Source organism: Streptomyces sp. NBC_00670, assembly GCF_036226765.1.
Taxonomy (GTDB): domain Bacteria; phylum Actinomycetota; class Actinomycetes; order Streptomycetales; family Streptomycetaceae; genus Streptomyces.
In genome coordinates this window covers 171274-228944 of the sequence record NZ_CP109017.1, presented here as the reverse complement: position 1 = coordinate 228944, position 57671 = coordinate 171274, and the positions used below count along the sequence as shown (strand labels likewise).

At 74.2% G+C, this 57671-nt stretch carries 40 protein-coding genes and 1 pseudogene (2 of these 41 only partly in view); 25 read left to right on the top strand and 16 right to left on the bottom strand.

Annotated features, from left to right (window positions below):
• A protein-coding gene (locus tag OIE12_RS00975) for a metal ABC transporter solute-binding protein, Zn/Mn family (protein WP_329130648.1) crosses the window boundary here: on the bottom strand, window positions 1–664 show its 5' portion. Its footprint begins 281 nt before the window's first position; only the first 664 of its 945 coding nucleotides appear in the window; its start codon is at window positions 662–664; its stop codon lies off the left edge, out of view.
• A 58-nt stretch (window positions 665–722) separates the two neighbouring features.
• Window positions 723–1244 carry a Fur family transcriptional regulator gene (locus tag OIE12_RS00970; protein WP_443053731.1) on the bottom strand — a complete coding sequence of 174 codons (522 nt, stop codon included), beginning with the start codon at window positions 1242–1244 and terminating at the stop codon, window positions 723–725.
• A gap of 189 nt (window positions 1245–1433) precedes the next feature.
• Between OIE12_RS00970 and OIE12_RS00965 the strand changes: the two genes are divergently transcribed.
• Genes OIE12_RS00965 through OIE12_RS00950 form a run of 4 tightly spaced genes read left to right on the top strand, consistent with a single transcriptional unit; the run spans window position 1434 to window position 6407 of the window.
• Window positions 1434–3017: an ABC transporter substrate-binding protein gene (locus OIE12_RS00965; protein ID WP_329130644.1), complete on the top strand. Its 1584-nt coding sequence runs from the start codon at window positions 1434–1436 to the stop codon at window positions 3015–3017.
• Window positions 3014–3967, top strand: coding sequence for an ABC transporter permease (locus OIE12_RS00960; protein WP_329130642.1), 954 nt, complete (start codon window positions 3014–3016; stop codon window positions 3965–3967). Before OIE12_RS00965 ends, OIE12_RS00960 begins: the two co-directional genes overlap by 4 nt.
• Window positions 3964–4809 (top strand): ABC transporter permease, encoded by an 846-nt coding sequence (locus OIE12_RS00955; RefSeq protein WP_329130640.1) that lies wholly within the window; start codon window positions 3964–3966, stop codon window positions 4807–4809. Before OIE12_RS00960 ends, OIE12_RS00955 begins: the two co-directional genes overlap by 4 nt.
• The gene (locus tag OIE12_RS00950) at window positions 4806–6407 is read left to right on the top strand and encodes an ABC transporter ATP-binding protein (RefSeq protein WP_329130638.1); all 1602 of its coding nucleotides are present in this window, start codon (window positions 4806–4808) and stop codon (window positions 6405–6407) included. Before OIE12_RS00955 ends, OIE12_RS00950 begins: the two co-directional genes overlap by 4 nt.
• Before the next feature lie 259 nt (window positions 6408–6666).
• Here the strand turns inward: OIE12_RS00950 and OIE12_RS00945 are convergent, their stop codons facing one another.
• The gene (locus OIE12_RS00945) at window positions 6667–7083 is read right to left on the bottom strand and encodes a MarR family winged helix-turn-helix transcriptional regulator (RefSeq protein ID WP_329130636.1); all 417 of its coding nucleotides are present in this window, start codon (window positions 7081–7083) and stop codon (window positions 6667–6669) included.
• 95 nt (window positions 7084–7178) lie between these two features.
• Here OIE12_RS00945 and OIE12_RS00940 point away from each other — a divergent pair, with 95 nt between their 5' ends.
• From OIE12_RS00940 to OIE12_RS00930, 3 genes are read left to right on the top strand one after another with little or no spacing between them, the layout of a single operon-like run.
• A complete protein-coding gene (locus tag OIE12_RS00940) occupies window positions 7179–7544 on the top strand; it encodes an SDR family oxidoreductase (protein WP_329130634.1) in 366 nt (121 codons plus the stop codon).
• A complete protein-coding gene (locus OIE12_RS00935; protein ID WP_443053730.1) occupies window positions 7477–7647 on the top strand; it encodes an SDR family oxidoreductase in 171 nt (56 codons plus the stop codon). The genes OIE12_RS00940 and OIE12_RS00935 overlap by 68 nt, the downstream gene beginning before the upstream one ends.
• 16 nt (window positions 7648–7663) lie before the next feature.
• Entirely contained in the window at window positions 7664–8224 is a 561-nt protein-coding gene (locus OIE12_RS00930; protein WP_329130632.1) for an NAD(P)H-binding protein, read from the top strand.
• Here the strand turns inward: OIE12_RS00930 and OIE12_RS00925 are convergent.
• Together OIE12_RS00925 and OIE12_RS00920 are read right to left on the bottom strand one after the other, a co-directional pair.
• Window positions 8190–9041 (bottom strand): SCO6745 family protein, encoded by an 852-nt coding sequence (locus OIE12_RS00925; RefSeq protein ID WP_329130630.1) that lies wholly within the window; start codon window positions 9039–9041, stop codon window positions 8190–8192. The two genes, OIE12_RS00930 and OIE12_RS00925, sit on opposite strands and share 35 nt — an antisense overlap.
• A gap of 180 nt (window positions 9042–9221) precedes the next feature.
• On the bottom strand, window positions 9222–9611 hold the full coding sequence (locus tag OIE12_RS00920; RefSeq protein ID WP_329130628.1) for an ArsR/SmtB family transcription factor: 390 nt from the start codon (window positions 9609–9611) through the stop codon (window positions 9222–9224).
• 95 nt (window positions 9612–9706) lie between these two features.
• Between OIE12_RS00920 and OIE12_RS00915 the strand changes: the two genes are divergently transcribed.
• Complete coding sequence (locus tag OIE12_RS00915; protein ID WP_329130625.1) at window positions 9707–11683, top strand: heavy metal translocating P-type ATPase; 1977 nt, start codon at window positions 9707–9709, stop codon at window positions 11681–11683.
• A gap of 193 nt (window positions 11684–11876) precedes the next feature.
• Here OIE12_RS00915 and OIE12_RS00910 read toward each other — a convergent pair whose 3' ends face one another.
• The 3 genes from OIE12_RS00910 to OIE12_RS00900 all read right to left on the bottom strand — a co-directional run bounded on the left by OIE12_RS00910 (window position 11877) and on the right by OIE12_RS00900 (window position 15587).
• Window positions 11877–13016 (bottom strand): epoxide hydrolase family protein, encoded by a 1140-nt coding sequence (locus tag OIE12_RS00910; protein ID WP_329130623.1) that lies wholly within the window; start codon window positions 13014–13016, stop codon window positions 11877–11879.
• A gap of 119 nt (window positions 13017–13135) precedes the next feature.
• Window positions 13136–13744 carry a TetR/AcrR family transcriptional regulator gene (locus OIE12_RS00905; protein WP_329130621.1) on the bottom strand — a complete coding sequence of 203 codons (609 nt, stop codon included), beginning with the start codon at window positions 13742–13744 and terminating at the stop codon, window positions 13136–13138.
• Between the two features lie 193 nt (window positions 13745–13937).
• Window positions 13938–15587, bottom strand: a complete 1650-nt coding sequence (locus OIE12_RS00900; protein ID WP_329130619.1) for a (2,3-dihydroxybenzoyl)adenylate synthase — start codon at window positions 15585–15587, stop codon at window positions 13938–13940.
• Between the two features lie 133 nt (window positions 15588–15720).
• Between OIE12_RS00900 and OIE12_RS00895 the strand changes: the two genes are divergently transcribed.
• The 14 genes from OIE12_RS00895 to OIE12_RS00830 all read left to right on the top strand — a co-directional run bounded on the left by OIE12_RS00895 (window position 15721) and on the right by OIE12_RS00830 (window position 43940).
• Complete coding sequence (locus OIE12_RS00895; RefSeq protein ID WP_329130617.1) at window positions 15721–22461, top strand: non-ribosomal peptide synthetase; 6741 nt, start codon at window positions 15721–15723, stop codon at window positions 22459–22461.
• Window positions 22458–27980, top strand: coding sequence for a non-ribosomal peptide synthetase (locus tag OIE12_RS00890; protein WP_329130616.1), 5523 nt, complete (start codon window positions 22458–22460; stop codon window positions 27978–27980). The genes OIE12_RS00895 and OIE12_RS00890 overlap by 4 nt, the downstream gene beginning before the upstream one ends.
• Window positions 27977–29128 (top strand): saccharopine dehydrogenase NADP-binding domain-containing protein, encoded by a 1152-nt coding sequence (locus OIE12_RS00885; RefSeq protein ID WP_329130614.1) that lies wholly within the window; start codon window positions 27977–27979, stop codon window positions 29126–29128. Before OIE12_RS00890 ends, OIE12_RS00885 begins: the two co-directional genes overlap by 4 nt.
• Complete coding sequence (locus tag OIE12_RS00880; protein ID WP_329130612.1) at window positions 29125–31038, top strand: Gfo/Idh/MocA family oxidoreductase; 1914 nt, start codon at window positions 29125–29127, stop codon at window positions 31036–31038. The genes OIE12_RS00885 and OIE12_RS00880 overlap by 4 nt, the downstream gene beginning before the upstream one ends.
• The gene (locus OIE12_RS00875; protein WP_329130610.1) at window positions 31035–32240 is read left to right on the top strand and encodes a cytochrome P450; all 1206 of its coding nucleotides are present in this window, start codon (window positions 31035–31037) and stop codon (window positions 32238–32240) included. Before OIE12_RS00880 ends, OIE12_RS00875 begins: the two co-directional genes overlap by 4 nt.
• Window positions 32237–33079 (top strand): thioesterase II family protein, encoded by an 843-nt coding sequence (locus tag OIE12_RS00870; protein ID WP_329130608.1) that lies wholly within the window; start codon window positions 32237–32239, stop codon window positions 33077–33079. Before OIE12_RS00875 ends, OIE12_RS00870 begins: the two co-directional genes overlap by 4 nt.
• Window positions 33080–33128: 49 nt before the next feature.
• On the top strand, window positions 33129–33857 hold the full coding sequence (locus OIE12_RS00865) for a class I SAM-dependent methyltransferase (RefSeq protein WP_329130606.1): 729 nt from the start codon (window positions 33129–33131) through the stop codon (window positions 33855–33857).
• A complete protein-coding gene (locus tag OIE12_RS00860; protein ID WP_329130604.1) occupies window positions 33854–35650 on the top strand; it encodes an ABC transporter ATP-binding protein in 1797 nt (598 codons plus the stop codon). Before OIE12_RS00865 ends, OIE12_RS00860 begins: the two co-directional genes overlap by 4 nt.
• Window positions 35647–37392, top strand: coding sequence for an ABC transporter ATP-binding protein (locus OIE12_RS00855; protein WP_329130602.1), 1746 nt, complete (start codon window positions 35647–35649; stop codon window positions 37390–37392). Before OIE12_RS00860 ends, OIE12_RS00855 begins: the two co-directional genes overlap by 4 nt.
• 65 nt (window positions 37393–37457) lie before the next feature.
• On the top strand, window positions 37458–38891 hold the full coding sequence (locus tag OIE12_RS00850; protein WP_329130600.1) for a salicylate synthase: 1434 nt from the start codon (window positions 37458–37460) through the stop codon (window positions 38889–38891).
• A 128-nt stretch (window positions 38892–39019) separates the two neighbouring features.
• Window positions 39020–40525 carry a Y4yA family PLP-dependent enzyme gene (locus tag OIE12_RS00845; RefSeq protein WP_329130598.1) on the top strand — a complete coding sequence of 502 codons (1506 nt, stop codon included), beginning with the start codon at window positions 39020–39022 and terminating at the stop codon, window positions 40523–40525.
• Window positions 40522–41859, top strand: a complete 1338-nt coding sequence (locus OIE12_RS00840) for a pyridoxal-phosphate dependent enzyme (protein WP_329130596.1) — start codon at window positions 40522–40524, stop codon at window positions 41857–41859. Before OIE12_RS00845 ends, OIE12_RS00840 begins: the two co-directional genes overlap by 4 nt.
• A 2-nt stretch (window positions 41860–41861) precedes the next feature.
• Window positions 41862–43070 carry an aminotransferase class V-fold PLP-dependent enzyme gene (locus OIE12_RS00835; RefSeq protein ID WP_329130594.1) on the top strand — a complete coding sequence of 403 codons (1209 nt, stop codon included), beginning with the start codon at window positions 41862–41864 and terminating at the stop codon, window positions 43068–43070.
• Window positions 43071–43172: 102 nt separating this feature from the next.
• Window positions 43173–43940 carry a class I SAM-dependent methyltransferase gene (locus OIE12_RS00830; RefSeq protein ID WP_329130592.1) on the top strand — a complete coding sequence of 256 codons (768 nt, stop codon included), beginning with the start codon at window positions 43173–43175 and terminating at the stop codon, window positions 43938–43940.
• 42 nt (window positions 43941–43982) lie between these two features.
• Here the strand turns inward: OIE12_RS00830 and OIE12_RS00825 are convergent, their stop codons facing one another.
• Window positions 43983–44609: a GNAT family N-acetyltransferase gene (locus OIE12_RS00825; RefSeq protein WP_329130590.1), complete on the bottom strand. Its 627-nt coding sequence runs from the start codon at window positions 44607–44609 to the stop codon at window positions 43983–43985.
• A 196-nt stretch (window positions 44610–44805) separates the two neighbouring features.
• Between OIE12_RS00825 and OIE12_RS00820 the strand changes: the two genes are divergently transcribed.
• Window positions 44806–47934: a discoidin domain-containing protein gene (locus tag OIE12_RS00820; RefSeq protein ID WP_329130588.1), complete on the top strand. Its 3129-nt coding sequence runs from the start codon at window positions 44806–44808 to the stop codon at window positions 47932–47934.
• A 125-nt stretch (window positions 47935–48059) separates the two neighbouring features.
• On the opposite strand, the gene OIE12_RS00815 is transcribed toward OIE12_RS00820, so the two are convergent.
• Window positions 48060–49004, bottom strand: a complete 945-nt coding sequence (locus tag OIE12_RS00815) for an endo-beta-N-acetylglucosaminidase H (protein WP_329130586.1) — start codon at window positions 49002–49004, stop codon at window positions 48060–48062.
• Between the two features lie 326 nt (window positions 49005–49330).
• On the opposite strand from OIE12_RS00815, the gene OIE12_RS00810 reads away from it, so the two are divergent.
• The gene (locus OIE12_RS00810) at window positions 49331–50239 is read left to right on the top strand and encodes an SAM-dependent methyltransferase (RefSeq protein ID WP_329130584.1); all 909 of its coding nucleotides are present in this window, start codon (window positions 49331–49333) and stop codon (window positions 50237–50239) included.
• Window positions 50240–50272: 33 nt separating this feature from the next.
• On the opposite strand, the gene OIE12_RS00805 is transcribed toward OIE12_RS00810, so the two are convergent.
• Genes OIE12_RS00805 through OIE12_RS00795 form a run of 3 tightly spaced genes read right to left on the bottom strand, consistent with a single transcriptional unit; the run spans window position 50273 to window position 53561 of the window.
• Window positions 50273–51388 carry an alcohol dehydrogenase catalytic domain-containing protein gene (locus OIE12_RS00805; protein ID WP_329141688.1) on the bottom strand — a complete coding sequence of 372 codons (1116 nt, stop codon included), beginning with the start codon at window positions 51386–51388 and terminating at the stop codon, window positions 50273–50275.
• Window positions 51385–52797, bottom strand: a complete 1413-nt coding sequence (locus OIE12_RS00800) for an aldehyde dehydrogenase family protein (protein WP_329130582.1) — start codon at window positions 52795–52797, stop codon at window positions 51385–51387. The genes OIE12_RS00805 and OIE12_RS00800 overlap by 4 nt, the downstream gene beginning before the upstream one ends.
• 8 nt (window positions 52798–52805) lie before the next feature.
• Window positions 52806–53561: a (5-formylfuran-3-yl)methyl phosphate synthase gene (locus OIE12_RS00795; RefSeq protein WP_329130580.1), complete on the bottom strand. Its 756-nt coding sequence runs from the start codon at window positions 53559–53561 to the stop codon at window positions 52806–52808.
• A gap of 383 nt (window positions 53562–53944) precedes the next feature.
• On the opposite strand from OIE12_RS00795, the pseudogene OIE12_RS00790 reads away from it, so the two are divergent.
• Window positions 53945–54139: pseudogene (locus tag OIE12_RS00790) on the top strand (ABC transporter ATP-binding protein); the annotation flags it as partial.
• Here OIE12_RS00790 and OIE12_RS00785 read toward each other — a convergent pair.
• The 3 genes in view from OIE12_RS00785 to OIE12_RS00775 are tightly spaced (at most 44 nt apart) and all read right to left on the bottom strand, a layout consistent with a single transcriptional unit that may run on beyond the window.
• Entirely contained in the window at window positions 54102–55103 is a 1002-nt protein-coding gene (locus tag OIE12_RS00785) for a LacI family DNA-binding transcriptional regulator (protein ID WP_329130578.1), read from the bottom strand. The pseudogene OIE12_RS00790 and the gene OIE12_RS00785 overlap by 38 nt on opposite strands.
• Before the next feature lie 44 nt (window positions 55104–55147).
• The gene (locus tag OIE12_RS00780; RefSeq protein WP_329130576.1) at window positions 55148–56077 is read right to left on the bottom strand and encodes an ROK family protein; all 930 of its coding nucleotides are present in this window, start codon (window positions 56075–56077) and stop codon (window positions 55148–55150) included.
• Window positions 56074–57671: the 3' portion of a class I mannose-6-phosphate isomerase gene (locus OIE12_RS00775; RefSeq protein ID WP_329130574.1), read on the bottom strand. 121 nt of this gene lie beyond the right edge of the window; only the last 1598 of its 1719 coding nucleotides appear in the window; the start codon falls outside the window, past its right edge; the stop codon is at window positions 56074–56076. Before OIE12_RS00775 ends, OIE12_RS00780 begins: the two co-directional genes overlap by 4 nt.

The following is a 57671-nucleotide window of genomic DNA, read 5'->3' as shown; positions in this document are numbered from 1 at the left end:
CCAGGCCGCTCGCCTCGGTCAGGTACAGCGGTACGGGCTCGGTGATGCCGATGGCCTCGCCGCCGTGCTTCTTCTTGATGTCCGCTTCCTTGGTCTGTAGCGGTGTCAGCTTCCCCTTGAACGTCTCGGCGTTCTTGGTGAAGGTCTCGGCGTTCGCCGGGTCGGCCTTGCCGAGGGCGGCGGCGATCCGGTCGGCGACCTTGGCGACACCGGGGAAGTCGTACCAGATGTGCTCGTTGAGCTCGCCGCCCTTCGGCGCGGTCCTGCCGGACACCTTCACCGCGTTGATCAGCTCGGCGGAGGAGTTGTCGCTGCTCTTGAGCATGCGGTCGATGAAGTCGTCGTAGCCGCCGCCGTTCTCGACGACGACCTTGGCCTTGGACAGCGCGAGCTGGTTGCGGGTGTTGGCCTCGTAGGAGTGCGGGTCCTGATCGGGGTCGCTGATGATCGAGGTGACGGCGACCCGGTCGCCGCCTATCTGCTCGGCGATGTCGCCGTAGACGTTGGTGGAGGCGACGACCGGGACGGCGGATCCGGAGGCCGGGCTCGCCGAGGCGTTGTCGTCGTCCTTGGAGTCCGACGAACTGCCGCAGCCGGCGAGCAGGGCGGCCAGTCCGGCGCAGGACAGCAGCGCTGCCACGCGGCGGGTCGGGGACATGAGCATGGTTCCTCCACGACGACGGGGGTGGTGATGTCGCGGCCACGCTAGATGAAAACGAATGTCAGAACCAAGCGCGCGGTGGGTTGATATGAAAATCGTTGCCAATTGTTGACTTCTGCTGGCAGTGCGCGCAGACGCCGGTGAGTTCCACGGTGTGCTCGACGTCGGCGAAACCGGTGTCCGCCGCCACGGCATCCGCCCAGCGCTCGACGTCCTCCGACTCCACGGCCCGGCTCAGACCGCAGTGACGGCAGACCAGATAGTGCCGGTGCCCGTCGGCGGGGCGGGGGCGGTAGAGGCGCTCGCCGGCCCTGTCCCGGACGACGTCGACGTGTCCGTCACGCTCGAGCGTCGCGAGGGTCCGGTAGACCGTGGTGAGGCCGATCGCGGTTCCTCCGGCCGTCAGCACCTCGTGCAGCACCCGGGCGGAGACGAAGTCGGGGGCGTCGCGCAGTACGCGCAGTACGGCGTTCCGCTGCCGCGTGGAACGCCAGTCCGGCCGCTGCTCCCCGGCCGACGAGCCATGCACGATGTCTGCCTCCCGCAGTGTGGGATCTGCTGTCGCGTCAGGGTAGTTGAACATGATTTCCATGACCAGCGCTGAGTGGGCACCCGGGGTGCTATTGAATATGGTTGTCGTTATCGATTACTGTCCGTGCCGTCCGAACCGCCGCACTGTCAGCCGCCTGCGCCGCGGTTCCCCCGGCGCCCGGGTCAACTCCGTTCAACTCGGCGGAACGTCGCCCCACCCAGCAGAACGTCAAGGAGAAGCATGTCCAGACACTTCGACCGCCGGGCCCTCCTGCGCCGTGGCGCAGCGGGAGCGCTGGCCCTGGCCGCGGGGCCCGGCCTGCTGGCGGCGTGCTCCACCGACGAGCCCGCCAACGGCCGCGGGGCCGCGGGCTCCTCGCCCCGCTCGGGCGGCACCCTGCGCGCCGCGTTCGTCGGGGGCGGCGCCTCCGAAACCCTCGACTTCTTCAACGGCCCCTCCGCACTGGACCTGGTGCGCGCCCGGGCCTGGCACGGCACCCTGGGCAACCTCGATCCCACCGCCCCCGACGGGGTGCGCTACGGCGTGCTCAAGGGCATCGACATCTCCGACGACCTGTCGGCCTACACGCTGCACGTGCGCCCCGGCGTCCGCTTCACCGACGGCTCCGAGCTGACCGCCGCCGACATCCTGCACTCGCTCGGCGCCCTCGCGGCCAAGAGCACCCTGCCCGTGTACCGGCTGGCCGCCGCCAACTTCGACCTCGCCCACGCCAGGGCCGAGGGTGACCTGAAGGTCGTCCTGCCCACCCTGCGGCCCATCGCGGACGGCCGCCTGATCCTCTGCCAGGGCAACTTCCTCGTCGTCAAGGACGGCACGAAGAAGTTCCGTACGGGCATGCCCAGTTGCGGCCCCTTCCGGCTCACCGAATTCACGCCCGGCCAGGGTGCGGCGTTCACGCGCTACGACGACCACTACGGCCACGTACCCCATCTGGACGGTCTGGAGCTGCGATCGATCGCCGACTCGACCGCCCGGGCCGGAGCGCTCACCGGCGGTGAGGTCGACTTCGCCCACGACCTCTCGCCCGTCACGGCGCGCACCCTCGCCGACAACGGAAAGGTCGAACTCGTCCCCACGAAGAGCCCCTACCTGATCGGGCTCTCCTTTCAGATGAACATGGGCGTGAAACCGTTCGACGACCCGCGGGTGCGGGAGGCCTTCAAGCTCGCGGTCGACCGGGAAGCCATGGTGAAGACGGTGTTCCACGGCAACGCCGAGATCGGCAACGACCTGCCGTCCATGGGCTTCCCCGACTACGCCGACGGCATCCCCCGGCGCGCCCACGACCCCGGGCGGGCCCGCCGGCTCCTCAAGGAGGCCGGCGCCGACGGCATGAAGGTCCGGCTGACGACCGGTCCCGAGACGCCGGGCATGGTGGAGATGGCCACCCTCTACGTGGAGGACCTGAAGAAGGCCGGCGTCCAGGCGTCACTCCGCGAACTGCCCGCCGGGCAGCTCTACGCCGACTTCGCCACGTACGCGGCGCTGCCGCTGGCGGGCTCGTACCAGATGCCCATCCCCGCGCTGTCGACGTACCAGATGAGCACCGCGGGCGGCTCGCCCTCGGCGTTCGGCTGGAAGGAGTCCGCGACCGACGCCCTCGTGGCCAAGGCCCGCGCCGAGAGCGACCCGGCCGAGGCGAAGCGGCTCGGCACCCGGGCCCAGCGCACCCGCTGGGAGAAGGGCAACCAGGTGCTGCCGGTCTTCAAGCCGAACCTGAACGCCCAGGCCAAGGGGGTCGCCGGGATACGCGACGACCTCTTCGAACAGTTCCCCGGCTTCTCGCGGGCGTCCCTCGCGTGAACGTCCTCGCGTTCGCCGGCCGCCGCCTCGCCGGGGCGGCCGCCCTGCTGGTACTGCTGTCGGCCGCGGTCTTCGCGGCCACGGCCGTCCTCCCGGGAGACGCCGTCAGCGCGGTCGCCGGTGTGGACGCCTCCACCGGACAGCGCGCCCGGGTCCGCGCGGAACTCGGTCTCGACCGGCCCGCCGCCGAGCGGTACGCGTCCTGGGCGGCCGGGGCCCTCCGGGGCGATCTGGGCCGCGGGTTCGTGGGGGAGCGCCCGGTCACCGAGGTCCTGGCCACCCGCCTGCCCAACAGCCTGCTGCTCGCCGGGCTGACCCTCGCGGTCACCGCGCCGCTCGCCCTGCTGCTCGGCCTGTGGACCGGGCTGCGCGCCGGCGGCACCGCCGACCGCCTGGTCTCCACCGGCGCCCAAGTCCTCGCGGCCGTCCCCGAGTTCGTCGTCGCCGCACTGCTCACCGCGGTACTGGCGGTATGGCTGGGAGTCCTTCCGCGGGTCTCCGTCGTCCCCCTGGGCGGCACCCCGCTCGACGCGCCGCACGCCCTGGTCCTGCCCGTCCTCACGCTCGGCCCGGTCGGGCTCGCCGTCGCCACCCGACTGCTGCGCGTCTGCGTCGCGGACGCCGCGGCCGCACCGTACTGCGAGGCCGCGCGGCTGAGCGGAGTGCGCGGGGTGCGGCTGGCGGTGCGTCACCTGCTGCCCAACGCCGCCGGGCCCGCCGTGCAGGCGCTCACCCTCACCACGGGGGCGCTGGTCGGCTCCTCGGTGGTGGTGGAGAACGTCTTCGACTACCCGGGCATCGGCCGGGAACTGCAACTGGCCGTCGCCGCCCGGGACGTGCCGATGGTGCAGGGCATCGCCACCGCCCTCGTCGCCGTGATGCTCGCCGTGCTCCTCCTGGGCGACCTCTGCGCACGGCTGCTCGGCAGGCGGGAGGCGAACGGCCGATGACGTCCGGTTCCACGCCGACGCGGCGGGCCCGTCCGGCCGGCCGCCGCGCACCGCGCGGCCGGCTGCCGCTGGTGCTCCTCGGCACGGGCACGCTCGTGGTCGTCCTGCCCGCCCTGCTGGGTCCGCTCGCCGTGCCGCACAGCCCCACCGCGCGGCTGGGCGCGCCCTTCCAGCGGCCGGACGCGGACTTCCTCCTCGGCACCGACGTCCTCGGCCGGGACGTGGCGAGCCGGGTGCTCGCCGGCGGACGCACCCTGGTGCTCACCGCGCTCGCGGGCACGGCGGCCGCCGGTGCCGTCGGGCTGACCGCCGGCGTCCTGGCGGCCATGGCCTCTCGCCGGCTCGGCGACCTGCTGGTCCGCTGCGTGGACGCCCTCGCCGTGCTCCCGCCGTTCCTCGTCGTCCTCGTCCTCGCCGTCGGCTTCCCCGGCAGCACCACGGCCGTCGTGGCCGCCGTGGCCCTGGCCACCGCCCCGTTCTCCACCCGCGTGCTCCGCGCCGCCGCGGACACCGTCCTGACCAGCGGCTACGTCGAGGCCGCCCGGGCCCGGGGCGACACCCGGCGGGCCGTGCTGCGCCACGACGTCCTGCCCAACATCGCCGGGCCGGCCCTCACGGATTGCGCGCTGCGCCTGGTCGCCTCCCTCCACCTCACCGCCACCGCGGGCTTCCTCGGGCTGGGCCGGGGCGGCGGGACGCCGGACTGGGGGCGCATGGTGAGCGAGAACGCCCCCGGGGCGACGCTCGCCGTCCTGCCGTTCCTCGCCCCGGTCCTCCCGCTGGTACTGCTGTCCGTCTGCGCCGGACTGCTGGCGGACGTGGTGGGACGGGGGACCGCATGACCGGCCGGGCGCACGAGGCGCCCACCGCGACGGATCCGGTCGCCGAGGTCGCCGGGCTGACGCTCGGTCCACTCGGGGGCGGCCCGCCCGTCCTGGCGGACGCGCGGCTGCGGGTGCGGCGCGGACAGGTGGTGGGGGTGGTGGGCAGGTCCGGCTCCGGCAAGAGCAGCCTGGCGTACGGCCTGCTGGGACACGTGCGTCCGGGGCTGGAGGTCCGTGCCGGCGCCGTCCGGGTGGCGGGCCTCGACCCCTTCGACCGCGCGGGGGCGCGCCGACTGCGGGGCAGGGTGGTGTCCTACCTGGGCCAGGACCCTGCCTCGGCGCTCAATCCCGCGCTCCGGATCGGCACGCAGCTCGCCGAGGCGGTGCGCCTGCGCACGTCCGCCGGACGGAGGGAAGACGTCCGGGCGCGGGTGGGGGAGCTGCTGCTGTCCGTGCGGCTGCCGGCCGACCGGGCGTTCCGACGGCGGCTGCCGGGCGAGCTCTCGGGCGGCCAGGCCCAACGCGTCGCGCTGGCCCTCGCGTTGGCGGGATCGCCGCGCCTGCTGGTCCTGGACGAGCCCACCAGCGGCCTCGACACGGTGCTGGCGGCCCGGATGCGGACGCTGCTGGCCGAGATCCTTGCCGACGGCGACCGCTCCGCACTCCTGATCAGCCACGACCCGGGCTGGCTCGCATCCGTGACGGACGACGTGATCCGTCTGGAGGCGGGCCGGATCGTGGAGGGTGCTGCGCCGACAGCCTCGCCCATGGCGGTGCCACCGTACGGCGGCGCCACCGGTGCCGCCGCCGGACGATCCCTTGCCGGACGGCCCGCGGCCGGAGAACTGCCCAGGGGGGAGTTGCCCAGGGGGGAACTGTCCGTCCGTGGGCTCGATGCCCGGCACGGCCGCGACGTCGTCCTGAGTGACTTCTCCCTCACCGTCCCGGCGGGCGGCTGCACCGCCGTGGTCGGCCCCTCGGGGTCCGGGAAGACCACCCTGGCCCGGTGCCTCGCCGGGCTCCACCGGCCCGTACGGGGCAGCGTCGAGTGGCGGGAGCACGGCGCGAGGCACGGGGGCGGCGCTCCGGTGCAACTCGTCGCGCAGGACGCGCGCGGTGCCCTCAACCCGCGCGAATCCGTGCGTACGTCACTCCTGCGGCCCCTCGCGGGAGTGGGACGCCGGCCGGACCGGGATCCGACGCACGAGGCCGTACGACTGCTCGGCCTGGTCGGGCTGGACCCGGACGTCATGCCACGTCGGCCGGGGGAGTTGTCGGGAGGCCAGCGCCAACGGGTCGCGCTGGCACGGACACTGGCCGCCCGGCCACGGGTCCTGGTCTGCGACGAGATCACCTCCGCGCTGGACGGTGAGACGGCGGACGCGGTCCTCGCGCTGCTGGACTCACTGCGGCGGGAGCTGGGACTGACGGTGGTGATGGTGACGCACGACCTCGCGGCCGCCGCCCGCCACGCGGAGCACGTCGTCGTGCTCGACGCGGGACGGATGGTCGAGTCCGGCCCGGTCGAGCGGGTGCTGGCGACCCCGGAACACCCCGTCACCAGGCAACTGCTCGCCTGCGCCCACCGTCCCGCGGCCTCCGTACCGGAGCGGTGACGGGTGGCCGAACCAGGACGAACCGAAGAGCCGGCCGACCATGTTCTCCGTGCTGGTGCGCCTACCCGCCCCGCTGTGGAGCGCCCCCGTGCGTCGCGGCGACGGTCGTGCGTCTCACCGGTGCAGGAGGGCGCCCGATCAAGGGCATCACGATCCTCGGTCACCATCCCCTGACGGTTCGGTTCGCGGTTCCCGACGCTGAGGTGTGACCACGGACGTCCGGCCCGGCCCTTTTCCGGGGGAACGTGTACGTGACTCTTCAGCAGTCCTGTTCGGCGGCCGCGAGTGCGTCTCGCTGAGCGGTCCGCGCGACGCGCGAGAGCAGGTCCCGCAGCTGCCGGGCCTCTTCGGGGCCGAGGTCCGCGAGCAGGCGCGCCTCCGCGGAACCGAGGGTGGTGCGGACCTCGGCGAGGCGTGCGCGGCCGGTGTCGGTGAGGAGGACCTGGCGCACACGGCGGTCGCGCGGGTCGGGCTGACGGGTCACCAGCCGGTGCGCTTCGAGGTCGTCCAGGAGGTAGGTCGTCACGGTGCGGTCCAGGCTGACCTCCTTGGCCAGGGCGAGTTGTGAGGGCGGCTCGACCGCGCCGGCCAGCGCGACCAGGACGAGGTAGCCGCGGACCCCGCCGGGCAGTCCGGCCACGGAGTCGGTCGCGACCCGCGCGAACGCCGAGGACACCAGACGGATCGCCCAGCCGAGGTCGCCGTCCAGAGTGAGGTCGGCGGCCCTCTCGGCTCGGGGCGGCTTCTTCCCAGGCGCCGTCGGGCTGGTCGGTGCAGCGCGGCCACAGCGCCCGCTCCACCGGCGACCGGCACGTCGCGGTCAACACCCGCGCCCCGTTCCTGCTGGTCGGCGCGCTGGCACCCGGGATGACCGAACGCGGCGACGGGGTGATCGTGCTCGTCGGCTCCAGCGCGGCCCGCATGCCGGCCCCCGTCGGCGCCGCGTACGGCGCCTCCAAGGCCGGCGTGGAGATCCCGACCCGCTACTTGGACCACCGAGTACGGCCCCGCGGGTGTACGGGTCAACACCGTCTCCCCGGGCCCGGTCCACACCGAGGGCACCCGGGCGATGCTCGGAGAACACATCGCGATGCCCGACCGGACCAACGCCCGCGGGCGCGCCGGTGCCCCCGATGAGATCGCCGAGATCGTCTCCTTCCTGGCCGGCCCCGCCAGCTCCTACCTCAACGGCGCCGTACTGTTCGCGGACGGCGGCGAACGCAGCGCCCTGCCCGCCTGAAGGGGGCGCTTTCGGCATGCGCCTCTTCGTCATCGGAGCCACCGGGTCCGTCGGCGGTGCCGTCGCCCGGCACCTGGGGGCGAGCGGGCACACCGTCTCCGGCCCGGCCCGCAGCCAGGACGCCGCCGCCCGACTGCGGGGACAGGGCATCACCGCGGTGCGAGCGGACCTGGACACCGGACGTCCCGCCGTGCTCGCCGCGGCGCGGGCGGCCGACGCCGTCCTCTATGCCGCCCAGACGACGCCCGAGCAGGAGACCTCCACCGTGCGCGAACTGACGCGCGCGCTGGCCGGGACGGGCAAGACCCTCTCCTCCTGTCCGGCAGCAGGGTCCTGCTACAGCGCACCGCGGGCGCCTGGAGCCCCGACGTCTTCGCCCCGGCCCCCCGCTGACGGCCAATCGTCCAGCCGGTACACGGCGTCGCATCGTTCCACCGCTGGCCGTCGACGTCGACGACCCGGCGGGTGGCCGCGGGCAAGGGGTCCGCCTTGGCGATGCGCCCCACTGCCGCGCCGACAAGGTCCGTACCGATTCCTGGGTATCACCGGGAGCCTGTGGCCACCAGGGTCGCGGTGATGGGTTCGAGTTGGATGATCAGTTCGTCGCGTTGGGCGGGGGACAGGGCGTCGTAGGGCGGGGCGGCGAGTTCGTCGGTGAGGGTTTCGATGCGTTGTTTGGCCGCGCGGCCGGCGTCGGTGAAGTGGCCGTCGGCGTCGACGAGCCCGCGTGTGCGCAAGCCGTCCATGACCGCGGCCAGCCGCTCCTTCGGCAGGTGGTGGATGCGTCCGAACGACTCCGGGGGATCGATGCCCTGGTCCAGGGCGGAGAGCACGTGGGCCTCGGTGCCGCCGATGTGCGCGACGAGGAGTGCGGCGATGTGTCCGTCGCCGCGGTGCTCGCGGAGCATCGTCGCGGAATGCCACAGTCGGGCGACGGGGTCGCCGGGTACCTCGAGACCGCGCATGCCGGCGTACATCGCGCGGCCTTCGGTCGGTGCGCTCGTCGCGGCCTTGGTGGTCAGGTCCGCGGCGCGCACCAGGCCCGGGGAATCGGCCAGTTCCTCGCCGAGGATGCGCCGCAGGGAGGCCGCGCTGCCCCGCTGCCGCGCGGCGACGGAGGCCTCGGGCGGGATGGTCTCCCAGGCGCTGGGGATGTGCCGTGCGGCTTCCCCGTCGGCGAAGTTGTAGAAGGCCGCGTGCACGACGTGGGCCGGCACCCGCCCCAGTGGTGCGGCCCGGGCGGCGAAGTAGCCGTCCCAGTAGGTGCGGTGTCCAAGTGCGGCCAGTTCCTCGTTGCACTCGTCGGCGAGGTAGGTGACCAGGCAGATCGGCTCCAAGAGCTCGAACATACGCCGGGCGAGGTGGGCCGTCGGGTGCGAGGACGTCTTGTCCACGGGATCCTCCCGCTGTCGGGTGTGCAGGCTTGGACCGCCCGGCTCACCGGAACTCATCGGCGCGGGACTGAGCGGCAGTGCCCCGCCCGTCGGCAGAAGGGAACGCCGGGCTGCGCGCCGCCCCTCGTCCTCGCCGCACTCCGGGAACGAGGCGGACGAATGCGCGCGCGGCCGTCCCGCTCAGCGGTCGGTGGCGGCCGGGGCGGGCTCGCGGGCCGGAACGTCGTGCAGGCCCAGACGCAGGTGCTCGACGTGGTAGAGGGCCTGGTCGAGGAGTTCGGAGACGTGGTTGTCGTAGAGGGAGTACACGATGCTGCGGCCCTGACGTTCGCCGGTGACCAGACCGAGGTTGCGCAGCAGGCGGAGCTGGTGGGAGCACGCCGAGTTCTCCATGCCGACGGCCTCGGCGAGCTCGCCGACCGAGCAGGGTCCTTCCTGAAGGCGGGCCAGGATGTAGAGCCGGGAGGGGGTGGCGAGGGCCTGGAGGGTGGCGGCGACATCGGCGGTGCCCACCGCGTCGAGACGTTGGCGGGTGCCGGCGCTGCCGGGGGTGTCGCGTCCATGGCCCATGCGTCCCATCATACCGACGACACTTGAACGACTGTTCATATGTTCCTGTACGGTGGGACCGCTGCCTCGTCCCGACCGTGAAGGGTCGTCGTGTCATGTCTTCTGTCCTGGACCAGCGGTCCGCACCGCCCGCCGACGGACCGCGCCCGGCCCCGCCCCCGCGCCGCACCCGTCTGCTGTCCCTGCCGGAGACCCGGTGGGCACTCGCGGCACTGGTGCTGTTCCTGCTCGCCCTGCCCGTCCACCTGCTGCACGGCCCCGGACTGCTGGGAGCGGCGCTCTTCGCCGCCACCTACGTCACGGGTGGCTGGGAGCCGGGGTGGGCAGGGCTGAAGGCCCTCAAGGACAGGACACTGGACGTGGACCTGCTGATGGTGGTGGCCGCGCTCGGGGCCGCCGCGATCGGTCAGGTCCTCGACGGCGCCCTGCTGATCGTCATCTTCGCCACCTCCGGCGCCCTGGAGGCCGTCGCCACCGCGCGGACCGCGGACTCCGTGCGCGGTCTGCTCGACCTCGCTCCGGCCACCGCCGTCCGGCTGCTGCCCGACGGCACCGAGGAGTCGGTGGACACCGGGACCCTCGCGGTCGGGGACACGGTCCTGGTCCGGCCGGGGGAGCGGATCGGCGCCGACGGCCGGGTGGTGGACGGGGCCAGTGACGTGGACCAGGCCACCATCACCGGCGAGCCGCTGCCGGTCGCGAAACAGGTGGGGGACGAGGTGTTCGCCGGCACGGTGAACGGTGCCGGAGCCCTGCGCGTACGGGTCGATCGCGACCCGTCGGACTCGGTGATCGCCCGGATCGTGAAGATGGTCGCGGATGCCTCCGGGACCAAAGCCCCCACGCAGTTGTTCATCGAGAGGATCGAGCAGCGCTACTCGGTCGGCATGGTCGTCGTGACCCTGGCAGTTTTCGGCGTCCCCCTGACCTTCGGTGACACACTCGATTCGGCGCTGCTGCGGGCGATGACCTTCATGATCGTGGCCTCACCGTGCGCAGTGGTGCTGTCCACCATGCCGCCGCTGCTGTCCGCGATCGCCAACGCCGGCCGTCACGGTGTCCTGGTGAAGTCCGCCGTGGTCATGGAGCGCCTCGGGCAGATCGATGCCGTCGCCCTGGACAAGACCGGCACCCTCACCGAAGGCACCCCGCGCGTGACCGATGTCCGTCCGGCGACCGCCTCCGGGCTGAGCGAGGACGAATTGCTGCGGCTGGCTGCGGCGGCCGAACATCCCAGCGAGCACCCACTGGCCCGCGCGCTCGTGGACGCCGCCCGCGCCAAGGGCCTCGGCCTCCCGCCGGCAGAGGGTTTCCTGTCCACGCCCGGCACCGGGGTCAGCGCGAAGGTGGAGGGCCGCACGGTGGCGGTCGGCAGCCCTGCCCGTCTCCTCGGCACCCTCCTCGGCCACCCCTGCGCCGCCGCGGCGGTGAGCCTGGAGGAGAAGGGCCGCACCGCCGTCCTGGTCACTGTCGACGGCAGGCCGGTCGGTGTGCTCGGCGTCGCCGACCGGCTGCGCGAGGAGGCCGGTACGGTGGTCGCCGCGCTGGGCGGACTCACGGTGACCGCCCCCCTCCTGGTCACCGGTGACAACCTCCGTGCGGCGGCCCTGCTCGCCGCCGAGGCCGGCCTCACCGAGGTCCGCGCCGACCTGCTCCCGCAGGACAAGGTGAGCGTGGTCCGCGAGATGGAGCGGGCCGGCCACAAGGTGCTGGTGGTCGGCGACGGTGTCAACGACGCCCCCGCCCTGGCCGCCGCGCACTCCGGGATCGCCATGGGACGGGTGGGCTCCGACCTCGCGCTGGACACCGCCGACGCCATCGTGGTCCGCGACGAACTCGCCGCCGTCCCCGCCGTCGTGCGGCTCTCGCGCGCCGCCCGCCGCCTCGTCACCCAGAACCTGGCCATCGCCGGAGTGTTCCTCACCGTTCTGGTCGCCTGGGACCTGATCGGCACGCTTCCCCTCCCGCTCGGTGTCGCGGGCCACGAGGGCTCCACCGTCGTCGTCGGCCTCAACGGCCTGCGCCTGCTGCGCGAAGCCGCCTGGCCCCGGCCCACCAAGGACCCGGCGTGAGCGGACACACCCGCCGTGCCGCCCCCACGACAGGGACGGTACGGCTCACCGCCGAGTGACCCCCGTGCGTCCTCGGCCCGGTGGACCGGCGGAGCGTCCCGCGGTTCCCGGAGCCCGCCGGTCGCGCCACGACGAACAGGACGGCATGGCGGATATTCCTCTTCCCGGTGCGCCGCAGGCGGGCCGGGTGGTGTCAGGCGGGCCGGAGTGCGCGGAAGAACGCGGTGATGTCGTCGGCGAGCAGGGCGGGTTCCTCGTGGGCGGCGAAGTGGCCGCCGCGTGGCATGTGCGTGTAGCGCGTGAGGTGGTGGGTGCGCTCGGCCCAGCTCCGTGGCGGTTGGGAGAGGTCCGCGGGGAACAGGGCGAGGGCGGTGGGGACGTCCACCCGCCGGACCCGCCGGGTGAGGTGGTGCGCGTACTCGTAGTACGGCCGGAAGGACGTGGAGATCGTGCCGGTGAACCAGTAGAGGGACACCTGGGTGAGGAGGAAGTCATCGCTGAAGCGGGTGGACAGGTCCCCTCCGCAGTCGCTCCACGCGCGGTACTTCTCCAGGAGCCAGGAGAGCAGTCCGGCGGGTGAGTCGTTCAGCGCGGGGGCGAGGGTGAGGGGGCGGGTGCTCTGCTGGTGCAGGTAGCCGCCCTCCTCCGCCTGCCAGGCCGCGGTGGACGTGAGGTGCCGCTGCTCCTCGGGCGTCAGCGAGGCCGGGTCGTGGTCGGCGGGGGCCGCGGCGGCGAGCAGGTGGATGCCGACGACGGAGCCGGGGTGCGCTTCGGCGAGCCGTGAGGTGATGCCGGCGCCGAGGTCTCCGCCGTGGGCCGCGTAGTGCCGGAAGCCGAGATGGTCGTGCATCAGCCGGTGCCAGAGGTCGTGCGTCTGCTCGGTGCCGGTGAGGGCGGGCCGCTGGGGGGAGAAGGCGAAGCCGGGCAGGGAAGGGACGATCACGGTGAACGCGTCCTGGGCGTCGCCTCCGTGGCGGGAGGGTGCGGCCAGTCGTTCGGCGAGGGCCGTGAGCTCCAGGACGGTGCTCGGCCAGCCGTGGGTGAGCACGATCGGCAGGGCGTCGGGATGCTCGCCGTCGTAGCGGAGGTAGTGCACCGGTGTGCCGTCGAGGTCGGCGAAGTGGGACGGCAGCGCGTTGACGGAGGCTTCGTGAGCCCGCCAGTCGTAGTCCGAGGCCCAGTACGTGACGAGGCGGCGGAGTTCGGCCGCGTCGGTACCCGCCTCCCAGCCGGCCACGGGCCAGGGCTCGGCCCAGCGGGTGGCCCGTAGCCAGGCGCGGAGAGCCTCCAGGTCGTCGTCGCTGATCCTGAGGACGGGGACGGTGGCCGACACGGTGTGCTCCTTGGGACTGGTTCTCGCGGACGGCAGTGGGTGTGGCGGACGGGGTGCCGGCCGGGCCGACCGGACGGGGTGCGTCGTCCCATGGGCGCGAGCGCCTCCGGCGGAGGCGTTCACGCACCCGGTCCGGGGGCGGGGCCGAGCGTCTGCGCGATGGCTGCCCGGGTCCGCGCACGCGGTTCCGCCTCCGTGGACAGCAGCGTGTGCAGGATCATTCCCTCCAGGAGGGCGTCGAGGCGGGCGGCGGTCCCGGGCCCGGTGATGCGGGCCAGCACGGCCCGGCTCGCCCTGGTCCACTCCTGGGTCAGTGTGCGCAGCGCGGGATCGCGCAGCGCGGCCAGGTGCAGTTCGAAACCGAGGACCGCGCTGCGGCTGCGGGACGGCACACCCGTGACCAGCTCCACGAGGACGTCGACCAGTTCCTCGCGCGAGGTGACACCGGTGAACAGCGCCTCGTACTCGGCGCTCCGCTGTTCGACGTACCGGGCGAACGCCTGCGCGCACAGCTCGGTCAGGCTCGCGAAGTGGTACGTGACCGAGCCCAGCGGCACGTCCGCCCGGGCGGCGACCTTGCGGTGCGTGATTCCGGCGACCCCGTCCTCGACGAGCACGTCCAGCGCGGCGTCGAGCACGCGATCCCTGCGTCGCGGATCGTGGCGACGGGTGCGCCGCCCCTCGCCGGCCGCCGCCTCTCGTCCTTCGTTCACTTCCTCGGGGCCCATGGGAACAAAAGTACACTACATAAGAACAGGTGTTCTTAAGTCGGCGTTCCTCTTCACCTCGTGGGGCCCCGCATGCGTGATGCGGCACGCAGGTTCGACGTCAGCGGGGGAACTTGCGCGGTCCGGGCCGAGCGGCGGCAGGCGCGGGCCCCGACCGTCGCCGAAGGCGCGTCGATGTGCCGGCGGCCGACTCTCACCGCTCGAGAGTGCGGGCCAGCGCGGCCTTGTCGACCTTCCCCACCGCGGTGAGCGGAAGCGCGGGGACCTGGACGACCTCGTCCGGCGCCTTGTGTCCGGCCAGTCCGCACGCCCTGATGTGGGCGGCGACCTCCCGCGTTCCGGGGGCCGCCCCCGGGCAGACCACGAAGGCCACGGACCGCTCGCCCCACCGTTCGTCCTCCACCCCGACCAGGGCCGCCGCGGTGATCGCCGGATGGGTCAGCAACTGCTCCTCCACCTCTGCCGCGGGGATCTTCTCGCCGCCGCGGTTGATCTGGTCCTTGATCCGCCCCACCACGACGAGGTGCCCGCTCGGCAGCCGCCGCACGACGTCGCCGGAGCGGTAGTACCCGTCCGGGGTGAAGGCCGTGCGGTTGTGCGCCTCGGCGCGGTAGTAGCCGCGCAGGGTGTACGGGCCCCGGGTGAGCAGCTCGCCCGGGGTGCCGTCCGGGACCGGCCGGCCGTCCGCGTCCACCACGAGTACCTCGTCGTCCGGTGAGGCGGGCCTGCCCTGGGTGGTGCGGACGAGGTCGTCGGGGTCGTCGAGGCGGGTGAGGTTGATCAGCCCCTCCGCCATGCCGAAGACCTGTTGCACGCGCGCGCCGAGCGCCGGTCCGAGCCTGCGGGCGTGGTCCTCCGGCAGCCGTGCCCCGCCGACCTGCACCACCGCGAGGCTCCCGAGGTCCCAGGAGCCGGACGCCGCCTCCTCCGTCCAGTGCGGGACGAGCGGCGGGGTCAGGGAGGTCAGGGTCACGCCCTCCCGCTCGACGAGGGCGAAGGCCGTCTGCGGGCTCGGGTCCGGCGCGATCACCACGGTTCCGCCGGCCATGAGGGTGCCCAGCACGCCGGGGCAGGCGAAGGTGAAGTTGAAGCCCAGGGGCAGGACCGCCAGGTAGACGGTGTGTGTGCCGAGTGCGCAGACGTCGGCGCAGGCGCGGGCGTTGTAGGCGTAGTCGTCGTGCGTGCGCGGGATGAGCTTGGGCAGGCCCGTGGTGCCGCCGGAGAGCAGCAGGAGGGCGAGGGTGCCGGGGTCCGGGTCGGCGGCCTCGACACCGGGGGAGCCGGTGTCGAGGCCGGCCGGGTCCGCACCGCTCGCCCGCAGCGCGTCGAAGGCGACGACGTCCTCGTACGGGCCCGGGTCGCCGACCACGACGACGTGGCGCAGCGAGCCGTCCGGACCCAGCTCCGCGCGTACCTCGCGCATCAGTTCCCGGTGGTCGAACCGGGCGTGCCGGTCGGGCACCACGCAGGCCACGGCGCCCGACAGCCGTACCAGGTGGCCGATCTCCCGGCGCCGGTGCCCGGGCATGGCGTGCACCGGCACCGCGCCGAGCCGTTGCAGCCCGAACCAGACGAGCACGAACTCGGCGCGGTTGGGGAGCTGGACCACCACCCGGTCGCCCCGCCCGATGCCCAGTCCGCGCAGTCCGGCGGCGACGCGGTCGGCCTCCGCGTCGAGCTCCGTGTAGGTCCAGCGCCGGTCGCCGTCGACCACCGCGACGCGCTCCGCGTGCTCGGTGCCCGCCTGCCGCAGACGGGCGCCGAAGGTCACGCCCTGCCAGTGTCCGGCGGCCCGGTAGCGCGCCGATTCCGCCTCCGGCCAGGTCGGTTGAGCGTCCGTCATGGGTCTCCGCCTCTCATCTGCCCGGCTTCCGGCTCTGGCGCCGGGCCGCGTCGTGTGTCTACGATGTGTCGCATGGAAATGATAATCATTTCTATCTAGGCCGTGTGCGGCATCCCAGGAAGGGCACCCAGCAGTGAGCGATGAAGCAGTCGTCAAGGCGCGGACAGCGACGGAAGGTGACCCCGGCAGCCGCGACAGCCCGGCCCTCACGGCGCCGGCGGTGCGCGAGGCGGTCGCACACGCGCTGGACATGGCGCCGCGCGACCTGGACGGCGACCGCGACCTCTTCGAACTCGGCCTCGACTCACTGGTGCTGATGACCCTGGCGGGCACCTGGCGGCGCGCCGGCAGCACGGTCACCTTCCAGGACCTCGCCCGGGTCCCGACCCTCACGGCATGGACGGCCCTGCTCGCCCGCGCCCCGCGCGGCCCCGGGCCCGCCGCGGCGCGGCCCGTCCCCTCGGCGCGGGCGGAGACGGGCCCCTTCCCCCTGGCGACGATGCAGCACGCCTACTGGATCGGACGCCAGGACGGGCAGCCGCTCGGCGGCGTCGACGCGCACTTCTACGTCGAACTCGACGGCCACGACGTCGACCCGGCCCGGCTCGACACCGCCCTGCGCGAACTGGTGCGGCGGCACGGCATGCTGCGGGCCGTCTTCGACGACGAGGGACGCCAGCGCCACGGCGAGCCGGGCACGCCGCTGATCCTCCACGACCTGCGCGCCCACACGCCCGAAGAGGCCGACGCCGTACTGGAGTCGCTGCGCGAACGCGGCACCCACGCGCGCACCGACCTCGCCACCGGCGAGGTCTTCCGCGCCGCCCTGTGCCTGCTCCCGGACGGCCGCACCCGGCTCCGGATCGGCCTGGACATGATGGCCGGCGACGCGTTGAGCCTGCGCGTCCTCCTCTCCGACCTGCGACGCTTCTACGAGAGCCCCGACGACCCGCCGCCCGCGCTCACCCTCGACTACCGCCACTACCTCGCGGAGCACGACGCCCGGCGCGCGGCCGAACGCGAACGGCACGCCGCCTGGTGGCGCGAGCGCCTGCACCGGCTGCCGCGCGCCCCCCGGCTGCCGACGACCGTCGACCCGCTCACCCCCGTCGGCGCCGACGACACCGCGCTCACCCGCTCCCGCCGCCTCCACCACTGGCTCGGCCCCGACGACAAGGCGGCACTGCTCACGGCCGCCCGCCGGCACGGACTCACCCCCGCCGCGGCCCTCGCCACCGCCTTCGCCGAGGTCGTCGCCGCCTGGAGTGACACCCGGCGGTTCCTCCTCAACCTGCCGCTGTTCGACCGGGAGCCGTTCAGCCCCGAAGTCGCCCACTTGGTGGGGGACTTCAGCAGCTCGGTGCTGCTCGACGCGGACCTGGACGCACCCCTGCCCTTCCATCAGCAGGCCCGCCGGCTCCAGGAACGCCTCCAGGAGGGCATCTCCCACGGCGCGTACGGGGGCGTCGAGGTGCTGCGCGACCTCGCTCGTGCCGAGGGCGGCCCGGTACTGGCGCCCATCGTCTACACCAGCGCCATCGGGCTGGGCGAGATCTTCGAGCAGGACGTGCAGAAGTCCTTCGGACGACCCTCCTGGATCATCTCGCAGGGCCCCCAGGTGTACCTGGACGCCCAGGTCACCGAGCTCGACGGCGGACTGCTCCTCAACTGGGACGTGCGCGAGGGGGTGTTCGAGGCCGGGGTGCCCGACGCGGCGTTCGACGCCTACCGGCGCCTCGTCGGCCGCCTCCTCACGGACCCCGGCGCCTGGTCCCGCCCGGTGGACGGCCTCCTCGCCCCCGGCGTCCTCGCCCGGCGCGCGGTGGCGGCCCCGCCCTCCGCCCCGGTGCCGGAACGCGCCCTGCACACCCGCTTCTTCGCGCGCGCCGAGACCGACCCGGACCGCACCGCGGTCCTCCCCGCCACCGGCACCCCGCTCACCTACGGCGCACTCGCCCGCGCGGCACGGCGGATCGCCGCGCTGCTGCGCGACCACGGGGTCCGCGAGGGCGACACCGTCGCGGTGACCCTGCCCAAGGGCGTCGGCCAGATCGCCGCGGTCCTCGGCGTCCTGGCGGCCGGCGCGGCCTACGCCCCCGTCGGCGTGGAACAGCCCGCCGTGCGCCGGGCGCGCATCCACTCCGTGGCCGGCGCCTCCGCCGTCCTCACCGACCGGGCGCACGCCCACCTCTGCGCGGACACCGCCGCCCCAGCCCCAGTACTCCTCGTCGAGGACGCGACGACGGCCGCGCCCGCCCCGGTCGTCCTGCCCGACCCCGGCCTGCCCGCCTACGTCCTGTTCACGTCCGGCTCGACGGGGCTGCCCAAGGGCGTCGAGGTGTCCCACCGCGCGGTCGTCAACACCGTCGAGGCGATGGCCGAGCAGCTCGGGCTCGGCCCCCAGGACCGTACCCTCGCCCTCTCCGCCCTGGACTTCGACCTCGCCACCTGGGACATCTTCACCCCGCTCTCCCTGGGCGGCCAGGTCGTCACCGTCGGGCAGGAGCACCGCCGCGACGCCCACCACTGGGCGCGACTGGTGCGCACCCACGGCGTGACGCTGGTGCAGTGCGTGCCCGCGCTCCTCGACCTGCTGATGGCCGCGGGCGAGGACGCCCGGGACGGCGCGGGGCTCGGGGACTCCCTGCGCATGGTCCTGCTCGGCGGGGACTGGATCGGGCTCGACCAGCCCGCCAGGCTCCGGGCCCTCGTACCCGGCTGCCGGTTCGTCGCACTCGGCGGCATGACGGAGGCGGCCGTCCACTCGACGGTCTTCGAGGTGGCCGAGACCGACCCGGCCTGGACGTCCGTGCCGTACGGGGTGCCGCTGCGCAACATGCGGGCCCGCGTCGTGGACGGACGCGGGCGCGACTGCCCCGACCTCGTCCCCGGGGAGCTGTGGATCGGCGGCCCCGGCGTGGCCAACGGCTACCGGGCCGATCCCGGGCGTACCGCCGAACGCTTCGTGGAGCACGACGGCGAGCGCTGGTACCGCAGCGGCGACCTGGCGCGCTATCGGCCCGACGGCGTGCTGGAGTTCCTCGGCCGCGCCGACCACCAGGTGAAGATCGGCGGCCACCGCATCGAACTCGGCGAGGTCGAGTCCGCGCTGGAGGACGACCCCGCCGTGCTGCACGCGGTCGCCACGGTCCTCGACACCCCGGTACGGCACCTGGCCGCGGCCGTGTCCGCGCGCGGTCGCGCGCCGGGCCCGGACACCGCGCCCGCCCGTGGAGAGACACCCGGCCCGGACGCCGTGCGCGCCCGTGGTGCGGCACCCGACCCCGACGCCGTACGCGCCCGGGCGGCGGAGCGGCTGCCCGCCTACATGGTGCCCGAGCGCGTCCTCGTCCTCGACGAGCTGCCGCTGACCGCCAACGGCAAGCTCGACCGGGCGGCGGTCCACCGGACACTCACCGAGGCCGCGGGCCGTGCCGCGCCCCGCATCTCCGCCCCGGCCGGCCCGGTGGAGAGCGCCGTCGCGGCCGAGTGGGCCGATCTGCTGGGCGGGGCCGAAGTGGGGCGCGAGAGCGGCTTCTTCCTGCTGGGCGGGGACTCCCTGATCGCGACCCGCCTGATCGGCCGGCTGCGCGCCGCCGGCTTCCCGGACGCCCGCGTGGCCGACCTGTTCGCCCACCCTGTGCTCCAGGACTTCTGCGCGACGCTGCGCCCCCGCCCGTCCGACGACCGGGAGCCCGCCCCGCCCGTCCTCGTCCCCGACCCGGACCGCGCCCACGAGCCCTTCCCGCTGACGGACGTCCAGGCCGCCTACCACACCGGCCGCGACCCCCGCTTCACCCTCGGTGGCGTCGGCACCTGGCACTACACCGAGTTCGACGGCACCGGCGTCGACCTGGACCGGCTGGAGCACGCCTGGAACACCCTCGTGCGACGGCACGGCATGCTCCGGGCCGTCGTCGAGGACGGGCACCAGCGGGTCCTGCCCGAGGTCCCGCGGGTGCGCGTCCCGGTGGAGGACGCGCCCGCCGGAGCGGAGGCCGAGGCCCTGGCGGGCCTCCGCGCCCGCCTGTCCCAGCAGGTCCGCGACCCCGCGCGGTGGCCGCTGTTCGCCCTCGGGGCCGTACGCCACCACGGCGACGACGGCGAGGTGCGCACCCGCCTCGGCATCGGCCTGGACTACCTCGTCCTCGACGCCCTCTCCCTCACCACCCTCTACGCCGAACTGAACGCCCTCTACGCCGACCCGGACCACCGGCTGCCGCCCGTCGACATCACCTTCCGCGACTGCCTGACCGGTCTCCCCGCGGACCCCGGGTCGGTGGCCCGGGCCCGCGCCCACTGGCAGGACCGGCTCGCCGAACTGCCGCCCCCGCCCGCCCTGCCCCACGACCGGGATCCGGCCACGCTCCAGGCGCCCGTCTTCACCCGCCGCCGGCTGACCCTGCCCGCCGAGGACTGGCGGGCGGTGAAACGGCGCGCGGTCCGGTACGGCCTGACACCCTCCACCGTGCTGCTGGCCCTGTACGCGGAAGTCCTGGAGGCCTGGAGCGGAACCGACGCCGTCACCGTCACGCTCACCCTCTTCAACCGGCGCGACACGCACCCCCACATCCACCGGGTACTGGGCGACTTCACCACCCTCTCCCTCGCCGGGCACCGGCGCGAGGGCGCGGCCTGGCTCCCGGCGGCCCTCGCCCTGCAACGCCGTCAGGCGGCGGACCTGGACCACACCGACGTGCCGGTCGACTGGCTGCTGCGGGAGTTCGGCCGCCGCACGGGCACCGTGGACGCCGCCGCGCCCGTGGTGTTCACCAGCGCCATCGGCGTGGGCGACGCCACGCTGGCCGGCCCGGGCACCGGCTTCCCCGAGAAGGTCTGGGGCATCTCCCAGTCCCCGCAGGTCTGCCTGGACAACCAGGTCACCGAGGAGTCCGGGAACCTCGTCGTCACCTGGGACGCGGTGGAGGAGCTGTTCCCCGAGGGCGTGGTGGACGCCATGTTCGACGCCCACGCGGCCCTGCTGAGCCACCTCGTCACCGGCGACTGGGAGGCACCGCTGCCCGACCTGTTGCCCGCCGCCCAGGGCGCCCGGCGTGCCGCCGCCGCACGGGAGGCCGCCCTGGAGCCGGCCGACCCGCGCCCGCTGCACGAGACCTTCTTCGCCCGCGCGGCCGACCGCCCCGACCGCACCGCCCTGGTCACGACGGCGGGGGAGGAGACGAGCTACGGAACCCTCGCCGCACAGGCACTGCGCACCGCCGCCGCGCTCGTCGACGCGGGCGTGGCGCCGGGCGAGCCGGTCGCGGTCACCCTGCCCAAGGGCCCGGAGCAGATCGCGGCGGTCCTGGGCGTCCTCGCGGCGGGCGCCGCCTACGTCCCCCTCGGCCACGGACAGCCCGCCGCCCGGCTCGCGCGGGTCCACGCCACGGCACGGTTCCGCATCGTCGTCGGACAATGGCCCGACCAGGACGGTACGGGCCCCCGCGCCCTCCCCTTCCCCACCACGCAGACCCACGAGCCGCTGCCGGCGCCGCTCGGAACGTCCCCCTCGGCCCTCGCGTACGTGATCTTCACCTCCGGGTCGACGGGCGAGCCCAAGGGCGTCGAGATCCCGCACGCCGCCGTCTGGAACACGGTCGCGGACATCAACGCCCGGCACGGCATCGGCCCGGACGACCGGGTCCTCGCCCTGTCCGCGCTGGACTTCGACCTCTCCGTGTACGACGTCTTCGGCCTGCTCTCCGCGGGCGGTTCCCTCCTCGTCCCCACCGAGGACCAGCGCCGCGAACCGGCCCGCTGGCCCGGTCTGGTGGAGCGGTACGGCGTCACCGTGTGGAACACCGTCCCCGCCCTGCTCGACCTCCTGCTCGACGCCGATGAACAGGGCGCTCCCCACGTGCGGGGGCTGCGCACCGCGCTGGTCTCCGGCGACTGGATCGGCCTCGACCTCCCCGGCCGACTGCGCGCCCGCACCGCACGGCCCTGCGCGTTCGTCGCCATGGGCGGCGCGACCGAGGCCGCCATCTGGTCCAACACCCTCACCGTCACCGAGGTGGACCCGCGGTGGGCGTCCGTGCCCTACGGCCGCCCCCTGACCGGGCAGCACTACCGGGTGGTCGATCCGGCCGGGCGGGACTGCCCCGACTGGGTCCCGGGCGAACTGTGGATCGGCGGCGCGGGACTGGCCCGCGGCTATCTGGGCGATCCCGCCCGCACCGCCGAGAAGTTCCTCGTACGGGACGGGCGGCGCTGGTACCGGACGGGCGACCTGGGCCGGTTCCGCGGCGACGGGCTGCTGGAGTTCCTCGGCCGCCTCGACACCCAGCTCAAGATCGCCGGCCACCGTGTCGAGGCGGGGGAGATCGAGGCCGCCCTGGAGTCCCACCCGGCCCTCGCCCGGGCCGCCGTCGTGGCCGTGGGGGAGCGCACCGCGAAGCGCCTGGCCGCCTTCGCCGTACCCCTCAACGCCGCCGAACCCCCGGCAGTCGAGGACCTCCTGGGCCACCTCGCGGACCGCGTCCCCGCCTACGCCGTCCCGTCCCGCGTCCTGCTGCTGCCCGCCCTGCCGCTCACCGCCAACGGCAAGGTCGACCGCAACGCCCTGACGGACACGGCGGGCCCCGACCCCGCGCCCGCCGGCGCCGAACCCCCGCGCGAGGGCACCGAGACGGATCTCGCCGCGCTCTGGCGGGAGCACCTGCCGGAACCCGTGTCCGACCGCCACGCCAACTTCTTCACCCTCGGCGGCGACAGCCTCTCCGCGCTGCGCCTGCTCACGGCGATCGAACGCCGCCTCGGCGCCACCGTGCCCGTCCGCCGCTTCTTCGCCGCACCGACCATCGCCGCGCTCGCCGCGGACATCACCCGAACGCTCGCGGCCCACGAGACCGCCTACGAGACCGGAGAGCTGTGAACATCGCCGAACTGCTGGCCCGTTACGCCGACGAGGGCGTCATCCTGTGGGCCGACGACGGACAACTGCGGTTCCGGGCCCCCGAGGGCCGCCTCACCGACGCGCACCGCGCCGAACTGCGCACACACAAGGCGGCCATCCTGGACCACCTGGCCGCCGATGAGCCCTCGCTGCGCGCCGACCCCGTCGGCCGCCACGACCCCTTCCCCCTGACGGACATCCAGGCCGCCTATCTCATCGGCCGCACCGACGCCTACGCCTACGGCGGTGTCGGCTGCCACGCCTACGTCGAACTGGAGTACCCGGAGCTCGACGTGGACCGGGTCACCGCCGTGTGGCGGGAGCTGGTCCGGCGGCACGACATGCTGCGCGCCGTCATCCACCACGACGGCCACCAGCGGGTCCTGCCCGACGTACCCGACCTCGCCGTCGGCACCGACGACCTGACCGCGCTCCCGGCCGCCGACGCCGAGGCGGAGCTGGCACGCACCCGTGCCCGGCTGTCCGCACGCGAGGCCCCCACCGACCGGTGGCCGCTCCTCGACGTCCACGTGAGCCGGACCGCCGGGCGGGCCGTGCTCCACCTCGCCGTCGACATGCTCGTCGTCGACCACGCCAGCCTGCGCCTCCTGCTCGCCGAGTTCCAGCACCGCTACGGCGGCGGCACCCTCTCCGAGGCACCGCGGATCACCTTCCGCGACTACGTCCTGGCCCGCCGCGCACTGACCGGCACCGACGGCCACACCCGCGACCGCGCGTACTGGACCGAACGGCTCGACACCCTGCCGCCCGCCCCCGAACTGCCCCTCGCCGAATCCTGGGAGGCCGCGGTGAGCGCCTCCGGGAGCGCTACCAGCACGCCCACCGAGGCGGTGACGTTCCGCCGGCTGGAGGTCCTGCTGCCCGCCGCCGACCGGGAGCGGTTCACCGGGCGTGCCGCCCGGCGCGGACTGACGGTGTCCACGGCCCTGCTCACCGCCTACGCCGAGACGGTCGGCCGCTGGTCGCGCACCAGCCGGTTCACGCTCAACGTCCCCACGGTCGACCGGCCCGGCCTGCACGAGGACATCGGCCGCCTCGTCGGCGACTTCACCTCGCTCGAACTCCTCGCCGTCGACCTCGACACCCCGGCCGCCTTCGCCGAGCGGACGGCGGCCCTCGGGGAGCAGCTCCTCGAAGACCTGACGCACCCGCTGTTCACCGGCTCCGAGGTGCTCGCCGAGCTCTCCCGCCGGGCCGGCGCCCCGGTCCTGATGCCGGTCGTCTTCACCAGCGCCCTGGGCGCGGGCGGCACCGCCGAGGGCGTGCCCCCCGAGGTGACCCACGCCGCCACCCGGACCCCGCAGGTGTGGCTCGACTGCCAGGTCATGCACCGCGGCGACGCGCTGGCCCTGTCCTGGGACATCCGGGAGGGCGCGCTCGCCCACGGCGTCGCCGAGGCCATGTTCGACGCCTGGACGGCGCTCGTACGACGGCTGTCGGCCGAGGGCGAGGACGGGGAGGCCGCCTGGGACACCCCGGCCGGCATCCCACTCCCCGCGGACCAGGCGGCCCGCCAACGGGCGGTCAACGCGACCGGCGGACCGCTGCCGGACGCCCTCCTCCACGAACCCCTGCTCGCCCGGGCCCGGGCCACACCCGACGCCCTCGCCGTCCGCACACCCGAAACGGCGCTCACCTACCGGCAGTTGACCGACCGTGCCGGCGCGGTCGCCGAGGCACTGGCCGCCCGCGGACTGCGGCCCGGGGAACCCGTCGCCATCTGGGCCGACAAGGGCTGGGAACAGATTGTCGCCGTCCTCGGCACGCTCATGGCGGGCGGCGCCTACCTGCCCGTCGACACGGCCCAGCCCGCCGCCCGCCGGGACACCATCCTCGCCGACGCGGGCGTCCGCACGGTCCTCACCCAGTCCTGGCTCGCCGAGGCCGACGACCTCCCGGCGACCGTGTCGGCCCTCGCCGTCGACCTCCTCGCCGAAACCCCTGCCTCGCCCGTTCCGGCCGCACCCCGACGCGACCCCGACGACCTCGCCTACGTCATCTACACCTCCGGCTCCACCGGCACGCCCAAGGGCGTCATGATCAGCCACCGGGCCGCCCTCAACACCGTCCAGGACATCAACCGTCGCCACGCGGTCACCGACCGCGACCGCGTCCTCGGCATCGCCGGACTCGGCTTCGACCTGTCCGTCTACGACCTGTTCGGGCCGCTCGCCGTCGGCGCCACCCTCGTCCTGCCCCGCGCCGACCGGCGCGGCGACCCCTCCCACTGGGCCGAACTCGTCCGTGACCTCGGCGTCACGGTGTGGAACTCGGTCCCCGGCCAGCTCCACATGCTGTGCGACTGGCTCCGCTCCGAACCCCCCACCGGGGACAGCACGCTGCGGCTCGCGCTGATCTCCGGCGACTGGATACCGGTCACCCTGCCCGGCCAGGCCCGCGCCCTGCTGCCCGGACTGGAGATCGTCTCCCTCGGCGGCGCCACCGAAGGCTCCATCTGGTCCATCGCCCACCCCATCGGCGAGGTGGACACCGCCCGCCCGAGCATCCCCTACGGCACCCCGCTGACCAACCAGACCTTCGAGGTGCTCGACGGACACCTGCGGCCGCGGCCCGAATGGGTGCCGGGCGAGCTGTACATCGGCGGCGCGGGCGTCGCCCTCGGCTACCTCGGCGACGAGACCCGCACCGCCGAGCGGTTCCTCACCCACCCCGGCACCGGGGAGCGGCTCTACCGCACCGGCGACCTCGGCCGCTACCTGCCCGACGGCACCATCGAGTTCCTGGGCCGGGAGGACGCCCAGATCAAGATCCGCGGCTACCGCGTCGAACTCGCCGAGGTGGAGGCCGCCGTGCAGGCCCATCCGGCCGTCGCGGCGGGCGCCGTCGTCGTCGACGACTCGGCCGCGGGCGGCCGCCGCCTGGCCGCCTTCGTGGAGACCGCCCGCAGGGACGGCGACGAGCGGGCCGCACCGGGCGCGGAACAGGCGCGCGCGGCGGCCGCCGACGCCGTGCGGGAGGCCTCCGCGGCCGTCGACGAGGAGCGGCTGAGGGAGTTCCTGACCGCGCTCGACGAGGTGGCCCTCGCCGAGATGACCCGCGTCCTTACCCGCTCCGGAGTCTTCGACGACGGTGCCGCCCGCACCGCCGACGAGGTGGGCACCGCACTGCGCGCCACCCCCCGCCACCGGCACCTCCTGCGGCGCTGGCTGCGCGCCCTCGCCGCCCGGGACCGGCTCACCCACCGGCCCGCCGACGACACCTACACGGGCCTCGCCCCCGCCGCCCCCGGCACGGAGCACCACTGGCGGCGGGCCGCCGACCTGGAGCACCGGATCGGCTGGAGCACCGAACTGCTGACCGTGATGCGCACCTGCGCCGACCGGCTGCCCGAACTGCTCGCCGGCGACGTGGGCATCCGGGACCTGCTCTTCCCCGGCGCCGCGACGGACGCCGCCGACGCCGCCTACCGGGACAACCTCGCCATCCGGCACCTCAACCGCGCGGTGGTCGCCGCGCTGCGCGAGCTCGCCGCGCACCACACCGGCGAGGAGCGGCTGCGGATACTGGAGGTGGGCGGCGGGGTCGGCGGCACCACCGGCGAACTGGTGCCCGTCCTCGCCGAGTACGGCGTCGACTACCTGTTCACCGACCCCTCCGCGTTCTTCCTGAACGAGGCCCGCGAACGCTTCGCCGACCACGGCTGGGTCCGTTACCAGCGCTTCGACGTCGACGAGGACCCGCGCACCCAGCACCTGCTGCCGAACACCTTCGACGTCGTCGTCTGCGCCAACACCCTGCACGCCGCCGCCGACGCGGACGCGGCCGTGGGACGGCTGCGGGAACTGCTCGTGCCGGGCGGACAGCTCGTCTTCGTGGAGAACACCCGCGAGCAGAACCTGCCGCTGCTGGTCTCCATGGAGTTCCTGGAGCTCGCCGGCCGGACCTGGACCGACGTGCGGGAGCACACCGGCCAGTCCTTCCTCACCCACACGCAGTGGCGTGAACTCCTCGCCCGGCACACCGCGTCCGACGTCACCTCGCTGCCCGGGAAGCAGGACGCGCTCGCGCTCACCGGACAGGAAGTGTTCCTCGCCACGATGAAGGACGACCGGCACCACGTGCCGACCGGGGAACTGGCCCGCACCGCGGCCACCCGGCTCCCGGAGTACATGCTCCCCTCCGTGTGGCAGGTCGTCGACGCCCTGCCCCGCACGGCCAACGGCAAGACCGACCGCGCCCGCCTCGCCACCTGGCTGCCCCGCGAGAGCACCCCGGCCGTCGTGGCCGAACAGCCCCGCGACGAACTGGAGCAGAGTCTGGCCGGCCTGTGGTCGGAACTCCTCGCGGTCGACCACGTCACCCGCGACGACGACTTCTTCGATCTCGGCGGCGACTCGCTCCTGGTGGCCCGGATGGTGGGCCGGCTGCGCGAACGCGTACCGCGGGCGGCCGACCTGGAGTGGGAGGTCGTACTGCGCCACATGCTGCGCCGCCCCACCGTCGCCGGACTCGCCGGGTTCCTGCGCGGCCTGGCCGGCCCGCAGGACGCGCCCGCGCCGGACGCCGTGCGCACGGACCCGGTGATCCACCTGCACGGCGCCCGGTCGGACGACGAGCCCACCACCGTGCTCGTGCACGCCGGAACCGCGACGATCATGCCCTATCGGGCGCTGATCACCGAGATCAGGCGCCGCTCGCCCGGCCTCGCCGAGGTCGTCGGCGTGGAGGTTCCGGACCTGGGCGGTTTCCTCGCCGCCCCGCCGGACGGGCTCATCGAGCAACTGGCGGCCGACTACGCGCGCGCCCTGACCGCGGACGGACGCCGCCGCTTCCACGTCGTCGGCTACTGCCTGGGCGGACTGATCGCCACCGAGGTGGCCCGCAACCTGGCCGAGTCCGGCGCCGAGGTGGAGAGCCTCACCGTCATCAGCAGCCACAGCCCCCGCTTCCGCCTCGACGACGAACTGCTCGCCGAGTACTCCTTCGCCGTCATGATGGGCATCGACCCGGCCGCACTCGGCTTCCCCGACGACCAGTACCGGGTGGCCGCGGCGGCCGACGCCGTCCTCGCCGGGAGCCCCGGTGTCCTGCCGGACGGCGGACTCGCCGCGCTGCCCGCGGAGTTCGAGGACGTGGCCGGCCGCTTCCGGCGCCTCGCCGAGGTGCCCCGCGCCACCCGCATCGCGCGGATGTGCGAGGCGGTGCCCCCCTCGGCCGGCAGCTACGCACCCGACCACATGACACGGCTCTTCCTCGCCTTCCGGCAGAGCGTCTTCGCCATCACCCGCTACACCGCCGAGCCCTACGCCGGCGACATCACCTTCCTGCGGCACGACGGCGCCTACCCCTTCCCCGGAAGCAAGGACGCCGTCACCGCCTACTGGGAGGAACTCACCCTGGGCGACCTGGACATCGTGGACATCGGCGGCGACCACTACAGCTGCCTCTCCGTCGAGCACGCGCCCGGCATCCTCAAGACCCTCGGCGAACTGACCCGGGGGGCGATCACCCGATGAGCACACCCGTGATCGGGGTCCTGGGGGCCTCCGGGGCCGTCGGCCGGGCCGCCGTACACGCCCTGCGCGCACTCGGGCACACCGGGCTCCGCCTCGGCGGGCGGACCCCGTCGGCCCTGTGCGCGGTGGCCCAGGAGGAACCCGGCAGCCACGACGAGACCGTCTGGGCGGACGCCGACGCACCGCAGGGCCTGCGCGCCTTCACCGAGGGCTGCGACATCGTCCTCAACTGCGCCGGCCCCACCTACCGGCTCCGCGCCACCGTCGCCTCGGCCGCACTGGCCGCCGGCGCGCACTGCGTCGACGTGGCCGGGGACGACCCGGCCGCCGAGGACCTGTCGAAGGACGGCGACCCGGCCCGCGACGGCCGCACCGTCGTGCTGTCGGCGGGCGCCCTGCCCGGCCTGTCCAGCCTCCTGCCCCGCTGGCTCGCCGGGCAGGGCCTGGACACCGTCTCCGCGCTGACCGCGCACTGCGGCGGCCTGGAGAGCTGCACACCGACCGTCGCCCGCGACCTCATGCTCTCCCTCACCTCCGGCGGCGCGGACGGCGCGGCCTACGGCGAGGCGCTCGCCGCCGTCCGCGACGGCCGGCGCGTACCCCGCGCCCTGCGCACCGCCGAGGACACCGAACACGCCGTCTTCCCCGGCCGGGTGGCCGTGCAGCCCTACCTCAGCGGCGAGAGCGAACGCCTCGCCCACGCCCTGGGCCTGGACCGGCTCGACTGGTACAACGTCCACCCCGGCCCCGCGGTACGGGCGCTGCTCGGCCGGCTGCCGGCGAGCCTGGCCGCCGGGGAGGACCCGGCCGCACTGGCGGACCGGCTGCTCCTCGCCGCCGACCTCGACCTGGCCGGACGTACCCCCTACTACGTCATGGACTTCCTCCTGTCGGGCACCGCCTCCGGACGGCCGGCCACGGCCGGACTGACGCTGCGCACGGCCAGCAGCTACCGGCTCACCGCCGCCGTGGGGGCGCTCGCGGTGGACGCCGTGCTCCGCGGGGCCGTACCGCCCGGCGTGCACTTCGCCTGCGACGTACTGGACCCGGACACGGTGGTGCGGCACCTGCGCTCCCACGGGATCGCCGGGCTGCGGCTCACGGGGACGGCGGCCGAGGCCGCACCGGTGGAAGAGGGTGTGCTGTGAGCGCTGCTCCGACGCCCTTCCGCGTTCTGGTCTGCGGCACCAACTTCGGCCGCTTCTACGCCGAGGCGGCCCGCGGGCGCCCCGGTTACACGCTCGCCGGCCTCCTCAGCCGGGGCTCGGCCGCCTCCCGTGCGTACGCCCGCCGTCTGGGCGTCCCGCACTACACGGACGTCGACGACCTCCCGGACGGCATCGACGCCGCCTGCGTGGCGGTCAGTTCGTCCATATCGGGCGGGCAGGGCACCGACCTGGCCCGGGCGCTCATGGACCGGGGCATCCACGTCCTCCAGGAACACCCCGTCCACCTCACGGAGCTGACGGAGAACTACCGGCACGCCCGCCGCCGGGGAGTGCGGTACCGCCTCAACACCCACTACCCGCACGTCACCCCCGTCCGCGCCTTCACCGACGCGGCCCGCAGGCTCCGCGCACGGCAGCGGCCGCTCTTCGTGGACGCCGCCACACCGGTGCACCTGATGCACCCCCTGGTGGACATCCTCGGACGGACACTGGGCACCCTGCGGCCCTGGCGGTTCGCGGACCCCGCGCCGCTGCCCGCCGACATCGGGCCGCAGCCCTTCCGGTCCCTCCAGGGCGTGTTCGCGGGCGTGCCCCTCACCCTGCGGGTGCACCACCAGCTCGACCCGTCCGACCGGGACAACCACGCCCTGCACTGGCACCGGATCTCCCTCGGCACCGAGGGCGGCGTCCTCACCCTGGCCGACACCCACGGGCCCGTCCTGTGGAGCCCGCGGCTGCACGTCGGGCGGGACGCCGGCCGGCGCCTCGTCCTCGACGGGCCGGGCACCGGACGCCTGGGGCTGGCGACCACGTCCGTCGTCGGCGACACGGTGCCCTTCCGCACCGTCTTCTCCGACCTGTGGCCCGAGGCCGTCGGCAGGGCACTGGACGGATTGCGTGACGCCGTCGAGCAGGGCGGGGACGCGCTGCGCACGGGCCAGTACGACCTCGCCGTGTGCCGCGTCTGGACCGACCTCGCGGCACGGCTGGGACCGCCGGAGATCGTCCGGCCGGACACACCGCGGCCCCTGGCGGTCAGCGACATGTTCCCGGTGCCGGAACCGTCTCCCGTCCCCACATCCACCGGGCCCGCCCCCGCCCCCGCCGACACCGCGTCCTACACGCCGTCGGCGGAGTTCTTCGACCTCGTCGCGGCCGAGCACACCGCGACCGCGAGCGCCCCCGCGATCGCCGCGCTCCTCGCCGACGCCGACCTGAGCGGCGGGCCGGTGGTCGACGTCGGCGCCGGAACCGGGCTGGTGACCGAGGCCGTCGCCCGGGCCCGGCCGGACGCGGAGATCCTCGCCTGCGAACCGGCGGTCGGCATGCGGGCCGTGCTCACCAGCCGGGTGTTCAGCGATCCGGACCTGCGCTCCCGGGTCACGGTCACGGCGGACGCGGCCCCTGACCTGGACCTTCCCGACCGGGTCAGTGCTGTCCTGCTCTGCGGGGTCCTCGGCCACCTCGACGCCGACGGCCGGGCCCTGCTGTGGCGACGGCTGACCCGGCGGCTGGCCCCCGGCGGGCTCGTGGTCGTCGAACTCATGGGCTTCGACGAGCCGTTGGTCCTCCCCGAGACCCGGCTCGCGACCGCCACGGCGGGCAGGCAGCGCTACGAGTGGTCGTTCGGCGGCGTCCCCGACGACGCGGACGGCGCGATGCGCCTGCACTCCACCTGGCGCGTCTACGCCGACGACGCCACGGAGCCGGTGCGCGAGGTGCACGACTCCTACCGCTGGATCCCCTTCGGCCTGAAGGACGTGGAGGCCGAGTCCGGCCTGACCGCCCGCCCCCTGCCGACCCGCCCCGGCGCACCCCCACTGGCCGCGCTCACCCTTCCTCCCGTTTCCCCCGTTGCCCACCCCACTCAGACCGAGGACCACCGATGAGCACACCCCCGCCCACGCCCCGCGACTTCCCGATGCGGCGCGGCTGCCCCTTCGCCGCGCCCGAGGAGTACGCCGCCCTGCGCACCGAGGACCCGGTCGCCCGCGTCACCCTGCCCACGGGGCGGGAGGCCTGGGTGGTGAGCCGGTACGACGACGTGCGCGAACTGCTCTCGGACCCGCGCGTCAGCGCGGACATCACCCGGCCCAACTTCCCCGCCCTCGGCGAGGGGGAGCAGGAGGCCGGGGCGAAATTCAGGCCCTTCATCCGCACCGACGCGCCCGAGCACACCCGATACCGGCGGATGCTGCTGCCGGTGTTCACCGTGCGCCGGGTGCGGGCGATGCGTCCCGCCGTACAGGCGCGCGTGGACGAGATCCTGGACGCCATGCTCGCCGGCGGCGGCCCCACGGACTTCGTCGCCGCGTACGCCAACGCCGTGTCCACCTCGGTGATCTGCGAACTGCTCGGCGTCCCCCGGGAGAACCTGGAGTTCTTCCGGGACGTCACCCGGATCTCCGGGTCCCGCCACAGCACCGCCGCACAGGTCTCCGAGGCGCTCGGGGGTCTCTTCGGACTGCTCGCGGAACTGGTCGCCCAGCGGCGGGACGAACCCCGCGACGACCTGATCTCCAGGCTCGTCACCGAGCAACTGGCCCCCGGCCACGTCACGATGGAGCAACTGCTCTCCACACTCGGCATCACGATCAACGCCGGCCGCGAGACCACCACCAGCATGATCGCCCTGAGCACCCTGCTCCTCCTGGACCGCCCGGACCTGCGGGAGGAACTGCGCCGCGACCCCTCCCTGATGCCGGCCGCCGTCGACGAACTCCTGCGCGTGCTCTCCGTCGCCGACTCCATCCCGTTGCGCGTCGCCGCCGAGGACATCGAGCTGTCCGGCCGGACCGTGCCCGCCGACGACGGGGTCATCGCCCTCCTCGCCGGGGCCAACCACGACCCCGAACAGTTCGACCACCCCGAGCGGGTCGACTTCCGCCGCACGGACAACCACCACGTGGCGTTCGGCTTCGGCGTGCACCAGTGCGTCGGGCAGCACCTGGCGCGGCTGGAACTGGAGATCGCGCTGGAGACGCTCCTGCGCCGCGTCCCGACGCTGCGCCTCGCGGGGGAGCGGGACCAGGTCGTCGTCAAGCACGACTCGGCCACCTTCGGCCTGGAAGAACTGAGGGTGACCTGGTGAGCGCCGCCGTCCCGCATCTCCCGCCGGCCGCCCCCGTCCGCACCGCCCGCGGGGACAGCCCGTGGATCAGACGGTGGAGCGGCGGTGGCGCCACGTCCCGGGCCACCCTGGTCTGTCTGCCGCACGCGGGCGGCAGCGCGACCTTCTACCGGCCCTGGGCCGCGCTGCTGCCGCCCGAGGTGGAACTCCTCGCCCTTCAGTACCCGGCCCGCGAGGAGCGCGTCGAGGACCCGGGGATCACCGGCATGGGCGAGCTGGTGACCGCGGTGGCCGACGCCCTGCTGCCGCTGCTCGACCGGCCGTACGCCCTCTTCGGGCACAGCATGGGCTCCGCCGTGGCCTGGGAACTGGCCCACGAGCTCCGGCGCCGCGGCGCCCCCGCCCCGCGCCGGCTCTTCGCCTCCGGCCGCGCCGCCCCCGGCACGGCCGTCACCGGACAACTGCACCGCCAGAGCGACGACGTGCTCGGCGCCGAACTCACCCGGCTCGGCGGCACGAGCGGCGAGATCCTCGACGACCCCGGACTGCGCGCCCTGGTCCTTGCCGCCGTACGCCACGACTACCGGATCATCGAGACCCACCGCCCGGCCGACCGGCCACCGCTGAGCTGCCCGGTCCATGTGCTGACCGGCGCCGACGACCCCGAGCTCGGCGCGGCACGCGGCCGCGACCGGGCCGGCGGCTGGGCGGACCTCACCACCGCCCGTACCGAGGTGCGGGTCTTCCCCGGCGACCACTTCTACCTCACCCCGCACCGCCGCGAGGTGGTGGCCACCGTCCTGCGCCGGATGGACCCCTCGCTGGCCACGGGCGCCCGCACCTGGCCGAGCACCCCGTGAACCGCCCGGACCGGCAGACCCGCCCGGCCCCCCGTCCCCGGAGACCGTCGTGATCGACTACTACTCGCCGTCGGCCGAGTTCTACGAACTGGTCGCCACCCGGCACACCGCCAGCAGCGGCCCCCCGCTCACCCGCGTCCTCAGCGGCCTGGACGTCTCCCACGGCCCCGTCCTGGAGATCGGCGCCGGCACCGGACGCGTGACGGAGGTCATCGCCTCCGCGCTGCCCGGGGCGGAGGTCCTCGCCGCCGAACCGTCGGCCACCATGCGCGCCATGCTCACCTCCCGGGTCGCCCGCGACCCGGACCTGCGGCGCCGGGTCACGGTGGTCGACGGCGCGGCCCAGGACCTCGTCCTGCCCGAACGGCTCTCCGCTGTGGTGATCTTCGGGGTCGCCGGTCACCTCACCGTCCCCGAACGCGTGGCGCTGTGGAAGCGGCTCGCGGCCCGCCTGCCCGACGGGGCCCCCATCGTCGTGGAGCTGATGGGGGTCTCCGCGCCCCGTGTCATCCCGCCGGTGATGTCCCTGCGGGAGACCATCGGCCGCCAGACCTACGAATGGTGGATCGGCGGCGAACCCGCCGGGGGCGACGCCATGCGGTTCACCACCACCTGGAAGGTGCTGCGCGAGGGCCGCACCGTGCGCGAGGTCGCCGACAGCTACGACTGGCACACCTTCGACGTCGCCCGGCTGGCCCGGGAGGCCGGCATGACCAGCCGCCGCATCACCGAGGCGGGCGGCAGGCCCATCCCCGAAATCGGAGTACTCCTCAAGTGACGTCACCCACCTCCCGCCCCGGCCCGCAGCCGGCCGCCCCCGCCCCGGACACCGGGGCGCCCCCGCCGCTGCGCACGCTCGCCGCACCCGTCCGGGGCCGGCTGGCTCTCGCCGCCGGCCTCCAGGCCGTCGCCGCCCTCGCCGGAGTGGTCCCGTTCATCGCCGTCTCGCTCCTCGCCGACCGCCTCACCGACGGAGCCTCCGCCGACGCCCTGTGGCCGCTGGTCGCGCTGGCGTGCGCGGCCGGTCTGTTCGCCCTGGTGTGCGGAACGGCGGCCGGCGCCCTCGCCCACCTCGCCGACAACGACCTTCAGCTCGCCCTCCGCCGCCGGCTCGCCCGGCACATCGGCCGGCTGCCCCTGGGCCGGTTGACCGAGAAGGGCACCGGCGAGATCGAACAGGCGGTGCACGACGACGTCGGCGCCCTGCACACGCTGTTCGCGCACACCCTGCTCGACGTGGTCGCCGTGCTCACTGCCCCGGTCCTCGCCCTGGCCTACCTGTTCACCGTCGACTGGCGCCTCGCCCTGCTCGCCGTCGTGCCGCTGCTGCTCGGCCTGCTCCTCTTCCGGCGGGCCATGTCCGGCGCGGCGGCACAGATGGCCGAGTTCGGCGCCGCGATCGGACGGATCTCCGCCGCCGCCGTGGAGTTCGCGGCCGGCATCGCCGTGTTCAAGAGCTTCGGACGCGGCCGCAGGGCGCACGAGCGGTTCGTCCGCGCGACCGAGGGGTTCGCCGACTTCTTCTCCGGCTGGGTGCGGGCCACCCTGGTCAGCTCCACCGCCGCCGTCCTGGTCGTCACCCCGGCCGTCGTACTGCTGCTCCTGTCCCTGGCGGGCGCGCTCCTCGTGACCCGGGACGGGATGCCCGCCGCGCGGCTCGTCCCCTTCCTGCTGCTCGGACCCGCCGTCGCCGCGCCCATGGGCGTCGTCGGCCCCCGCGTCCAGCAGATCCGGGCCGGCCAGGCCGCCGCCGTACGCCTCACCGAACTGCTGCGCGCCCCCACGCTCCCCGAACCCGCGGCCCCCGTCCTGCCCGACGGCCACCACGTCTCGATGCGCGGCGTGTCCTTCTCCTACGACGGGCGCACCGACGTCCTCAGCGGCGTCGACCTCGACCTCGTGCCCGGCACCGTGACCGCGCTCGTCGGACCCTCCGGTTCGGGCAAGTCCACCCTGGCCTCGCTGCTGCCCCGCTTCCACGACGTCACCGCCGGCACCGTCACCCTCGGCGGCGCCGACGTGCGGGACATCCCCGCGACCGAGCTGTACCGCCGGGTCGGCTTCGTCCTCCAGGACGTACGGCTGCTGCGGGCGAGCGTCGCCGACAACATCCGCCTGGGCCGTCCCGACGCCACCGACGAGGAGGTTGAACGGTGCGCCCGCGCCGCCCGCCTCCACGACCGCGTCCTGGCCCTGCCCGACGGCTACGCCACCCAACTCGGCTCGGGCCTCGCCCTGTCCGGCGGCGAGGCCCAACGCCTGTCCATCGCGCGGGCGTTGCTCGCCGACGCGCCCGTCCTCGTCCTCGACGAGGCGACCGCGTACGCCGACCCGCACTCCGAGGCGCTGATCCAGGACGCGCTGTCCGCGCTCGCGGCCGGCCGCACCCTGCTCGTCATCGCCCACCGGCTGTCCACCATCCGCTCGGCCGACCGGATCGTGGTCCTGGAGGACGGCCGCGTCACCGCACAGGGCCGCCACGACGACCTGCTGGCCGCCGGGGGCCGCTACGCGTCGCTGTGGAACGCCCAGCGAAACCCGGACGACATCCCGGAGGGAAGCACCCGATGATCCGACAGCTCTACCGCGTCCTCGGCCCGGAGGGCTCCCGGCCGCTGAACCGGCTGCTCGTCCTCCAGTCGGGCGCGGCCGTCCTCCAGGGCATCGCCTTCGCCCTACTCGTGCCCGTCCTGCGCGCCCTCCTCGGCCCCGACCCCGACGAGGCGTGGCCCTGGCTGACCGCGTTCGCCGGCTGCGTACTCGCGTACGCCGTGCTCCAGGGCGCCGCCCTCGGCGGCGGGTTCTCGGCCGGCTCCCGGCTCTCCCGGGTGCTGCACCGCCGCATGGCGGACCAGGCCCTGCGGCTGCCGCTGGGCTGGTTCACCGCCGGCCGCACCGCCGAGTTCAGCAGGCTCGCCGGACAGAACGTCCTCCAGGTGATGAGCACCCCGGCCCATCTGCTCCGCCCGTTCCTCACCTCCTTCCTCACCCCGGCGACACTGGTGGCCGCCACCTTCTTCTTCGACGTCCGCACCGCTCTGGTGCTGCTGGCGTGCGCGCCCGTGCTCTTCGCCGTGCAATGGGCGAGCACGGCGGTGATGCGGCGGCTCGACCTCGGCCGGGACGCGGCGATCGGCGAATCCGCCGACCGGGTGCTGGAGTTCGCCCGGAACCAGCCCGTCCTGCGGGCGTTCGGCCGGACGGCCGAGGGGTACGGGGCGCTGGACGACGCCCTGGTGGCCGAGGCGCGCGCGGACCGGCGGCTCATCGCACGGGGCCTGCCCGGCCTGGTCTCCTTCTCGTTCGCCACCCGGCTCGTCTTCGCCCTGCTGCTCGCACTGGGCGTGTCCTGGCGGCTCGACGGATCGCTCGACGTGCCCACACTGCTGGCACTCCTGGTGCTCCTGGTCCGGCTCATCGACGGCGTGTCGTCCGCCGCCGAGGCCGGCGCGGGCATGCGGCTGGCCCGCAACACCCTGGACCGGCTCGGCGCGTTCCTCGACGCGCCGCCGTTCCCGCAGCCCGCCGAGCCGAGAACACCCCGCGACGCGAGCGTGGAGTTCACCGGGGTCGGCTTCCGCCACGAGGGCGACCCGGCCGCACGCCCGGCCCTGAACGACGTCACCTTCCGCCTGCCCGAGCGCGGCATGACGGCGCTGGTGGGACCCTCCGGCGCGGGGAAGACCACGATCGCCGCGCTGCTCGCCCGCTTCCACGACACCACCGAGGGCACCGTCCGTATCGGCGGCGTCGACGTCCGGGAGATCGACGCGGAGGAACTGGCCGCCCGCGTCTCCCTGGTCTTCCAGGACGTCTACCTCTTCGACGGCACCATCGAGGAGAACGTCCGGATCGCCGCACCGGACGCCGGGCCCGGCGAACTGGCCGAGGCCGCCGCCCTGTCCGGTCTCGACCGGGTGATCGACGAACTGCCCGACGGATGGGCCACCACGGTGGGGGAGGGCGGCACCCGGCTGTCCGGCGGCCAGCGCCAGCGCGTGTCCCTGGCCCGCGCCCTGCTCAAGGACGCCCCGATCCTCGTCCTCGACGAGGCCACCGCCGCCCTCGACCAGCAGAGCGAGGCACTGTTCGCCGAGACCGTGCGCGCCCTGGCAGGCCACAGGACCGTCCTGGTCGTCGCACACCGGCTGAGCACCGTCGTCGACGCCGACCGCATCCTCGTCCTGGAGGACGGCGAGATCACCGAACGGGGCACGCACGACGAACTCCTCGCCGCCGGCGGCACCTACGCCTCCTTCTGGGAGCGACGCGCCCGGGCCCACGGCTGGCGGCTGGCGGCGGCCCCCTCATGACCCGGCACCCCACATCCACGAACCCGCCCCGCCCGACCCGGCACGAGAGAGAAGGACACCACACGATGAGCACCGGTCCCCGGCCCCTGTGGGAGGCATGGGCGAAGTCCGTCCCCCCGCTCGCCCGTACGAGCACCCGGGAGCCCTGCCCCGACCCCGCGGCCACCGCCACCCGCCTCGCCCGGACGCGGCCGGCGGACCAGTACATGGCGTACGAGACGGAGGGCGGCGTCTGGCACTTCGCGGCGGGTTCCGCCGTCGACGTCACCGCGACCGCCACCGGCATCACCGCGCGTGCCGCCGGACGGAGCTGGACCTCGCGCACCGACGGGCAGCCCCTGACGGCGTTCGCCGCGGCCCTGGACGCACTCCGCGCGGCGGAAGAGGACGGCAGCGCACGCCACTTCTACGGCTGGGCGGCCTTCGAACTCGCCCACCTCCTGCACGCGGACCCCGCGGCGGCCGGGGACCGGCCCCTGCTGCACGTGCTGGTCCCGTCCGTCGAGGTGACCCTCGCCGGCGACCGGACGGTGGTCCGCGCGGTGGACGAGGCATGGCTGCGCAAGATCACCGACCTGCTCGCGGAACGCCCCGGGCAGCGAGAGCCGGCCGCCGGGGAGCCGGCGCCGGGGAGCACCGAGGCGGTCGTCGCCGCGGGCTCCGCCGCCTACGGCCGCGCGGTGGCCCGCACGGTCGCCGACATCCGGGCGGGGCTCCTGGAAAAGGCCGTGGTGTCCCGGAAGGTGCCCCTGCCCGCCGGGCCCCGCGCGGACTTCCCGGCGACGTACCTCGCGGGCCGCCGAGCCAACACCCCCGCGCGCTCCTACCTGTTGGACCTCGGTGAGTACCGGGCGGCGGGGTTCAGCCCCGAGACCGTACTGGAGGTCGGCGGGGACGGGCGGGTGAGCACGCAGCCGCTCGCGGGCACCCGCGCGTACGGGGCCGACCCGGCGGAGAACGAGCGCAGACGCGTCGAACTGCTCACGGACCCCAAGGAGATCCACGAGCACGCCGTCTCCGTACGGCTGGCCTTCGAGGAGATGGCCGCCGTGTGCCGGCCCGGTTCCGTGGCCGTCGAGGAGTTCATGGCGGTGCGGCCGCGCGGCTCGGTGCAGCACCTGGCCTCCCGGCTGACGGGGCGGCTGCGGGACGGGGCGGGGCCGTGGGACGCGTTCGCCTCGCTCTTCCCGGCGATCACCGCCACCGGCGTCTCCAAACGGTCCGCGCTCCAGGCCCTGGCCCGCCATGAGGACGGGCCCCGGGGCCTGTACGGCGGCGCGGTGTTCCGGGGCGGCACCGACGGCGCCCTGGACGCCGCCCTCGTGCTGCGCACCCTCATCGGCGCGGGCGGGGAGGAGTGGCTGCGGGCGGGCGCCGGGGTCACCGCCCAGTCCAGCCCCGCACGCGAGATCGAGGAGACCTGCGAGAAGCTCCGCAGTGTCGCCCCGCACCTCCGGTTCACCCGAAACCCGTCCGACACGGCCGATTTCGAGCGCTGACGGGAACGGCCCGGACCACCGTACGAGAAGGAGGCTTAACGGCGTGTGTAGTTGGAAACGATTATCACGACTGATCATCGGGGTGATGCCGCGATGATCGACTGACGCCTGAGCACGGGAGGTATTTCGTGAAGGACGCGCCCTTGTATCTGAGGCCGCGGGTCGACCCACCGCTCGCCTCATTGCTCGGGAACGCGCCGTTGTTGCACTCCCTGGCCGACGCCCTGGGATCGCCGCTGAACGTGCTGATCCCGGAGGCCGTCGCCGCGAACGCGGAGCGGTTCCGCTCCGTCTACCGGCGCCACCACCTGGCCGGGAGGGTGTACTTCGCTCACAAGGCGAATCGTTCCAGCGCCCTGGTGCGCAGACTCGCGGCCTGCGATCCGGCGGCCGTCGGCATCGACGTGGCCTCCCTGGAGGAACTCCGCCACGCACTGAGCTGCGGCTTCACCGGGGACCGGGTGATGGCGACCGGCCCCAAGGACCCCGAGTTCCTGTGGCTGGCCGCCCGGGTGGGCGCGACGGTGAACGCCGACTCGGTCGGCGAGCTGGACCAACTGGCCGTTCTCGTACGGAAGTACGCACTGGCCAGAACGCAGGTGCTGGTACGGCTGTCCGGCTTCGAGTCGGACCCCGTACCCGGCGGCGCCGGCACCCGGCTGCTTTCGCGCCGCAGCCGGTTCGGCACCCCGGTCGCCGAGGCCGACAGGCTCTGGACGGCGCTGGAACGGCACGCGGACTGCGTCGAACTCGTCGGCCTCGCCTACCACTTGGACACCACCGGCCTGGAGGAGAAGGGCCGCGCCCTGGAGCGCTGCGTGCTCCTCATGGACGACTGCCGCGCCCGGGGCCTCACGCCCCGCGCGGTGGACATCGGCGGCGGCTTCGGCGTCGGCTACGTCGAGGACGCCGGCGAGTGGGAACGCTGGACGACCGCGCTCAGCGAGGCCGTCCTCGGCACCCGCCCGCCGCTGACCTGGCGCGGCCACGGCTACGGCCTGCGCAACGAGGCCGGCACGGTCCGCGGCGCCGCCGCCCTCTACCCCGCCCACCGGCCCACCGCGGGCCCCGGCTACCTCGACGCACTCCTGACCCGCCCGGCCCCCGTCCTCGGCCGGTCCCCGGCCACCCTGCTCCTGGAGCACCTGCACGACCTGTACGTCGAACCCGGCCGCGCCCTCGTCGACCAGTGCGGACTGTCGCTGGCGCGGGTGCAGGAGGTGCGGTCCCTGGACGGCGATCCCGACCGGTATCTCGTGCGGCTCGGCATGAACGCGGGGGACGTCAGCCTGGAGGAGCACGGGGTCCTCGTCGACCCCGTCCTGCTGCCGCGCGGCGGCCCGCCCGAAGGGGCGGCGGACGGGACACCGGTCGGGGTCCACCTGGTGGGCAACCTCTGCCTGGAGGCCGATCTGATCACCCGCCGTCTGGTGTTCCTGCCCCGGCTGCCCCGGCCGGGGGACCTGCTGGCCTTCGTCAACACCGCCGGATACGTCATGGACTTCCACGCCCACCACGCACAACGGCAGCCGTCGGCACGGACGGTGGCGGTCACGGAGGAGGACGGCGCCTGGCGCTGGTGCCCGGACGAGAACTACTGGCCGCTCACACACCCGCAGGGAGTGCCGTCATGAGGTACGACAGCATCACCGAAGCCATCGGCAACACACCGCTCGTCCGCATCGACCCGGCGGTGCACGGTCTGCGCCACATCGACCTCTACGCCAAGCTGGAGATGCTCAACCCCTTCGGCTCCGTCAAGGACCGCCCGGCCTGGCACATGGCCCGGCCCCACCTTGAGGAGGCGGCGGGCGGCGACGGCACGGTCGTGGAGCTCTCCAGCGGCAACACGGCCAAGGCGCTCGCCCTGCTGGCCGGCATGCACGGGCTGAGGTTCAAGAGCGTCACCAACCGGATGCGCGTCCCCGAGATCAAGGAACTGCTCCTGCTGCTCGGCGCCGAGATCGAGGAACTGCCCGGCCAGAGCGAGTGTCTGGACCCCACCGACACCGACGACCCGCTCACCCGCTTCCACCAGGCGCTCTCCGAGCCCGGCAGCTCCTATCTGCACACCGACCAGTACTTCAATCCGCGCAACGTCGAGGCGCACGCGGCCGGCACCGGGCCGGAGATCGTCAAGGACCTCGACGGACGGGCACCGGACTGGTTCGTGGCCTGCGTCGGCACGGCCGGCTCCTCCACGGGCGTCGCCCGCGTCCTGCGCGAACACGACGCCGGCGTACGGGTGCTCGGACTGGTCGCCGACAAGTCCGACTTCATCCCCGGCATCCGCACCATCGACGAGGTCCACCAGGTCGGCCTGTTCGACCCCGCCACCTACGACCGGCTCGCCCCGGTCACCTCGCAGCAGGCCATCGACGGCATGATCACCCTGATCCGCCGTTGCGGACTGCTCTCCGGACCCACCGGCGGCGCCGCCTACCACGGGGCCGTACGCGAACTGGCCGCCGCCGACGCCGAACTGGAGGGCACCGGCCGCCGCCAGACCGCCGTGTTCATCGTCTGCGACCGGGCCGAGAGCTACCTCAGCTACGTACGGCAGCGCCGTCCGGAACTGCTCGGCAGGGCCCGGCGCGGGCACTCCCTGGCCTCGCTCGGCGACGAGGACGTCAGGGCGGCGGCCCGCGCGGTCGACGTCGAGGGCGCACGGCGCTGGATCGCGGAGGGCGAACCCCGCCCGATGGTCGTCGATCTGCGCGGCCCGCACGCCTACGCCGCCCTGCACATCGAGGGCTCGGTCAACATCGTCGACGAACTCTTCGATGAACTCGTGCGCGGCGGACTGCCGTTCAGCAAGCGCACCCCGGTACTGCTCGCGTGTCCGGTGGGGGAGAGGTCGCTGCGCTACGCGGCGCTGCTGACCCGCATGGGACACCCGGACGTCAGGAGCCTGGCGGGCGGGATCGTCGCCTGGCGGGACGCCGGCGCACCGCTGGTGAGGGAGTGAGCGTGGCAGGGGAGACGACCGCCGAAGTGCGTTCCTGGCAGGAGAAGGTGCGGACACAGTTCCCCATCGTCACCGCGCACCCGGACCTGGCGTATCTGGACAGCGCGGCCACCTCGCAGAAACCGCGGGCGGTCCTGGACGCCGTGCAGACCTACCTCACCACCACCAACGCCAACGCGGGCCGCGGCACCTACCCCTGGGCCAACCGCACCACGGAGCTGGTGGAGCGGACCCGGGAGCGGGTCAAGGAGTTCCTGGGAGACCCCCGGCCGGGGCGCTCCGCGGTCCACTTCACCAGCGGCACCACCGAGGGACTGCGCACCGTCGCCCGCGACTGGCTCGTGCCGTACCTGAAGGACGGCGACGAGATCCTCGTGCCCTTCACCGACCACCGGGCCAACCTGGACCCCTGGCTCGAAGCCCAGCGGCTGCTGGCCGCGCGCGGAGTCGAGGTGACGGTACGGGCGCTGCCCGTCCAGGAGTCCTCCGGCGACTACGACCACCGCGCCGTTGCCGGAATGGTCGGCTCCCGCACCCGGTTCGTCGCGGCGACGCACGTCCATCACGTCTACGGCGGCGACATGAACGTGCACCGGCTGCGCGCCGCCGTCGGCCCGGACGTGCCGATCTGCCTGGACGCCGCGCAGAGCGTCGGCCACCTCCCCGTCCAGGTCGACGACCCGGACCTCGACGTCGACTTCGTCGTCTTCTCCGGGCACAAGGCGCTGGCCCTGCCCGGCACCGGAGCGGTGTGGGCGCGCAACACCAGGGGGCCGGCGTTACGGCCCGGTGGGTGGCAGGGCACCCCCAACACGGTGGGCATCGTCTCGCTCCTGGCGGCGCTCGACTGGCTCACGGAGGCCGGCCCCGCCCGTATCGCCCGCCATGTCACCCGGCTGGCCACCCGCCTGACCGACCGTCTGGGACGCCTCGAGCCGTACGACGTCCTCGGCTGCCCCGCGAGCCTCACCGCGGACAGCGCGCTGCCCACGGCCCAGCGGCGGCACGGCATCGTCACCTTCCGGCACCGTGACATCCCCTCCGACGATCTGGGCTTCATCCTCTACAGCCACGGCTTCATGGTCCGGGCCGACAACCTCTGCCAGGCGGGCGCCGACGAGGGCGGCGGCTCCGTACGGGTCAGCCTGCACGCCTACAACACCGACGAGGAGATCGACCGCCTGCTGACGGTGCTGGCCTCACTGGAGTAGCGCACTGGAGTGGCGCATCCGAAAAGTTATTGATAATCGTTTCCACCTGTAGATTGTGCGGTGACCACAACAGGTGAGAGACGGATGAGGTGACAGGGCCGGATGGGTGTGAGCATGGGAGCGGCCGGTATGTGGGTCGAGCGCTGGGAACGGCAGCAGCGGCGCTACGCCGTGGACCGTGAGGAGCGGTTCGCGGTCATCGCCGACGTCACGGAACATCTCTGTGCCGGCCGTGACCGGCCGCTCCTGCTGGACCTGGGGTGCGGCCCCGGCTCGCTGTCCGTCCGGCTCGCCCGCCGGCTGCCGGACGCCGAGATCGTCGCCGTCGACATGGACCCCGTGCTGCTGGAACTGGGCCGCACCCATCACGCCGACGCCGCCCGGTACGTGGACGCGGTGATCGGCGAGGACGGCTGGACGGACGCGCTGGAACTGGAGCGCCCCGTGGACGTCGCCGTCTCGACGACGGCGCTGCACTACCTCCCCGCCCCCGTCCTGGGGCGCACGTACCGCGCCCTCGCGGCCCTGCTCCGCCCCGGTGGCGCGCTGGTCAACGGCGACCACTTCCCGCCGGAGGAGTCGCCCTGCGCGGACCTGACCGCCCATGTGGGGCGCCGTCGGGCCGAGCGGACCGGCGCCCACGGGCACGAGGACGAGGACTGGGAGTCGTGGTGGCGGGCCGCGGCCGCCGACCCCGAACTGACCGACCTGTTCGAACAGCGCGAGAAGAGCCGCCCGGCCTCGGGCGACGGCAACCAGCACCTCTCCGTGGCCCGCCACACCGAACTGCTCCACCGGGCGGGCTTCCGCCACGTCACCCCGGTGTGGCAGGCCGGGGACAGCAGGGTGCTGGTGGCCCTGAAGGGCTGAGAGCCGCCTGTCCGGCCGAACGGGACCGCGGGCGGCCGGAGTTCACAGCGCGAGGCTCATCAGGATCTCGTCCCGGTCGTCCCCCGGCGCCAGGCGCAGCGCCCCCGGCCACCGCCCGACCTCCGTCCACCCGGCCTTGCGGTAGAAGTGCTCCAGCCCCAGGCCCGCCCGTACCGACAGCTTCAGCCGCTCCAGGCCCATGTCCTCCTGTGCGATGTGGCGGACACGCCGCATCAGCGCCGCGCCGACGCCCCGGCCCCGCAGGCCGACCCGCGTCTGCACATGGTTGACCACGCCGCAGTGCGCCTCCAGCGGGTGCGCCTCCCGGCGGAGCACCAGCCACCCCGCCAGTGCGCCGTCGAGCGTGGCCGTGAGCAGGCGGCCGTGCTCGGGCGCCAGGCTCTCCGCGAGCCGGTCCACGGCGGGGCGCAGGGCGGCCGGTGTCACGGGCGGCGGTGGGCAGTCCGGCGGAACGACCGCCCCGCCGGCGTCGACCACCGCCGCCCAGCAGTCCGCCAGCTCCCCACGCAGGGGGCCGTCCACGTCCGAGGGCCGGGTGAACTGGGTGAGGGACAGACGGACGGGGAGGGGAACGGGGGCGGGGACAGGGGCGGCGGGCGTGGTGGGGCCGTCGGGCGCGCCGGTGGTGCTGGCTTCGTAGGAGTGCACGGTCGGAAGACTGCCCAAGCGGCGCCCGCTCACCCCACTGACGCACGCTCATTCCACCGGGCGCCCGGCACCCTCCCGTGCCGCGAAGGGGCGCTCCCCGGCCTCCCGCTCCTCCGACCCCTTGACGTAACGGCCTGCGGGACCGAAGAATTCAAGCCATCGTCTGACAACGTTGTCCAACCGAGAGGTGCCGCAGGTGCTGCCGAGATCCCCGATCGATCGCCGTCGCTTCGTCCAACTCCTCGGCGCCGCAGGCGCGCTCGCCTCGCTCCCCCTGACCCTCGGCAGCGGCGAGGCCCGGGCGCAGGGACGGAAGCAGGGCAACTCGGCCTCGGACCCGGTGGCGGACACCTATCACCGTGTCCTGCTGAACCACACCCGGTGGACGGAGACCCAGTGGGACGCGGCCCGCGGCTACTACACGGACAAGGACTTCGGCTTCGCCGTCGTGCTCGGCCACGCGGTCCTGCTCACACACGGCGGCTACGACGACGACCGGGCGGGGACCGACAGGCAGGTCCTCAAGGACCGCACCATAGCGACCATCAAGCACTTCGCCGCGTCCAACAGGCTGACGGGCGGCACCCAATGGGGCCGGACGCTGTTCTTCGACACCACGTTCCAGCTGTACTTCGTCCTCGCCGCGCGGTTGCTGTGGGACGACCTCGACGAGACCACGCGCGCCCGCGTGGACGCCATCGCCCGTGAACAGGCCGCCTACACCACCGCGTTGGGCACGGGCAACGACCCCGCCTCGGGGAGCTGGACCCCGCACGGTCTGCTCGGCGGCCACGAGGGGGACACCAAGCTCGAGGAGATGGGTGTCTACGCGCAGTCCCTGGCCCCGGGCCTGGCGTGGGCCGCCGACGACCCGCGGCACGATGACTGGGCCGAGGCCTTCGGCACCTGGTCGCGCAACGAGACCGGACTGCCCCAGGCGGACCTGGCGAACCCGGCGCGCGTGGACGGGGTTCCCGTCTCCGACAACACCGCCCGCAACCTGTACGACACCTTCATCGTCGAGAACCACGGCTCGTTCGGACCGCACTACCAGGAGGAGCTGTGGCGCACGTCGGGCCGTAACGCCGCCCACTTCATCGCCGCGGGCCGGGCGATGCCACAGGTGCTCACCCACCAGCCGAACGCCGACCAGCTGTGGAGCACCCTCCTCGGCGTGATGAGCGACGCCGGTGAGCCGCTGATGCCCATGGTCAACGACCGTGAACACCTCTACGGCCGTGACGTGATCCCGCTCGTGTTCCTCGCCCAGGTGCTGGGGGACAGGGCGGCCGCCCGGGCGGAAGCCGCGCTGGCGGAGCGGCTGGAGGCGTACCAGAGCTACCCGCCCGAGTTCAGGATCGCGAAGTTCTCGGGCGAGCCGAAGTACGAGCCGGAGGCGCGCGCGGAGCTCGCCATCAGCTACCTCCTGCATCTGTGGGCCGGCGATCAGGGCCGCACGGTGCGCCCCCTCTCCTCGGACGAGCTGTTCGAGCGCGCCGCGGGGGTCACCGACTTCGGCTCCGGCCCCGGCCTGGTGTCGCACCAGACGCCCGCGGCATGGGCGGGCGCCGTGACCAAGCCCGGCTTCGTGAAGTTCGCCTGGCAACCGGGCCACGACGACTGGCTGTTCAAGCTCAGCGGCGCCACGGCGATGTTCCTGCCGGCGACGTCACTGAAGGCGACGGAACGCCGGGTGCGGACGTACCGCAGGATCCGGGACGGGTTCGACGGCAGCGCCACGATGCTCCAGGTGGGGGCCGGGTACGCGGGATTCACCACGCTTCCCACCGGCGCCGTCGTGTACGCGACGTCGGGCGTCGCGGCGGGGGAGGGGCACCTGGAGATCCACAACCTGACCATGCCGGGTGTGCCGGGCCTGACCGGGGCGCGGACCTACCGCTTCGCCGAGGGAAGCGCCACCGTGGCCTCCTCCGACTCCAAGCCGGCCTCGTCGGCCGCGCGCGTCGACGAGGTGACGTTCAAGCGCACCGAGGTACGGCATGTGCGCATGCTCGGTGTGCGGCCCGACCCGGCCTACGGATACTCGCTCTTCGCCCTCGAAGCGCGCGACGGGGCGGACGGCGCCGATCTGGCCCGAAGCGGCACGGCCACCGCCTCGTCCTACGACACCGGCAAGGAGCCGGCGCTGGCGGTGGACGGCAGCGCGACCACCCGGTGGGCCGTCTCACGGGCGGACCGTCCCCGTGCGGACAGCTGGCTCGCCGTCGACCTGGGGGCTCCGCACGCGGTGGACCGGGTCACCCTGCGCTGGGAGGCCGCCGCGGGGCGCGCCTACACGGTGCAGGGGTCGGCCGACGGACTCCGGTGGGAGGACCTCGCCTCCTGGCCGGTGCCCGACGTCACCAGCCGGGGCGGCTGGCTGGACGTCGACGGCCGCGCCGGCCTGGTGGTACGGGGTTCGGACTCCCGTCTGACCGTCCACCAGGACGAGATCATCCTGGCCGACGGCCCGGCCGCGCCCCTCGTGGTCGAGGGACTCCCAGGCGCCTCACCCCGCACGCTGCGCGAGCGGGCCGCGGCCCCCACGCCACGCGCGGACGCCGAAGCCGTCCGCGCGGCTCTCACCGACGACCACCTCAGCCTGTTCAACCTGTCGGACGAGCCCGTCACCACGCGCGTCGACATACCGCAGACGGGAACCGGCAGGCTGCTCTTCGAGGGACGCCAGACCGTCACCGACGAGGGGACCGCCTACGACGCCGCACTCGACGCGGCCGAAGCCCGGTTGCTGCCGCCCCGAGTGACCCTGCGCCCCCTCGACGGCCGCCGGCTGCCGACGGGCCTGCGGGCGCGGGTGCTCGACGGCGCGTCGGTCGAACTCACGGGAGCGGCCTGCCGTGTACGGGTGACCGCTCAGGGACGCAGCGAGGTGGCCGTGGTCCGCGCGGGCCGTACCACGACGGTCAGCCTGAAGCAGGTGACCGCCTATCCCCTGCGCGATCTGGCACTGGGCCGCACGGTGTTCCCGACCAGCCCGCTGCCGCCGGGCATGTCGGACCCGTCCGCCGCTGTCGACGGCGATCCGGCGACGGCGTGGACGCCCGGTCCGCACGGCCGTCTGGTCGTCGACCTCGGCGCCGATGTCCGTGTCCGCGACATCCGCACGGACTGGACGAACGGCCATGTCCCCACGCTGCACGCCGAGTTCAGCAGTGACGGCCTCACCTACACCCCGGCAGGCCGGCTCACCGGCCGTGCCCGCACCCGGCACCTCGGCACGGACGTCACCGCCCGCTACGTGGCCCTGGCGACCGACGCGGAGCACGGCAACGGTGCCCGTCTGGTCCGCCTCTCCCTGGGGTGACACCGGGCCGAACGCCGGCCGGTCGCTCCCCCTGCGACGCCGTGCGGTGACCCGCCCGCCGTCGGCCGACGGCGGGCGGGCCGTGGTGTCGACAACGATGTCGGCAGCGCGGCCCGCGCGGGTCCCTACGGGGTGCGGACGGCGTCACTGCCGTAGAGCTCCCTGGTGAAGGCGGTGATGTCGGCGCTGCGGTCGGTGTTGTCGAGGTTGTACGTCAGATAGACGCCGTATCCCTCACTGACGGTGCGGCGGGCGAGGTCGGCGGCCGTGCCGCGTGGCGTGCGGCCGATCTCGACGGCCGCCGGTGACAGCTTCGACTTGGGCAGTGCGATGCGGGGCACCTGCCAGCTGCCGTAGTAGGGATTCCAGGCGTAGTCGAACGTGCTGGAGATGTCCTTGCCGCCGTAGGACAGACGAGAGGCGGCAGGACCGATGTTGTACAGGCTGATGATCTTGTCCGGCAGATCCGCGCGCAGTGCCGTCACCAGCTGCACGAAGGAGCCGGCGTTGGGCTGTGCCGTGCCGTTGTTGCCGTACTCGGCGTATTCGTCGTCGAAGTCGATGCCGTCGAGGCCGTACGTGCGCACGGCGTCCGACAACTGGTGCGCGAACGCCGAGGCCGACTGCTGTGACGGGAAGTTGGCGAATCCCGCGCCCTGGTGGTTGCCCAGCACCGAGAGTACGACCTTGATGCCCTTCTGCTGCAGTGGCCGTATCTGGGTGGCGGCGTTGTCCAGAACGCGTTGCACGTTGTCGTTGAAGTGCAGGTACGCCGTCTTCGTGGCCGTGTCGTAGTTGATGTTCGCCGCGAAGATCACGGCGATGTCGAAGACGTTGCCGCCCTGGGTGAGCGTGTACGTGCCGGCGTTGAGCATGCTGTTGTTGTTCACCTCGATGTAGGCCACCGAGGTCGGTCCCTGCTTGGCGGGCGCGGGTGCGGGCGCGGGTGCGGGTGTGGTGGCCGGGGTCGCTGATGCGCCGGTCGTGACGGTGGTGCCGAGGACCAGGACCGTGACGGCCGAAAGCGTGAGCGCGGCGGTGCGTACGGTGCTCCGTAGCGGAGTGAACATCGTTGGCCGGTCTCCCCTCGCGTGGTTGGTGTCCGACGTGCTCGAGGACGCTGGGTGAGCTCTCCCAGCTTTCCACTTTTCTGACTGCACACCGACAAGCGTGCGTCAACTCTTCACGGCTTCCGCACGTGCCTGGAGCGTGGCCCGCAGCCGTTCCCCGCTCGCCCCGCCGGCACCGGGTCACCCACTGGGATGAACGCCGCCGGATTCGCGGATGGGGCAGGAGCGGCGACCGGATAGTGAGGGGAGACAGGAGGGCGCTTCGTACCGTCTCGCCCTTCTCTCTCCGCCCCATCGCTGCCCCTCACCCCCGCCCAGGAGGACACATGGTCGACACGGAGCCACGGAACGCCGAAGCGCACGGCGTCGACGGGGGAGTCGGCGCCACCGCGCTGCTGGTCGCCGCGGCCCGGGCGCTGGAGACCCACCGCGAGGACAGCCTCGTGCGGGACGTCCACGCCGAGCGGTTCGTGCGCGCGGCCGTCGCGTCCGCGGGCTGGCCCGTGCGGCCGCACCAGGTGCCGGACGTGGACACCAATCCCCTGTGGGGCCGCTTCGCACGCTACTTCGGCCTGCGCACGAGGGTTCTCGACGACTTCCTCCTCCGCTCGGTGCGGGACGGGGCACGCCAGGTGGTTCTGTTCGGCGCGGGCCTGGACAGCAGGGCGTTCCGGCTCGACTGGCCCGAGGGCCGCGTCCTGTTCGAACTCGACCGGGAAGGCGTGCTGGAGTTCAAGCACCGGGTGCTCGCCGGGGCGCCGGCGACGCCCCGGGTGACCCGCGTGCCGGTGCCGATCGATCTGCGTGCCGACTGGGAGGGCGCGCTGACCGGCGCGGGCTTCGACCCGGCAGTGCCGACGGCATGGCTGGCGGAGGGGCTGCTGTTCTATCTGCCTCCCGCCGCCGAACGTCAACTCATCGACGCCGTCGACCGGTTGAGCGCACGCGGAAGCACCCTGGCGTACGAGGTGAAGCTGGAGAAGGACCTGCGGGCGTACCGCGACAGCGCGCTCTACACCGCGACGCGGGAACAGATCGGCATCGACCTGCTGGACCTCTTCAACGGCGAGCCACGCCCCGACTCCGTCGGGGATCTGGCGGGCCGGGGCTGGTCCACCGTGGTGCGTACGCCCTTCGACTTCACCCGCCGGTACGGACGGGGACCGCTGCCCGAGCCCAACGACGCGCTGGAGGGCAACCGTTGGGTGTTCGCGGACAAGCCCGCCGGGTCCTGACCCGTGGGCCCGGGGCGGGCGGCGCGCGGGCCCTCATGGCGAAGGGGTCGCGACCCCGTGCCGCGGGATCAGGACCGGTTTGACGACGAGGCCCGCCTCGCAGTCCCGTTCGGCCTCGTTGACGTCGGCGAGCGGATACGTACGGATCAACTGGTCGAACGGGAAGCGCCCGGCCCGCCACAGTGCCGTCAGCCGGGGGACGAGGAGCGCGGGCACCGCGTCCCCCTCGCAGATGTGGGAAATCGTGCGGCCCTGCTCCAGCGTGCCCACGCCGAGAGTCAACGGGGTGTGCAGCCGGGCCACGAGACCGAGGTGCCCGGTGGGCCGCAGCGCCAGGAGCGCGTCGTTGATCAGCCTGCCGGAACCCGTGGTGTCCAGCGCGTACCGTGCGCCGCCGTCGGTCAGCCGCCGGATGCGGCCGGGCAGATCGGGTGTGGAGGCGGGGAGCGGTGAGGCGTGGAACCTCTCGGCGAGCCGGAGCCGTTCGGGGTGCCGGTCCACGGCGACGGCCACCGCCCCGGCGGCCGTCGCCGCCATCACCGCGGCCAGGCCCACCGCCCCCGCCCCGAGGACGACGACGGTGTCGCCGGGGCCGGCACCGAAGGTGTTCAGCACCGCGCCGGCCCCGGTGAGGAAGCCGCAGCCGAGCGGCCCGAGCAGCTCCAGGGGCAGCGAGGGATCCACCCGGACGGCGTTGCGCGCCAGGACCAGCGCGAAGCCGGCGAAGGCGGACTGGCCGAACCAGCGGGGAGCCAGCGCGCCCCCGGCCGCGTCCGTGAACCGTGCGGCGTGCTCCTGACGCCCGCCGAACAGGTTCAGCGGCGCGAACGAGTCGCAGTAGGCGGCCGCCGCGCCCCGGCAGTGCGCGCAGTGCCCGCAGGAGTCGAAGCTCAGTACGACATGATCGCCGACGTCCAGACCCGTGCCGGAGCCGCCGGTCTCCACCACGACACCGGCGCCCTCGTGGCCCAGCACCGCGGGCAGCGGGGAGCGGCCCGCCGAGCGCCGGACCGCCAGATCCGTGCGGCACATCCCGCAGCCGGCGATGCGCACCAGCACCTCGCCCTCGGCCGGTCCGGCCGACAGGAGCACCTCCTCGACGGCGAAGGGGGCGTCGTACGCGCGCAGCACCGCCGCGTCGAATCTCAGGGGCACGTCTCCTCCGGGCGGTGGACGACGAACGGCTGGAGGTTGCCGTACAGACCCCACGGCCCGCCCGCCACCCCCACACCGCTCTCCTTGGTGCCCGCGAAGGGCTGGGCGAGGGAGAGCTCGGCGTGGTGGTTGATCCACGCCGTGCCGCAGTCGAGCCGGCCCGCGACCTCCTCGGCCCGGTCCAGGTCCGTGCCCCACACCGAGCCGCCCAGCCCGAAACCGGTGCCGTTGGCGGCCTCGACGGCGTCGTCCAGGCGGGTGTACGGCAGCACCGGCAGGACGGGGCCGAACTGCTCCTCGGTCACGATCGGGCTGTGGGCGGGCACGTCGGTCAGGATCGTCGGGGCGAAGAAGTGGCCCGGCCCGGCGAGGCGCCCGCCACCGGCCGCGGCGCGGGCACCGGCCGCCAGCGCCTGGCGGGTGCGGTGTGCGACACGGGCGAGCTGCGGGGCGTTGTTGAGCGGGCCGAGCCGGGTGGCCGGATCGAGCCCCGGCCCGACGACCGTGTCCCGGGCGCGCCGCGCGAGCGCCTCGACGACCTCCGGGTGGCGCCGGGCGGGGACGTAGAGGCGTTTGACGGCCATGCAGACCTGGCCGCAGTTGCGGAAGGCGGCCCAGAACAGCCGGTCCGCGACGGCGTCCACGTCCACGTCCTCCAGCAGGATCGCGGCGTCGTTGCCGCCCAGCTCCAGGGTGACCCGGGCGAGCGTGTCCGCCGCCGCGCGGGCGACGGCCCGCCCCGTGGGGATCGAACCGGTGAAGGTCACATGCCGGATCCCGGGGTGGGAGACCAGCCGGGCGCCCAGGGGCTCACGTCCGGTGACGACCGTCAGGACGTCCGCGGGGAGGGCGGCCGAGAGGACGGTTGCCAAGTGCATGGTGGCCAGTGGGGTGTACGGGGAGGGCTTGAGCACCACCGTGTTGCCCGCGGCGAGCGCCGGGGCGAACTTCGCCGCCGCGAGCTGGAGCGGGAAGTTCCACGGCACGATCGCGGCGACCGGGCCCAGCGGACGCCAGCGCAGTTCGCTGCGGACCGGCCGCTCGTCGACGAGGGGGCGGGGGCGGCCGTGGTCCAGCGCGGCGAAGTAGCGCAGCCGTGCGGCGGTACGGGCGACCTCCGCCCGCGACTCGGCCAGCGGCTTGCCCTGTTCCCGGGTGAGCAGCGGCGCGAGGTCCGCCCCGGCCGCCTCCACGGCGTCGGCCGCCGCGCGCAACGCGGCCGCACGGGCGGCGGGATCCGACCGCCACCCGTCCCAGGCGGCACGGGCGCGGTCGACCACCGCGTCCAGTTCCTCGGGCCGCAGCTCGGGGGCCGTGTCGACGGCCTCGCCCGTTGCCGGATCGGTCACGGTGAACCGTCCGGCGCGGGTGGCGGAGGTGCGGGCGGGGCGCCGGGCCGGCATCCGGGCGGTCAGCTCGCGGCGGCGACGGCCGCCGCGTGCGCCTGGACGTGCCGGTCCATCTCCGCCCGGAAGGCGGCCACCAGAGGAGGCCGGATCCGGCCGGCGTTGCGGTCACCGCCCTCGCAGACGGCCCCGCGCACCCCCACGATGTCCGTGCCCATACGCGCCAGTTCGCCGAGATCGGTGGCCTTGACGCTGCCCGCGAGGGCGGCGAGGAGCCCGGCCTCGTGCGCCAGCTCCACGAACCGGGCGCAGACCTCCGGCGGGGTGTGGTCGAACAGCCGTGACCCGTCCTTGACGGCCGTGTCGAGCATGGCCCCGTCGGAGCCGGAACGGCGGGCGATGTCGGGCAGCGCGAGCGGATTGACGCAGCCGATCCGGTGGGCGTCGGCGTAGCCCGAGGCGACGACGAACGCGTCGGGCCGGTGGTCCTTCACGGCCCGGACGACCCCGCGCATGACCTCCACGGCCTGCTCTGGCGTGGTGCAGCCGTAGAGCCCGACCTTGATGTACGAGGCCCCCGAGACGACCGCGCCGAGCGCGGCCTGTGCCACCGTACCGGGCTTGTAGGGCACGTCCCCCACGGTGGCGGAGACCGGCTTGTCCGCCGGGACCGCCTCGCGGATCGCTCTGATCACCCAGGGATAGTTCGCGCCGAGCGAGCCCTCGTCGGGCTTCTTGACGTCGACGATGTCCAGGTGTTCGGCCGCCTTCGCGCAGTCGAGGGCCTCCTCGACACTGTCCGGTGAGACGAGAAGCAACATGTGCACTCCTTCCCCGTGTACGCGCCGGCCACGACGGGCAGGCCGCGCCGTCACGGAATCCCGGGCGATCACCTCATGGTCACAGCGGCCCGACGGCCACCGATAGAGCGCACGGAATCCGAACCGCACCGCCACGGCACACCGCACACCCCCCGAGTGCGCCGCCCGCGCCGGTGGACATCCGGCCCGTCGTGTGCGGCGGCCGACCCGCCGGCCCCCGAACGAAAGGCGCTCGCGCGGGCGAGGCGGCGGGTTCACCCGCCCGGGAACTCACCGCCACCCCCGTCCGACTCCTGAGGCGGAACCACTCACCCCACCCGCACCCCCTCGCGCAAGGAGTCCGTATGCCGAGAAACCGGCGGCCGGTTGCCGCCGTGCCGGCCGCGGCGGGCCCGGTGCTGGAGGTGCTCACGCCGGACCTCCTCGCCGACGTCTTCGGCGTCCGCGCGAGCGCCGCGCGCCACACCGACGGCGTCGTCCGCCTCACCTACGCGGCCCGCCCCCTCGCACACGACCCCGGCCACCGCGAAGGCGAAAGGGTCACGGGCCGTGGCGGACCACCCGGGTCGGAACCGTGACCCGGCGCGCGGCCGGCGGGGCCGCGTCACGCTGTTCGAGGCGGTCGATCAGCAGTCGTGCGGCCTGCCGGCCGATCTCGTCGGCGTCGTAGGAGACCAGCGTCAGCGGCAGCCCGAGGACGTCGGAGAGGTCGAAGTCGTCGAAACCGGCGACGGGAAGGGTGACCCCCGCCTTGTACAGGGCCCGGATCGCGCCCTGGCTGATCCGGTTGTTGGTGCAGAACAGCGCGGTGGGCCGCTCGTCCTGTCCGAGCAGTTCGACGGTGGCCCGCTCCGCCGCGGCCGAGTCGACCAGCCCCTGACGGATGAGGGCGTTGTCCGGCTCGGTGCCGACCTCCTCGTGCGCCGCCCAGAAACCGCGCAGGCGTTCGGCGCCGGTGTAGAGCGCCGGCGGATTGCCGAGGAACGCGATCCGGGTGTGCCCGTCGGCCAGGAGGCAGGCGGTGGCCTCGCGCGCGCCGTGGAAGTCCTCGACCAGGACGCAGTCGGTGTCCAGCCCCGCGGGCGGGCGCGCGGCGAAGACGACCGGGACGTGCCGCATGGCCGCGGCCAGATGCTGCTGCCGGCTGCCCGCCGGGACCACGATCAGCCCCTCGACCTGGTGGTCGACGAGCCCGTCGATGAGCTCGGGCTCCCGCTCGGGCTGCTCGCCGGAGTTGCTGAGCAGCATGCGGAAGCCGTACTCCGTCGCGATCTCCTGGACGCCGAGCGCGAGCCGCGAGTAGAAGGGGTTGGCGAGGTTGGTGACGACCAGGCCGATCATCCCGCTGCCCCCGAGGCGCAGACTGCGCGCGGTCTGGTTGCGGCGGTAGCCCAGCCGGTCGACCGCCGCGAAGACCCGCTCGCGCGTCGCCTCGGACACGCCGGGGTCGTTCTTGAGCACGCGGGACACGGTCATGGCGCTGACCTGCGCGAGCCTGCCGACATCGTGCATGGTCGGCCCGCTGCCCCGGCGAGCGGTCATGCCCCTGCCCCTTCCTCCGTCTGCCTGCACCCGCGCCCCCGGCCTCACCGGGCGTCCGGGACGCCCCGCACCCACTCGGCCGCCCCGGTCAGGGGAGCCTCCTCGGGGTGCCGGGCCGGCCGGACGGGTACGTCGTCCGGTCCGCCGCCCGAGGCCAGCCCCGCGGTGAGCGCGGGGTGGATCAAGTCCCACGACTGGGCCATGGAGCCACCGACGACCACCGCGGTGGCGTCGAAGCGGTCGATCCAGGGAGCCAGGGCCAGGCCGAGTGCCTCGAAAGCGTAGCGGAAGGCCGACACCGCGGCGGCGTCGCCCGCCGTGGCACGTGCGGCCAGCTCACGGACGTCGGGGAGGAGTTGCCCCGTCCCGGGGGAGAGGCGCGCGTAGTGACCCCGGATGCCGCGGCGGGAGACGGTGTCCTCCAGCGGGCGGCCGTGCACCGTCAGCCGGTGCACATGCCCGTGCGGCGGGACCAGCGGGCCGGTGTGGACGGGACGTCCGGCGGCCAGGAACGAGGACCCCACCCCCGTGCCCAGCGTCAGGCAGACGACACGGTCGTGGCCCGCGGCGGCACCGGCGCCGTACTCGCCGAGGGCGAACGCGTCGGCGTCGTTGAGGAAGCACAGCCGCTCCGCCCGGCCGTCCAGCCGCGCGCGCAGACCCGCCCCGACGTCGACGCCGGACAGCGACTCGAACTTCCCCACGCCGGTGAACCGGCCGACGCCGGTGGCGTAGTCGAAGGGGCCGGGGATCGCCACGCCCCAGCGCCCGCCGTGTCCGGCGGGCAGCGCGAGGGCGGCCCCGGCGACGGCGTCGAGGAGGTCCCCGGCCGCCGCCCGCGGGTCCAGCGGCGCGCGGAGCACCGTCGAGGGAACGGGCCGCTGCGTGCCGGGGTCCACGAGCGCGGCGGTGACATGCGTACCGCCGATGTCGAGGACCGGCACCGGGGCCCGTCCCGTGCGGGCGTCGTTCACGGTTCGACCACCAGCGCCTTGACGATCCGCACCTCGCCGCCGCCCAGCGCGCGGACGCGGTAGGCGCCGACGGAGGCGGGGACGGTGAGGGTCTCCGCGAAGGCCAGCGTGTGCGTACGGCCGTCGTGCGTCTCGACGACGGCGCCCTCGCCCGCGGCGACGTTGAGGATGTGGAAGCGGCCCGCGGTGTCGTCGCGGGCCTCGTGGCCCTCCGTCACGACGAGGCGGTGCACCGCGTAGAACATCTCGGGCAGCGCGCCGAGGACCTCCTCGCGCCAGCCCTCCCCGGAGCGGAGCGTGCGTGGCTGCTGGACGAGATCCTTGGTGACGTCCGCCCCGCGCCGGGCGGTGTCCAGGTTGGCGAAGCCGTGCGCGTAGGGCAGCGGACGGGAGGCGCCGGCGGCGTCCTTGCGCAGCCAGTCGTACAGCCGCAGCGAGTACAGGTACGGCGTCGCGCTCACCTCCAGCACCAGGTTGCCCGCGCCGGAGGCGTGCGGGGTGCCCGCCGGGATCATGAAGAGCTGCCCCACGGTCGCCGGGTGGGACTGGACGTGGTCCTCCACCGGCATCGGGGTGCCGTGGGCGATGGAGTCCTCCACCTGGCGCCGCATGAGGTCGGGGTCCGCCCCGTCGGTGAGCCCCAGCAGCACCCGGGAGCCGTCCTCGCCCGCCGTGACGTAGTACGTCTCGTGCTGGGTGTACGGCCAGCCGAAGACCTCCCGCATGTACTGCTCGCGGGGGTGGAGGTGCAGCGACAGGTTGCCGCCGCCCATGGTGTCGAGGTAGTCGAACCGGATGGGGAAGGACGTGCCGAACCGGCGGTGCACGTCCTCGCCGAGCATCTCCTCGGGGTGCTCGACGCACAGCAACTGGAACGGGAGCTCGACCTGAGCCCCGCCCTTCTCGCCGACCAGGACGCCCGCCTCGGGCGCGATCAGCTCGTAGCCGAGGGCCGTGTTGCCCGCCTGCGGGGTGAAGCCGAGCTCGCTCGCCGCCCACTGGCCGCCCCACGGGGTGGAGTTGAAATAGGGGCGGGTGCGCACCGGGCCCCGGGCCAGCTGGGCCAGCGTGGCGCGCAGCGCGGTTCCGTCCAGGGAGGCCGGGCGGGCGGGGTCCTGGACGTCGATCCACCTCTCGACGCGGCCCGCGAGCGCGTCGCGGTGCCGGTCCTGTACGGGCCAGTCGGTGTAGAACAGGCGGACGAGATCGCCCGGTGCGGTGGGTCGCCCCAGGTTGACGCCGACCGGGAGCGCGCCCCTGGCCACGGCCGCCTCGGCGTACCGCTTCGGCAGGTCCGCGTACCACAGCACGTCCGCCTCGCACAGCGCGGCACCCGGCCCGTACACCACCGACACCCCGTCCCCGGCGGGGCGTTCGGCCTGCGGAACGGCGTCGAACAGGTCCGCGACCCGGGCCGTGGACAGGGGGGTGAAGAACGGGTCGCCGTCGGGGACGGGGCGGGCGGCGATCCGCTCGGCGGCGTCCACCGCGTAGTGCTCGCGGACATCGAGGAACGACGCCTCGCGGCCCGTGGCGCGCACGGCTCCCGCGAGGCCGTCGGCCAGCGCGGCCCAGTCGAGCGCCGCGGGACCCT

Coding starts and splice junctions, on each gene's coding strand:
- OIE12_RS00970 (WP_443053731.1), bottom strand. CDS start 1,244: ATGTTCAACTACCCTGACGCGACAGCAGATCCCACACTGCGGGAGGCA.
- OIE12_RS00965 (WP_329130644.1), top strand. CDS start 1,434: ATGTCCAGACACTTCGACCGCCGGGCCCTCCTGCGCCGTGGCGCAGCG.
- OIE12_RS00955 (WP_329130640.1), top strand. CDS start 3,964: ATGACGTCCGGTTCCACGCCGACGCGGCGGGCCCGTCCGGCCGGCCGC.
- OIE12_RS00950 (WP_329130638.1), top strand. CDS start 4,806: ATGACCGGCCGGGCGCACGAGGCGCCCACCGCGACGGATCCGGTCGCC.
- OIE12_RS00935 (WP_443053730.1), top strand. CDS start 7,477: ATGCTCGGAGAACACATCGCGATGCCCGACCGGACCAACGCCCGCGGG.
- OIE12_RS00930 (WP_329130632.1), top strand. CDS start 7,664: ATGCGCCTCTTCGTCATCGGAGCCACCGGGTCCGTCGGCGGTGCCGTC.
- OIE12_RS00920 (WP_329130628.1), bottom strand. CDS start 9,611: ATGGGCCATGGACGCGACACCCCCGGCAGCGCCGGCACCCGCCAACGT.
- OIE12_RS00915 (WP_329130625.1), top strand. CDS start 9,707: ATGTCTTCTGTCCTGGACCAGCGGTCCGCACCGCCCGCCGACGGACCG.
- OIE12_RS00905 (WP_329130621.1), bottom strand. CDS start 13,744: ATGGGCCCCGAGGAAGTGAACGAAGGACGAGAGGCGGCGGCCGGCGAG.
- OIE12_RS00900 (WP_329130619.1), bottom strand. CDS start 15,587: ATGACGGACGCTCAACCGACCTGGCCGGAGGCGGAATCGGCGCGCTAC.
- OIE12_RS00885 (WP_329130614.1), top strand. CDS start 27,977: ATGAGCACACCCGTGATCGGGGTCCTGGGGGCCTCCGGGGCCGTCGGC.
- OIE12_RS00875 (WP_329130610.1), top strand. CDS start 31,035: ATGAGCACACCCCCGCCCACGCCCCGCGACTTCCCGATGCGGCGCGGC.
- OIE12_RS00855 (WP_329130602.1), top strand. CDS start 35,647: ATGATCCGACAGCTCTACCGCGTCCTCGGCCCGGAGGGCTCCCGGCCG.
- OIE12_RS00850 (WP_329130600.1), top strand. CDS start 37,458: ATGAGCACCGGTCCCCGGCCCCTGTGGGAGGCATGGGCGAAGTCCGTC.
- OIE12_RS00840 (WP_329130596.1), top strand. CDS start 40,522: ATGAGGTACGACAGCATCACCGAAGCCATCGGCAACACACCGCTCGTC.
- OIE12_RS00830 (WP_329130592.1), top strand. CDS start 43,173: ATGGGTGTGAGCATGGGAGCGGCCGGTATGTGGGTCGAGCGCTGGGAA.
- OIE12_RS00815 (WP_329130586.1), bottom strand. CDS start 49,004: ATGTTCACTCCGCTACGGAGCACCGTACGCACCGCCGCGCTCACGCTT.
- OIE12_RS00810 (WP_329130584.1), top strand. CDS start 49,331: ATGGTCGACACGGAGCCACGGAACGCCGAAGCGCACGGCGTCGACGGG.
- OIE12_RS00800 (WP_329130582.1), bottom strand. CDS start 52,797: ATGCCGGCCCGGCGCCCCGCCCGCACCTCCGCCACCCGCGCCGGACGG.
- OIE12_RS00795 (WP_329130580.1), bottom strand. CDS start 53,561: ATGTTGCTTCTCGTCTCACCGGACAGTGTCGAGGAGGCCCTCGACTGC.
- OIE12_RS00785 (WP_329130578.1), bottom strand. CDS start 55,103: ATGACCGCTCGCCGGGGCAGCGGGCCGACCATGCACGATGTCGGCAGG.